This window comes from Nocardioides carbamazepini, assembly GCF_024614185.1.
GTDB lineage: Bacteria > Actinomycetota > Actinomycetes > Propionibacteriales > Nocardioidaceae > Nocardioides > Nocardioides carbamazepini.
The window spans coordinates 283,966-339,897 of record NZ_JAHTLF010000008.1 but is presented as its reverse complement, the minus strand read 5'-3'; the positions used below and the strand labels follow the sequence as shown (position 1 = coordinate 339,897).

General features: G+C 71.5%; 59 protein-coding genes and 1 riboswitch (2 of these 60 cut by a window edge). Of the genes, 26 read left to right on the top strand and 33 right to left on the bottom strand.

Annotation, left to right across the window (positions count from 1 at the left end; translation table 11 throughout):
* Positions 1-522 carry the 5' portion of an AzlC family ABC transporter permease gene (locus KVF89_RS04175; protein WP_257423626.1) on the bottom strand. It extends 177 nt beyond the left edge of the window, so only the first 522 of its 699 coding nucleotides appear in the window; its start codon is at positions 520-522; its stop codon lies beyond the left edge, outside the window.
* 6 nt (positions 523-528) lie between these two features.
* On the bottom strand, positions 529-1,068 hold the full coding sequence (locus KVF89_RS04170; protein WP_257423623.1) for a GNAT family N-acetyltransferase: 540 nt from the start codon (positions 1,066-1,068) through the stop codon (positions 529-531).
* 52 nt (positions 1,069-1,120) lie between these two features.
* Between KVF89_RS04170 and KVF89_RS04165 the strand changes: the two genes are divergently transcribed.
* Positions 1,121-2,131, top strand: coding sequence for an aldo/keto reductase family protein (locus KVF89_RS04165; RefSeq protein ID WP_257423621.1), 1,011 nt, complete (start codon positions 1,121-1,123; stop codon positions 2,129-2,131).
* 40 nt (positions 2,132-2,171) lie between these two features.
* Here the strand turns inward: KVF89_RS04165 and KVF89_RS04160 are convergent, their stop codons facing one another.
* From KVF89_RS04160 to nadA, 4 genes are read right to left on the bottom strand one after another with little or no spacing between them, the layout of a single operon-like run.
* Positions 2,172-2,840, bottom strand: a complete 669-nt coding sequence (locus KVF89_RS04160; protein ID WP_257423620.1) for a hypothetical protein — start codon at positions 2,838-2,840, stop codon at positions 2,172-2,174.
* 10 nt (positions 2,841-2,850) lie between these two features.
* On the bottom strand, positions 2,851-3,450 hold the full coding sequence (locus KVF89_RS04155; protein WP_257423618.1) for a DUF3043 domain-containing protein: 600 nt from the start codon (positions 3,448-3,450) through the stop codon (positions 2,851-2,853).
* Between the two features lie 2 nt (positions 3,451-3,452).
* A complete protein-coding gene (locus tag KVF89_RS04150) occupies positions 3,453-3,821 on the bottom strand; it encodes a zinc ribbon domain-containing protein YjdM (RefSeq protein ID WP_257423617.1) in 369 nt (122 codons plus the stop codon).
* A complete protein-coding gene (gene nadA, locus KVF89_RS04145) occupies positions 3,814-4,998 on the bottom strand; it encodes a quinolinate synthase NadA (protein ID WP_257423616.1) in 1,185 nt (394 codons plus the stop codon). Before nadA ends, KVF89_RS04150 begins: the two co-directional genes overlap by 8 nt.
* Before the next feature lie 110 nt (positions 4,999-5,108).
* Between nadA and KVF89_RS04140 the strand changes: the two genes are divergently transcribed.
* From KVF89_RS04140 to erpA, 4 genes are all read left to right on the top strand, one after another.
* Complete coding sequence (locus KVF89_RS04140; protein ID WP_257423614.1) at positions 5,109-6,194, top strand: glycerate kinase family protein; 1,086 nt, start codon at positions 5,109-5,111, stop codon at positions 6,192-6,194.
* A 55-nt stretch (positions 6,195-6,249) separates the two neighbouring features.
* On the top strand, positions 6,250-6,720 hold the full coding sequence (locus KVF89_RS30345) for a DUF4334 domain-containing protein (protein WP_257423613.1): 471 nt from the start codon (positions 6,250-6,252) through the stop codon (positions 6,718-6,720).
* A gap of 67 nt (positions 6,721-6,787) precedes the next feature.
* A complete protein-coding gene (locus KVF89_RS04130) occupies positions 6,788-7,906 on the top strand; it encodes an NAD(P)-dependent alcohol dehydrogenase (RefSeq protein WP_257423611.1) in 1,119 nt (372 codons plus the stop codon).
* A 58-nt stretch (positions 7,907-7,964) separates the two neighbouring features.
* Positions 7,965-8,381 (top strand): iron-sulfur cluster insertion protein ErpA, encoded by a 417-nt coding sequence (gene erpA / locus KVF89_RS04125; protein WP_257423609.1) that lies wholly within the window; start codon positions 7,965-7,967, stop codon positions 8,379-8,381.
* A 102-nt stretch (positions 8,382-8,483) separates the two neighbouring features.
* On the opposite strand, the gene KVF89_RS04120 is transcribed toward erpA, so the two are convergent.
* A complete protein-coding gene (locus KVF89_RS04120) occupies positions 8,484-8,693 on the bottom strand; it encodes a hypothetical protein (RefSeq protein WP_257423608.1) in 210 nt (69 codons plus the stop codon).
* A 140-nt stretch (positions 8,694-8,833) separates the two neighbouring features.
* Between KVF89_RS04120 and KVF89_RS04115 the strand changes: the two genes are divergently transcribed.
* A complete protein-coding gene (locus KVF89_RS04115; protein WP_257423841.1) occupies positions 8,834-9,769 on the top strand; it encodes a carbohydrate kinase family protein in 936 nt (311 codons plus the stop codon).
* A gap of 14 nt (positions 9,770-9,783) precedes the next feature.
* On the opposite strand, the gene KVF89_RS04110 is transcribed toward KVF89_RS04115, so the two are convergent.
* Together KVF89_RS04110 and KVF89_RS04105 are read right to left on the bottom strand one after the other, a co-directional pair.
* Entirely contained in the window at positions 9,784-10,020 is a 237-nt protein-coding gene (locus tag KVF89_RS04110) for a sulfurtransferase TusA family protein (RefSeq protein WP_257423606.1), read from the bottom strand.
* The gene (locus KVF89_RS04105) at positions 10,017-11,135 is read right to left on the bottom strand and encodes a cysteine desulfurase family protein (protein WP_257423604.1); all 1,119 of its coding nucleotides are present in this window, start codon (positions 11,133-11,135) and stop codon (positions 10,017-10,019) included. Before KVF89_RS04105 ends, KVF89_RS04110 begins: the two co-directional genes overlap by 4 nt.
* Positions 11,136-11,295: 160 nt before the next feature.
* Here KVF89_RS04105 and ctaC point away from each other — a divergent pair, with 160 nt between their 5' ends.
* The 6 genes from ctaC (at position 11,296) to KVF89_RS04075 (ending at position 17,883) form a co-directional block, all read left to right on the top strand.
* On the top strand, positions 11,296-12,171 hold the full coding sequence (ctaC, locus tag KVF89_RS04100) for an aa3-type cytochrome oxidase subunit II (protein WP_257423602.1): 876 nt from the start codon (positions 11,296-11,298) through the stop codon (positions 12,169-12,171).
* Entirely contained in the window at positions 12,168-13,856 is a 1,689-nt protein-coding gene (gene ctaD / locus KVF89_RS04095; protein ID WP_257423600.1) for an aa3-type cytochrome oxidase subunit I, read from the top strand. The genes ctaC and ctaD overlap by 4 nt, the downstream gene beginning before the upstream one ends.
* Complete coding sequence (locus tag KVF89_RS04090; protein WP_257423599.1) at positions 13,856-14,272, top strand: cytochrome c oxidase subunit 4; 417 nt, start codon at positions 13,856-13,858, stop codon at positions 14,270-14,272. The genes ctaD and KVF89_RS04090 overlap by 1 nt, the downstream gene beginning before the upstream one ends.
* Before the next feature lie 85 nt (positions 14,273-14,357).
* Positions 14,358-15,569, top strand: coding sequence for a L,D-transpeptidase (locus KVF89_RS04085; protein ID WP_257423597.1), 1,212 nt, complete (start codon positions 14,358-14,360; stop codon positions 15,567-15,569).
* Between the two features lie 80 nt (positions 15,570-15,649).
* Positions 15,650-16,675: a hypothetical protein gene (locus KVF89_RS04080; protein WP_257423596.1), complete on the top strand. Its 1,026-nt coding sequence runs from the start codon at positions 15,650-15,652 to the stop codon at positions 16,673-16,675.
* Positions 16,672-17,883 carry an MATE family efflux transporter gene (locus KVF89_RS04075; RefSeq protein ID WP_257423594.1) on the top strand — a complete coding sequence of 404 codons (1,212 nt, stop codon included), beginning with the start codon at positions 16,672-16,674 and terminating at the stop codon, positions 17,881-17,883. The genes KVF89_RS04080 and KVF89_RS04075 overlap by 4 nt, the downstream gene beginning before the upstream one ends.
* Here the strand turns inward: KVF89_RS04075 and KVF89_RS04070 are convergent.
* The 8 genes from KVF89_RS04070 to ctaE all read right to left on the bottom strand — a co-directional run bounded on the left by KVF89_RS04070 (position 17,870) and on the right by ctaE (position 27,062).
* On the bottom strand, positions 17,870-18,736 hold the full coding sequence (locus tag KVF89_RS04070; RefSeq protein WP_257423592.1) for a glycosyltransferase: 867 nt from the start codon (positions 18,734-18,736) through the stop codon (positions 17,870-17,872). The two genes, KVF89_RS04075 and KVF89_RS04070, sit on opposite strands and share 14 nt — an antisense overlap.
* Positions 18,733-19,881, bottom strand: a complete 1,149-nt coding sequence (locus KVF89_RS04065; RefSeq protein ID WP_257423590.1) for a glycosyltransferase family 4 protein — start codon at positions 19,879-19,881, stop codon at positions 18,733-18,735. The genes KVF89_RS04070 and KVF89_RS04065 overlap by 4 nt, the downstream gene beginning before the upstream one ends.
* The gene (locus tag KVF89_RS04060; RefSeq protein WP_257423588.1) at positions 19,874-20,926 is read right to left on the bottom strand and encodes a glycosyltransferase; all 1,053 of its coding nucleotides are present in this window, start codon (positions 20,924-20,926) and stop codon (positions 19,874-19,876) included. Before KVF89_RS04060 ends, KVF89_RS04065 begins: the two co-directional genes overlap by 8 nt.
* Positions 20,927-21,011: 85 nt before the next feature.
* Positions 21,012-22,475 (bottom strand): sugar transferase, encoded by a 1,464-nt coding sequence (locus KVF89_RS04055; protein WP_257423586.1) that lies wholly within the window; start codon positions 22,473-22,475, stop codon positions 21,012-21,014.
* A 200-nt stretch (positions 22,476-22,675) separates the two neighbouring features.
* Positions 22,676-24,391: a cytochrome bc1 complex cytochrome b subunit gene (gene qcrB, locus KVF89_RS04050; protein WP_257423585.1), complete on the bottom strand. Its 1,716-nt coding sequence runs from the start codon at positions 24,389-24,391 to the stop codon at positions 22,676-22,678.
* Complete coding sequence (gene qcrA, locus KVF89_RS04045) at positions 24,381-25,478, bottom strand: cytochrome bc1 complex Rieske iron-sulfur subunit (RefSeq protein WP_257423584.1); 1,098 nt, start codon at positions 25,476-25,478, stop codon at positions 24,381-24,383. Before qcrA ends, qcrB begins: the two co-directional genes overlap by 11 nt.
* Positions 25,475-26,350 (bottom strand): cytochrome bc1 complex diheme cytochrome c subunit, encoded by an 876-nt coding sequence (gene qcrC / locus KVF89_RS04040; protein ID WP_308212700.1) that lies wholly within the window; start codon positions 26,348-26,350, stop codon positions 25,475-25,477. Before qcrC ends, qcrA begins: the two co-directional genes overlap by 4 nt.
* A 58-nt stretch (positions 26,351-26,408) precedes the next feature.
* Positions 26,409-27,062 (bottom strand): aa3-type cytochrome oxidase subunit III, encoded by a 654-nt coding sequence (ctaE, locus tag KVF89_RS04035; protein WP_372497850.1) that lies wholly within the window; start codon positions 27,060-27,062, stop codon positions 26,409-26,411.
* Positions 27,063-27,165: 103 nt separating this feature from the next.
* On the opposite strand from ctaE, the gene KVF89_RS04030 reads away from it, so the two are divergent.
* Genes KVF89_RS04030 through trpD form a run of 3 tightly spaced genes read left to right on the top strand, consistent with a single transcriptional unit; the run spans position 27,166 to position 29,576 of the window.
* Entirely contained in the window at positions 27,166-28,125 is a 960-nt protein-coding gene (locus tag KVF89_RS04030; protein ID WP_257423582.1) for a cytochrome c oxidase assembly protein, read from the top strand.
* 10 nt (positions 28,126-28,135) lie between these two features.
* Positions 28,136-28,537, top strand: a complete 402-nt coding sequence (locus KVF89_RS04025) for an Rv3143 family two-component system response regulator (RefSeq protein WP_257423580.1) — start codon at positions 28,136-28,138, stop codon at positions 28,535-28,537.
* A 16-nt stretch (positions 28,538-28,553) separates the two neighbouring features.
* Entirely contained in the window at positions 28,554-29,576 is a 1,023-nt protein-coding gene (gene trpD / locus KVF89_RS04020) for an anthranilate phosphoribosyltransferase (protein ID WP_257423579.1), read from the top strand.
* Between the two features lie 4 nt (positions 29,577-29,580).
* Here the strand turns inward: trpD and KVF89_RS04015 are convergent, their stop codons facing one another.
* Genes KVF89_RS04015 through KVF89_RS04000 form a run of 4 tightly spaced genes read right to left on the bottom strand, consistent with a single transcriptional unit; the run spans position 29,581 to position 34,383 of the window.
* Positions 29,581-30,981, bottom strand: coding sequence for a hypothetical protein (locus KVF89_RS04015; protein WP_257423578.1), 1,401 nt, complete (start codon positions 30,979-30,981; stop codon positions 29,581-29,583).
* Between the two features lie 5 nt (positions 30,982-30,986).
* Positions 30,987-31,265: an Lrp/AsnC family transcriptional regulator gene (locus tag KVF89_RS04010; protein WP_141798319.1), complete on the bottom strand. Its 279-nt coding sequence runs from the start codon at positions 31,263-31,265 to the stop codon at positions 30,987-30,989.
* Complete coding sequence (locus tag KVF89_RS04005; RefSeq protein ID WP_257423574.1) at positions 31,262-32,983, bottom strand: DEDD exonuclease domain-containing protein; 1,722 nt, start codon at positions 32,981-32,983, stop codon at positions 31,262-31,264. The genes KVF89_RS04010 and KVF89_RS04005 overlap by 4 nt, the downstream gene beginning before the upstream one ends.
* A gap of 50 nt (positions 32,984-33,033) precedes the next feature.
* Positions 33,034-34,383: a hypothetical protein gene (locus tag KVF89_RS04000; protein ID WP_257423572.1), complete on the bottom strand. Its 1,350-nt coding sequence runs from the start codon at positions 34,381-34,383 to the stop codon at positions 33,034-33,036.
* A 94-nt stretch (positions 34,384-34,477) separates the two neighbouring features.
* Between KVF89_RS04000 and KVF89_RS03995 the strand changes: the two genes are divergently transcribed.
* The 4 genes from KVF89_RS03995 (at position 34,478) to KVF89_RS03980 (ending at position 38,503) form a co-directional block, all read left to right on the top strand.
* Positions 34,478-34,684, top strand: a complete 207-nt coding sequence (locus tag KVF89_RS03995; RefSeq protein ID WP_257423570.1) for a hypothetical protein — start codon at positions 34,478-34,480, stop codon at positions 34,682-34,684.
* A 167-nt stretch (positions 34,685-34,851) separates the two neighbouring features.
* A riboswitch (cyclic di-AMP (ydaO/yuaA leader) is annotated at positions 34,852-35,015 on the top strand.
* Positions 35,016-35,041: 26 nt separating this feature from the next.
* Positions 35,042-36,037, top strand: coding sequence for a C40 family peptidase (locus tag KVF89_RS03990; RefSeq protein WP_257423568.1), 996 nt, complete (start codon positions 35,042-35,044; stop codon positions 36,035-36,037).
* Complete coding sequence (locus tag KVF89_RS03985) at positions 36,034-37,245, top strand: hypothetical protein (RefSeq protein WP_257423566.1); 1,212 nt, start codon at positions 36,034-36,036, stop codon at positions 37,243-37,245. The genes KVF89_RS03990 and KVF89_RS03985 overlap by 4 nt, the downstream gene beginning before the upstream one ends.
* A gap of 4 nt (positions 37,246-37,249) precedes the next feature.
* The gene (locus KVF89_RS03980) at positions 37,250-38,503 is read left to right on the top strand and encodes a M48 family metalloprotease (RefSeq protein WP_257423563.1); all 1,254 of its coding nucleotides are present in this window, start codon (positions 37,250-37,252) and stop codon (positions 38,501-38,503) included.
* On the opposite strand, the gene KVF89_RS03975 is transcribed toward KVF89_RS03980, so the two are convergent.
* The 10 genes from KVF89_RS03975 to KVF89_RS03930 form a co-directional block, all read right to left on the bottom strand.
* Complete coding sequence (locus KVF89_RS03975; protein WP_257423562.1) at positions 38,493-38,663, bottom strand: Flp family type IVb pilin; 171 nt, start codon at positions 38,661-38,663, stop codon at positions 38,493-38,495. The genes KVF89_RS03980 and KVF89_RS03975 overlap by 11 nt on opposite strands.
* Positions 38,664-38,744: 81 nt before the next feature.
* Positions 38,745-38,945, bottom strand: coding sequence for a Flp family type IVb pilin (locus KVF89_RS03970; protein WP_257423561.1), 201 nt, complete (start codon positions 38,943-38,945; stop codon positions 38,745-38,747).
* Between the two features lie 163 nt (positions 38,946-39,108).
* Positions 39,109-39,771, bottom strand: a complete 663-nt coding sequence (locus KVF89_RS03965) for a response regulator (RefSeq protein ID WP_257423559.1) — start codon at positions 39,769-39,771, stop codon at positions 39,109-39,111.
* Positions 39,768-41,342, bottom strand: coding sequence for a sensor histidine kinase (locus KVF89_RS03960; protein WP_257423557.1), 1,575 nt, complete (start codon positions 41,340-41,342; stop codon positions 39,768-39,770). The genes KVF89_RS03965 and KVF89_RS03960 overlap by 4 nt, the downstream gene beginning before the upstream one ends.
* 30 nt (positions 41,343-41,372) lie before the next feature.
* Complete coding sequence (locus KVF89_RS03955; RefSeq protein WP_257423836.1) at positions 41,373-42,293, bottom strand: type II secretion system F family protein; 921 nt, start codon at positions 42,291-42,293, stop codon at positions 41,373-41,375.
* Complete coding sequence (locus KVF89_RS03950; protein WP_257423556.1) at positions 42,293-44,224, bottom strand: type II secretion system F family protein; 1,932 nt, start codon at positions 44,222-44,224, stop codon at positions 42,293-42,295. Before KVF89_RS03950 ends, KVF89_RS03955 begins: the two co-directional genes overlap by 1 nt.
* Complete coding sequence (locus KVF89_RS03945; RefSeq protein WP_257423554.1) at positions 44,224-45,774, bottom strand: TadA family conjugal transfer-associated ATPase; 1,551 nt, start codon at positions 45,772-45,774, stop codon at positions 44,224-44,226. The genes KVF89_RS03950 and KVF89_RS03945 overlap by 1 nt, the downstream gene beginning before the upstream one ends.
* Before the next feature lie 3 nt (positions 45,775-45,777).
* Complete coding sequence (locus KVF89_RS03940) at positions 45,778-46,965, bottom strand: CpaE/TadZ family protein (RefSeq protein ID WP_257423552.1); 1,188 nt, start codon at positions 46,963-46,965, stop codon at positions 45,778-45,780.
* A gap of 9 nt (positions 46,966-46,974) precedes the next feature.
* Entirely contained in the window at positions 46,975-47,667 is a 693-nt protein-coding gene (locus KVF89_RS03935; protein ID WP_257423551.1) for a CpaB family protein, read from the bottom strand.
* Between the two features lie 210 nt (positions 47,668-47,877).
* Positions 47,878-49,668, bottom strand: coding sequence for an AMP-dependent synthetase/ligase (locus KVF89_RS03930; protein WP_257423549.1), 1,791 nt, complete (start codon positions 49,666-49,668; stop codon positions 47,878-47,880).
* A 40-nt stretch (positions 49,669-49,708) separates the two neighbouring features.
* On the opposite strand from KVF89_RS03930, the gene KVF89_RS03925 reads away from it, so the two are divergent.
* The 5 genes from KVF89_RS03925 to KVF89_RS03905 are packed head-to-tail and all read left to right on the top strand — an operon-like array spanning position 49,709 to position 53,652.
* On the top strand, positions 49,709-50,164 hold the full coding sequence (locus KVF89_RS03925; RefSeq protein ID WP_257423547.1) for an SRPBCC family protein: 456 nt from the start codon (positions 49,709-49,711) through the stop codon (positions 50,162-50,164).
* Between the two features lie 8 nt (positions 50,165-50,172).
* The gene (locus tag KVF89_RS03920) at positions 50,173-51,390 is read left to right on the top strand and encodes an ArsA family ATPase (protein ID WP_257423545.1); all 1,218 of its coding nucleotides are present in this window, start codon (positions 50,173-50,175) and stop codon (positions 51,388-51,390) included.
* Positions 51,387-51,806, top strand: a complete 420-nt coding sequence (locus KVF89_RS03915) for a hypothetical protein (RefSeq protein WP_257423544.1) — start codon at positions 51,387-51,389, stop codon at positions 51,804-51,806. Before KVF89_RS03920 ends, KVF89_RS03915 begins: the two co-directional genes overlap by 4 nt.
* Positions 51,803-52,741 carry an ROK family glucokinase gene (locus KVF89_RS03910; protein WP_257423542.1) on the top strand — a complete coding sequence of 313 codons (939 nt, stop codon included), beginning with the start codon at positions 51,803-51,805 and terminating at the stop codon, positions 52,739-52,741. Before KVF89_RS03915 ends, KVF89_RS03910 begins: the two co-directional genes overlap by 4 nt.
* A gap of 2 nt (positions 52,742-52,743) precedes the next feature.
* Entirely contained in the window at positions 52,744-53,652 is a 909-nt protein-coding gene (locus KVF89_RS03905) for an ROK family protein (protein ID WP_257423541.1), read from the top strand.
* A gap of 19 nt (positions 53,653-53,671) precedes the next feature.
* Here KVF89_RS03905 and KVF89_RS03900 read toward each other — a convergent pair whose 3' ends face one another.
* Entirely contained in the window at positions 53,672-54,112 is a 441-nt protein-coding gene (locus KVF89_RS03900; protein ID WP_257423539.1) for a hypothetical protein, read from the bottom strand.
* 28 nt (positions 54,113-54,140) lie between these two features.
* Positions 54,141-54,917 carry an alpha/beta hydrolase gene (locus KVF89_RS03895; protein WP_257423537.1) on the bottom strand — a complete coding sequence of 259 codons (777 nt, stop codon included), beginning with the start codon at positions 54,915-54,917 and terminating at the stop codon, positions 54,141-54,143.
* An 86-nt stretch (positions 54,918-55,003) separates the two neighbouring features.
* Here KVF89_RS03895 and KVF89_RS03890 point away from each other — a divergent pair, with 86 nt between their 5' ends.
* Together KVF89_RS03890 and macS are read left to right on the top strand one after the other, a co-directional pair.
* A complete protein-coding gene (locus KVF89_RS03890) occupies positions 55,004-55,717 on the top strand; it encodes a lysophospholipid acyltransferase family protein (RefSeq protein ID WP_257423536.1) in 714 nt (237 codons plus the stop codon).
* A protein-coding gene (macS, locus tag KVF89_RS03885) for a MacS family sensor histidine kinase (RefSeq protein ID WP_306809029.1) crosses the window boundary here: on the top strand, positions 55,714-55,932 show its 5' end (the start). 930 nt of this gene lie beyond the right edge of the window; only the first 219 of its 1,149 coding nucleotides appear in the window; it begins with the start codon at positions 55,714-55,716; the stop codon falls past the right edge of the window. Before KVF89_RS03890 ends, macS begins: the two co-directional genes overlap by 4 nt.

Sequence of the window (55,932 nt, the reverse complement as noted above, 5' to 3'; positions counted from 1 at the left end):
CAGCAGGGCCAGGAAGGCCGCACCCACGGCGGCGTCGAGGCCGAGGTCCCGCGGGTCGCCGAGCCGCTCGCCGGCGACCGCCCCCACGAGGGTGGTCAGGTTCCACAGCACGAAGATGGTCAGGCCGGTGGTGAGGAAGCCGGTGCGGGCCAGGTCCCGGTCAGGGCGGGTGACGCTCATCGCCGTCGACTCGTCGATGAGCACGTGGGCGGCCGTGAGCCGCCGCCAGCCGCGGTAGCCGAGCAGCGGGGCCATCCGCAGGCCGTAGAGGGTGTTCCGAGTGCCGAGCAGGAGTGCCGTGAGCGCTCCGGCCAGCGGCGTCCCACCCGATCCCAGCACGCCGACCAGTGCGAACTGCGAGGCCCCGGTGAACATGACCAGCGACAGCGCGCAGGTCTGCGCGACATCCAGCCCGGAGGCCACCCCCACGGCGCCGAAGCTCAGACCGTAGGTGCCGGTCGCGATCGCGACCCCCAGGCTGTCGCGTACGACGGCCCGCCGGGCGTCCTGGTCCGTGCCCATCGGGCGTCAGGTGAGTGCGGTGTGGAGCCGGACCTGCTTGACCGATCCGGTCCCGGCCTCGTCGGCGAGCTCGCGGCTCGCGCCGTCGGGTGCCCAGCCGGCATCGGCGAGGAAGGAGCGGAAGACGTCGTCGGTCGCGTCGAGCCAGCACACGGCGCGGGTGAACCCGTCGGCGACGAGGGTGTCGACGCAGGCCTGGAGCAGGCGGGAGCCGTGACCGGTGCGCGTCTCCTGAGGGTCGACGGTGAACTCCGCCATCTCACCGTCCGCGGCCCCGTCGGCGTCCGGGTCCGGGTTGGGGCCGGTCACCGCGAAGCCGACCACCCGGTCGTGCGCCAGCGCCACCAGTGCTCGGTGCCGGGCCTCCGGCGGTCGGGCGAGCGACTGCTGCCAGGCGCTCGCCAAGGTGGCGGGATCGAGCCCGCGCTCGGCGAGGACGGCCAGCCCGTCGTCGTACCTCTCACGCCAGGCCCGGAGCTGGACCGCGGCGATCCCGGCGGAGTCCGCCGGCCAGGCGACCCGAACGGAGACGTCAGCAGCGACCATGCCGGCCAGTGTGGCAGGGCGCCGGTGTGGCCCGGCGCACTAGGGTCGACCCATGGAGATTCGCAACCTCGGGGCGAGTGGCCTCCGCATCTCGGCCATCGCCTACGGCAACTGGATCACCCACGGCTCCCAGGTCGAGGAGGACGGCGCGCTGGCCTGCGTGCGTCGCGCGCTCGACGAGGGGATCACGACCTTCGACACCGCCGACGTCTACGCCAACACCGCCGCGGAGACCGTGCTCGGCAGAGCCCTGGCGGGGGAGCGCCGCGAGGGGCTGGAGATCTTCACGAAGGTCTTCTGGCCGACCGGTCCGGGCAGGCACAACGACCACGGCCTTTCCCGCAAGCACATCATGGAGTCGATCGACGGCTCGCTGCGCCGGCTCGGCACCGACTACGTCGACCTCTACCAGGCCCATCGCTTCGACCACGAGACGCCGCTGGAGGAGACGATGGTGGCGTTCGCCGACGTCGTCCGGTCGGGCAAGGCGCTCTACATCGGCGTCTCGGAGTGGCGTGCCGAGGAGATCCGAGCGGCCGCCGAGCTGGCCCGTGAGCTGCGGGTGCCGCTGATCTCCAATCAGCCGCAGTACTCCATGCTCTGGCGCGTGATCGAGGCCGAGGTGGTGCCCACCTCCCAGGAGCTCGGCATCGGTCAGATCGTCTGGTCGCCGATCGCGCAGGGCGTGCTCACCGGCAAGTACCGCCCCGGCCAGGCCCCGCCGCCCGGCTCTCGTGCGACCGACGAGAAGGGTGGTGCCAACGACATCAGCCGCTGGCTGCGCGACGACGTCCTCGAGCGGGTGCAGCAGCTGCAGCCGATCGCGGACGCGGCGGGGCTCTCGCTCGCCCAGCTCGCCGTCGCCTGGGTGCTGCAGAACGACAACGTCTCCGCCGCCATCATCGGCGCCAGCCGCCCCGAGCAGGTCACCGAGAACGTGAAGGCGGCGGGGGTGCGGCTCGACACGGAGACCATGGCCGCCATCGACCGCGTGCTCGACGGAGTCGTCACGACCGATCCCGCGCTGACCCGGTCGCCACGCCGTTCGGAGGTCCTGGGCTAGGGTGTGGCTCCTTATACGGCGCCGGATAAGGTGCCGCGCCCTAGGAGCCGGGGCGGAGCGCGAACAGGTAGCGGCTGGTCGGCACCAGGTCCAGGCCGTCGGCGGCGCCGAAGCGGGCGCAGCTGTCCATCAGCGTCGTGAACCGACGCTGGAGCTCCTCCTCGTCGCCACCGCTGCCGTAGAAGGCGTGGTGGTCGGTCAGCGCGGCCATCGGGAACAGCTCCTCGACGATCCCGGCCACGTCGGCGCCGCCGGGCGTGAGGTGCGCCGTGACCGGGTTCTGGACGTACCCGAAGGTGCCCTGGGTGTCGATCGCCACCTGCGTGTGCCGCTCCAGCCAGTCGGCCAGCCACACCGCGTGCGGCATCGCCTCCGGCCGACGCAGGAAGGCCAGGTTGGCCAGCGCGTCGACGCGCTCACCGTCCGGCACCGCGGGCGGGACCAGCGGCTCGCGCTCGTCGACGGACCAGGCGTGCGCGTCCGGGTCGTGCCGGCGTACGACGTCGACGAGTGGCGCCGGATCACTGTCGGTCCACACCGACACCACCGCCGTGATCGGCACGCCGGGGCCGAACCGCATCGCGGGCGCGACGGCGTCGTCGTCGACGTTGACCTGGAGCCGGGTCGCGCCGGTCGCGGCGACCTCCGCGCGGAACGCGGGGTCGAGCAGGGCGGAACCGGGCGTGTGCAGCGCGGCGATGACCTTCACGCCGAGCAACCTACTTGTCGTAGTCCTCCGGAAGCGGCTGCCCGATCTTCACGCGCGCCTTGGGCAGCCGCATGAACTTCATCTGCATCGAGCGGGTGAGGGCGTAGTAGGTCGTCCCCTTGAGCGACTCGCCGGGGAACCGGCGGCCCAGCTCGCGACGCAGCCGGAACCGGAGGAGGACCATGTCGGTCACCACGAACAGGACCGTGGCGAGCAGGACCAGGCTGCTGGCCCGCACCAGCGCGGAGCTGCCGGTGTAGCCGAGCATCAGGCCGATGATCATCAGCGGGATGACCATCTCGACGATCGAGAAGCGCCGATCGACGTAGTCGCGGATGAACCGGCGCACCCGGCCCTTGTCGCGGGGCAGGTAGTAGCGCTCGTCGCCGCTCTTCATGCCCTGGCGGATCTTGCGGCTCTCCTCGGCGCGGAACTCACGCTGGCGGCGCGACGCCTCCTTGCGGTCCTTGGGGCCCTTGGCGCGCGCCTTCGCGGCTGCCTCCGCCTCCTTGCGGGTCGGTGTCGGGCGACCCTTGCCGCCGGCCTTCCCGTCCGACGCGGCCTGTGTGGCCTGCTCCTCGACGGTGGGTGACTTGGTGCGCTTGAACACGATCAGGCCTTCCGGACCAGACTTGACTTGAGCTGCATCGGACCGAACCCGTCGACCTTGCAGTCGATGTCGTGGCCGCCGACCCGGCTGTCGGGGGCGACCAGGCGGATGTTGCGGACCTTGGTGCCGGACTTGATCGGCTTGGGCGCACCCTTCACCGGGAGATCCTTGACCACGATCACGTCGTCGCCCTCGGCGAGGGACTTCCCGTTGGCGTCACGTACGACGTCCGCGGCCGCTGCCTCGTCGGCTGCTGCCGCGGCCTCGGCGGGCGACCACTCGTGGGCGCACTCCGGGCAGACCATCAGGTCGCCCAGCTCGTAGGTGTACGCGCTCGAGCACTCCGGGCAGGCGGGCAGCGGGTCAGTCACGGTGCGACTTCCCCGGGAGGTCCAGCATCCGTTGCAGGGCGGTCAGCGCGTCGGCCTCGGTCTGCGGGTCGACCTCGATCTGGTTGACCACGACACCCTCGACGAGGTTCTCCAGCGCCCACACGAGGTGCGGCAGGTCGATCCGGTTCATCGTGGAGCAGTAGCAGACGTTGCGGTCCAGGAACATGATGTTCTTGTCCGGGTGCGCGTCGGCGAGGCGCTGCACGAGGTTGAGCTCGGTGCCGATGGCCCAGCTCGAGCCGGAGGGCGCGGCCTCGATGGTCTTGATGATGAACTCGGTGGAGCCGACGAGGTCGGCCTTGAGGACGACCTCGTGCTGGCACTCCGGGTGCACGAGCACGTTGAGGTCGGGCACCTTGGCGCGCAGCTCGTCGACGACGTCGGCGGTGAACCGCCCGTGGACCGAGCAGTGGCCCTTCCACAGGATCATCCGGGCGTTGGCCAGCTCCTCGGCGCTCAGGCCGCCGTCGGGCTTGTGGGGGTTCCACACCACGCACTCGTCGAGGGAGTAGCCCAGCTGGAGGACCGCCGTGTTGCGGCCGAGGTGCTGGTCGGGCAGGAAGAGGACCTTGGTGTCCTTGTTGTCGGCCCCCTTCTGCTGGAAGGCCCAGTCGAGCGCGACCTCGGCGTTCGACGAGGTGCACACGACGCCGCCGTTGCGGCCGCAGAACGCCTTGATCGCCGCGCTGGAGTTCATGTAGGTCACCGGGACGACGTCGTCCTGGACGCCGGCGGCGGCCAGCGCCTCCCAGGCCCTCTCGACCTGGGCGATCCGGGCCATGTCGGCCATCGAGCAGCCGGCCGCGAGGTCGGGCAGGATCACCTTCTGCTCGGGACCGGTGAGGATGTCGGCCGACTCCGCCATGAAGTGCACGCCGCAGAACACGATGAACTCCGCGTCCGGCCGGGCCGCGGCGTCGCGGGCCAGCTTGAACGAGTCACCGGTCACGTCGGCGAACTGGATGACCTCGTCGCGCTGGTAGTGGTGCCCCAGCACGAACAGCCGTTCGCCGAGCTTCTCCTTGGCGGCGCGAGCGCGCTCCACCAGGTCGGGGTCGGAGGGCGCCGGCAGGTCGCCGGGGCACTCGACACCCCGCTCGGAGAGCCGGTCCGTGCCACGGCCCAGCGGCAGCAGCGGGAGGTCCACGGTGGTCATGGCCACATCCTAGTTTGGGGTGCCCCGGTCCCTCCGATCGGTGCGGTCCGATCGCTGCGGTCAGCATGCCTGCCCGCCGCCGGTCGGCGGGATCCACCATGATGTGACGCATGCGCATCCTGGTGGCCCCCGACAAGTTCGCGGGCACGCTCACGGCGGTCGAGGCCGCCGAGGCGATCGCCGCCGGATGGCGACGGCATGCCCCCGGCGACGAGGTCGTGCTGGCGCCGATGTCCGACGGCGGGCCGGGCTTCGTCGACGTCCTGCACGCGACGCTCGGCGGCGAGCTGCTGGCGGTCGTGGGGGAGGCGCCTCAGGGCCACGACGTCCCGGCCACGATCCTGCAGGTCGGTGACACCGTGTACGTCGAGAGCGCCCAGGTCTGCGGTGTGCACCTGACCGGCGGCAAGCTCGGTGAGTTCGGTACGACGGTCGGCGTCGGCCGCCTGCTCCTGGAGGCGGTCAACGCCGGTGCCACGCGGGTCGTGGTGGGTCTGGGGGGCTCCGGGACCAACGACGGCGGCGCCGGCCTGCTCGCCGCCCTTGGCGCGGACGCGGACGTCGCCCTGGACGTGGGCGGGATCTTCCTCGACGGTGTGACCCGGGTGGACCTCAGCATCGCCCGCGGTCTGGTCGACGGCGTCGAGATCGTCGCGGCGACCGACGTCGACAGCCCGCTCACCGGGCTGTTCGGTGCGAGCAAGACCTTCGGCGCCCAGAAGGGCATCGACGAGGAGACCCAGGTCCTCCTCGACGGCTTCCTCGAGCGGTTCGCGGCCGCGACCGACCGGCGGCTCGCGCTGGAGCCGGGGGCCGGCGCCGCGGGTGGCCTCGGGTTCGCCCTGATGCTGCTCGGTGGCACCCGGGTCTCGGGCATCGGGCTGGTCGCCGACGTCGTGGGGCTCGCCCGGCAGGCGCGCGCGGCGGACCTGGTCATCACCGGTGAGGGTGCCTTCGACTTCAGCAGCCGGGCCGGCAAGGTGCCGGCCGGCGTGGCGGCGGTCGCGGCCGACGCGCTCCGGCCGTGTGTGGCCCTGGCGGGGCAGGTGCTCGTGGGGTCGCGCGAGATGCGCGCGCTCGGCATGGACGCGGCGTACTCGCTCGTCGACGCGGTAGGGGAGGAGCGCGCCTTCGCGGATCCCTCCGGGGCGCTCTCCGAGCTGGCCGCGCGGGTGGCTCGGACCTGGTCGGCCTGAACCCCGCGTCCGCACCCCCTCGCCAAGGAAGTGGAACGTGTTCTAGATTGCTCGGGTGACCGACACCAGGACGCGTTTCGACGACCTCCGCGCGGCCGAGCATGCGGCTCCCGCCGACCTCGACGCCCTCTGGGCCGATCTCGCGACCGTCCGGGTCGACGAGATGCTCGGGGCCTGGCGCGGGGGCGACTTCGCCACCGGGCATGTCGCGAGCACGGTGCTGAAGCAGGTGCGCTGGCACGGCAAGCGGTTCGACGGCCCACTCGCGGCGGTGCCGCTGGTCTGCCGTGACGAGAACGGGGAGCTGTACTCCAACCTCGACGCCGGGGGCGGAGGCGAGGCGTCGCTGTGGCCGGTCGGCTTCCGCGGCGAGGTCACCGCGACGATGGTCTACGACAAGATGCCGGTCCTCGACCACTTCAAGAAGGTCGACGCCCGCACGGTCATGGGCATCATGAACGGGAAGCTGGCCGGCACCTTCGGCATCGACGACCTCTACTACTTCTGGTTGGAGCGTGACGCATGACCACCCCACCGAGTTCTACGCTTCCCCCGCTGCGCTCCTCCAGCGCACAACTCGTCGGGGACCCCGGATGAGGACCACCGCATTCCTCGTCGAGGAGCCCGGAGGCGACTTCGTCGTCGCCGACGTCGAGCTCGAGGAGCCTCGCGACGACGAGGTCCTGGTCCGGATCGTCGCGACGGGTCTGTGCCACACCGACCTGACCGTTCCGGCCATGCTGCCGCAGGAGATGCTGCCGACCGTCGTGGGCCACGAGGGCACCGGCGTCGTGGAGAAGGTCGGCGCCGCGGTGAGCGGCATCGAGGTCGGCGACCACGTCGTGATGAGCTTCCGCTCCTGCCGCTCGTGCGGCCCCTGTCAGGCAGGCGACGTCGGCTACTGCGAGCAGTCGCTGCTGCTCAACTACATGGGCATGCGCGCCGACGGCTCGACGACCATGACACGTCGCCGTGACGACGGGGAGACCCAGACCGTCTTCGGCAACTTCTTCGGCCAGTCCAGCCTGGCCCGGCACGCCCTCGCCTACGCCGACAACTGCGTCGTCGTCGACAAGTCCCTCGACCTGACCCGCCTGGCCCCCTTCGCGTGCGGCTTCCAGACCGGCGCCGGCACCGTGCTCAACGTGCTCAGGCCGACGCCGGGCGACAGCATCGTCGTGTACGGCGCCGGCGCGGTCGGTCTGGCCGCGATCGCAGCGGCCAGGGGCGCGGGAGTGGAGACCGTCGTCGCCGTCGACCCGGTCGCCGCGCGCCGTGAGATCGCCGAGGAGTACGGCGCCACGGCCGTCGACCCCGCGGAGGAGGGGGCCGCACCCGTCGAGGAGCGAGTCCGGGAGCTGACCGCCGGCGGGGCGTCGTACGCGATCGACACGACGGCCATCGCGGCGGTCGTGCTCCAGGCCCAGCGCTCGCTGCGCCCGCGCGGGATGCTGGTCGCCCTCGGGCTCGGCGCGCCGGAGTACACCATCGACGCGATCGACCTGCTCCAGTCCGGCAAGATCGTCCGCTCCTCGATCGAGGGCGAGGCCGACCCGTTGGTGACCATTCCCGAGCTGATCGCCCTGCGCGAGGCGGGGAGGTTCGACGTCGACCACCTCGTGACGACGTACCCGTTCGAGAAGATCGCGGACGCCGTGGCCGACTCGAAGGCCGGCACCGTGGTCAAGCCCGTGCTCGTGTGGGGGGAATAACCACGACTGTGCGACGATTGGGCTAGTCGAACACCGACCTGACACACCTGGAGTGAGCATGAGCGACAGCTGCTGCGGAGGCGGCCACAGCCACGAGGCCTCCGGCGGGACCACCACGGTCGCCGCACCGGTGGACTACGAGCGCCGTGAGGACCAGATCAACCTGAGCCCGGTGGCGGCCACGAAGGTCAAGAGCCTGCTCGAGCAGGAGGGTCGCGACGACCTGTCGCTGCGCATCTCGGTGCAGCCTGGTGGCTGCTCGGGCCTGCGCTACCAGCTCTTCTTCGACGAGCGGACCCTCGACGGCGACGTCATGACCGACTTCGACGGCGTGGGCGTCGTGGTCGACCGGATGAGCGTTCCCTACCTGAACGGCGCGGTCATCGACTTCGTCGACACCATCGAGAAGCAGGGCTTCACGATCGACAACCCGAACGCCACGGGTTCCTGCGCCTGCGGCGACTCGTTCAACTGAGGTGTTGAGTCGTCACTTTTGACCCGTTGAAACGTCAGAAACGGCCCCGGAGATCCGGGGCCGTTTCTGACGTTTCAACGGGTCAAAAGTGACGACTCAACGCTAGTCGAGGTGCAGGTGGAGCGCGTTGGCGAGGCGCTGGGCGGCCTCGGAGATCTCGATGTCGCGCTTCGGGACCTCGCGGGGGAACTCGTCGAAGTGGATGCTGGGCGCGGGGCGGGTGGCCTTCACGGCGGCGGCCTGGAGGCGGCGGCTGACGGCCTGGCAGTCCGCGTGCAGCTCGGCGGGGGTGGCGATCTCCTCGTAGGGCATGTCCTCGACGCTAGGCGTTACTTTCCGGTAGACCCAGAGGGATCGGCGTCACCGCGGCTACGGCTCGGTTAACCTTCCGTATCGTGACTGCACCCACGGGCTCCCTCCTGATCGCCGGCTCGATCGCGACCGACCACCTGATGACCTTCGGCGGCAAGTTCGCCGACTCCCTGGTCGTCGACCAGCTGGACAAGCTGTCGGTGTCCTTCCTGGTCAACGACCTGGAGATCCGGCGCGGCGGCGTGGCCCCCAACATGTGCTTCGGCCTGGCCCGGCTCGGCCTCCGGCCGGTGCTCGTCGGCGCGGCCGGTGAGGACTTCGCCGACTACCGCTCCTGGCTCGAGCGCAACGGCGTCGACTGCGACTCCGTGCACATCTCCGAGAGCAAGCACACCGCGCGCTTCGTCTGCACCACGGACACCACGATGGCGCAGTTCGCCTCCTTCTACCCCGGCGCGATGAGCGAGGCCAGCCAGATCGAGCTGTTCCCGATCGTCGAGCGCGTCGGCGCGCCGACGTACGTGCTCATCGGCGCCGACGACCCCGACGCCATGAAGCGGCACACCGAGGAGTGCCGTCAGCGCGGCTACGCCTTCATCGCCGACTGCTCCCAGCAGCTCGCCTTCGCCGAGGGCGACCTGATCCGCGACCTGATCGACGGCGCCGCGATCCTGTTCTCCAACGAGTACGAGTCGCACGTGATCGAGAAGAAGACCGGCTGGAGCGGCGAGGAGGTGCTGGCCCGCGTCGGCCTGCAGGTCACCACGCTCGGCAAGGACGGCGTCCGGGTCACCTCCAGCGACGGCACGTCCTTCGAGGTCCCGGCCGCCAAGGACGTCGCGGCGCTCGAGCCTACCGGCGTCGGTGACGCCTTCCGAGGAGGCTTCCTCGCCGCGCTCTCGTGGGGCACGTCCCTGGAGCGGGCCGCCCAGGTCGGCTGCGTCCTGGCCGCCTACGTCGTCGAGACGGTCGGCACCCAGGAGTACGACTTCACCCACGAGCAGTTCGTGGCGCGGATCCGCGACTCGTACGGCGCCGAGGCGGCCGACGAGGTCGCCAAGCACCTCGGCGTCTGATCCTCGCCCACCGGTCAGCTCAGCCGTCGGACGACATAGCGGGGCGCGCCGTCCGCGGCGCGCTCCTCGCCGACGTACTCCTGCCCCCGCATCCGGCACCACGCCGGCACGTCGTGCCGCGCCGCTGGGTCGCGGGCGACCACGGCGAGCAGGTCGCCCACGGCGACCGAGGGCAGCGCCTTGGCGAGCTCGATGATGGGCCGCGGGCAGGGCAGGTCGCGGCAGTCGATCTCGGTCGTCGGGGCGCTCACAGGCCGGCCTCGGCCCGGATCCGGTGGACCTCCTCGGTCAGGGCGGCGCAGAACCCCTCGACCTGGTCGGCGGTGGTCTCCCTGCCGAGCGAGACCCGCACGTTGCCGTGCGTGAGCGCGCCCATGGCGGCCAGCACGTGGCTCGGCTCGAGGGTGGACGCCGTGCACGCGGATCCGCTGGCGACGCCGAAGCCGCGGCGAGCGAGCGCCGAGACGATCTCGTCGCCGCCGACGTAGAGGCAGGAGAAGGTCACCAGGTGGGGGAGCCGGGCGACCGGGTCACCGACCACCTCGGTGTCGGGCAGGGCGGCGGCCGCGGCGCGGATCCGGTCGACCAGCGCGAACTGCCGGACCGCGACCTCCTCGCGCTCGGCGAGCACGGCCTGCAGGGCCGCCGCGGCGGCCAGGGCGGCCGGGACGTCCGGGAACCCGCCGAGCTGGTCGAGCCCGTCGTCGCCGGGGAAGGGATTGGTCCACCTGGTGCCGCGCCGCACGACCAGCACGCCGACACCGGCCGGCCCGCCCCACTTGTGTGCCGACGCCGTCAGCGCGTCCCAGCGCCGGGGGAGCGGCACGTGGCCGACCGCGGCGGCGGCGTCGACCAGCAGGGGTACGCCGGCGGGCAGCTCGACCTCGTCGACCGGCTGCAGCGTCCCCACCTCCTGGTTGGCGGCCTGCAGCGCGACCGCACCCACCCCGGGCCGGTCCGCGGCCGCGGCCAGGTCGGCCGGGTCGACCCGGCCGGTCACGTCGACGGCGACGCTCGCATGCGCGGAGGACGACCGCCACGCCACGGCGTGCAGCACCGAGGAGTGCTCGACCGCGCCGTGCACGATCCCGTCGCGCCCGGTCGCCGTGGTCAGGCCTAGCAGGCCCCGGTGCACCGCCTCGGTGCCCGAAGCCGTGAAGCCGACCTCGTCGGGCCGGGCATCGAGGCACTCGGCCACCACGGCGCGGGCGTTGTCGAGGAGCAGCCGAGCGTCGCGTCCGGCCGCGTGCAGACGACGCGGATCGCCGTACCCGCGGTCCACGGCGGCCAGCAGTGTCTCCCGCGCTGCCGGGTGGAGCGGTGTCGACGACGCCGAGTCGAGGTAGACCTCGCGAGGGCTGCTCACGCCCCGACCCTAGTTGAGGCGCCCTTGTACGCTCCGGCCCCGCCCGGCCCGCATCGATGCCACGCCCCACGCGCCCCGGAAGACCCACCCCGCGCCCCGGTCGAGGTCGCCCTCCGCTAGTGTTCGCAGTGGTTCTGACCCTCGAGAGGAAGGCTCGTTCGTGGGCTGGTGGCACCCCGAGCGCACGCGTGGCGCGCAGCGACGTTCGCGTCGCGCGATCCCGCTCGCCGGTTTCGTCGTACTCGCGCTCGCGCTCTCCGGCTGTTCGACCGATACCCAGTGGGAGCGGTTCGGCATGCCGGAGATCAAGTCCGAGCAGGGCGAGCACATCCTGCAGCTGTGGCAGGGCGCGTGGATCGCCGCGCTGGTCGTCGGCGTGATCACCTGGGCGCTGATCATCGGTGTCCCGATCTGGTTCCGTCGTCGTAGCGACGACGAGGTTCCCGTGCAGACCCGCTACAACCTGCCGATCGAGATCTTCTACACGATCTTCCCGGTCATCATGGTCATCGCGTTCTTCGCGCAGACCGTCCGGGTGCAGAACATCGCGCTCGAGCACGTCAACCCCGACGTCGTGGTCAAGGTCGTCGGCCAGAAGTGGTCCTGGACCTTCAACTACCCCGACTCGGTCGAGACCGACGAGGGCACCAACGTCTACGTCTCCGGCACCGGTGAGGACATCCCGACGCTGGTGATCCCGGTCGACAAGACCGTCGAGTTCCAGCTCTACAGCCCCGACGTCATCCACAACTTCGGCATCCCGGCCTTCGCGATGCGCATGGACGTCGTGCCCGGCAACGAGAACTCCTACCAGGTGACGCCGACCGAGACCGGGACCTACGCCGGCAAGTGCTACGAGCTCTGCGGTGCGTACCACTCGCGGATGCTGTTCAACGTCAAGGTCGTCACCGCGTCCGAGTACGACGCCTACCTGGCCGACCTCGCGACGGATCCCGCGCACATCTCGGAGGAGCCCGTCGTGGGTGGCAAGTACTCCACCGAGCTCATCACCGACGACGAGGGAGAGCACGAGTGACTACTCTCGCGCGTTCCGCGGACCTGAGCCAGCGCAAGCCGCTGGGCCAACAGCTCGTCCGCATCATGACGACGACCGACCACAAGCTGATCGGCAACCTGTACTTCGGCACCGCCATGGCCTGGTTCATGGCGGGCGGCCTCATGGCGCTCCTCATCCGGTCCGAGCTGGCCTACCCGGGCAGCCAGATCGTCAACGAGGAGCTCTACAACCAGCTCTTCACCATGCACGGCACGATCATGCTGCTGCTGTTCGCGACCCCGCTGTTCTTCGGCTTCGGCAACGCGATCATGCCGCTGCAGATCGGCGCCCCCGACGTGGCGTTCCCGCGGCTGAACATGTTCAGCTACTGGCTGTACCTCTTCGGCGGCCTGATCGTCGGCGCCGGCTTCCTCACCCCGGGCGGCGCCGCCTCCTTCGGCTGGTTCGCCTACACGCCGCTGTCCGACTCGGTCAACAGTCCCGGCGCCGGCGGCGACCTGTGGATCATGGGCCTGTGGATGGCCGGTCTCGGCACCATCCTCGGCGCCGTCAACTTCATCACCACGATCATCTGCATGCGTGCGCCCGGCATGACCATGTTCCGGATGCCGATCTTCGTCTGGACCGTGCTGATCACCGCGATCCTGGTGCTGATCGCCTTCCCGATCCTCGCCGGTGCGCTGCTCTCCCTCGAGGCCGATCGACAGCTCGGGGCGCATGTGTTCGACACATCGCACGGTGGCGCCATCTTGTGGCAACACCTGTTCTGGTTCTTCGGGCACCCAGAGGTCTACATCATCGCGCTGCCGTTCTTCGGCATCATCTCCGAGATCCTGCCGGTCTTCAGCCGCAAGCCGATCTTCGGCTACGTCGGCCTGGTCGGCGCGACGCTCGGCATCGCGATCCTCTCGGTCGCGGTCTGGGCGCACCACATGTTCGTCACGGGCGCGGTGAACCTACCGTTCTTCTCGGGCATGACCTTCTTGATCGCGGTCCCGACAGGCGTGAAGTTCTTCAACTGGATCGGCACCATGTGGGGCGGATCAGTACGCATGGACACACCCATGCTCTGGTCGATCGGCTTCCTGACGACGTTCCTCTTCGGCGGCCTGACCGGCATCATCCTGGCGAGCCCGCCGCTGGACTTCCACGTCTCCGACTCCTACTTCGTGGTGGCGCACTTCCACTACACGGTGTTCGGCACCGTCGTGTTCGCGATGTTCGCGGGCTTCTACTTCTGGTGGCCCAAGCTCACCGGTCGGATGCTCGACGAGCGGCTCGGCAAGATCCACTTCTGGCTGCTGTTCATCGGCTTCCACACGACCTTCCTCATCCAGCACTGGCTGGGCATCGAGGGCATGGCCCGTCGGTACGCCGACTACCTGCCCAAGGACGGCTTCACCACGCTGAACCAGATCTCGACGATCGGCGCGTTCATCCTCGCCTCCTCGATGCTGCCGTTCTTCTACAACGTCTACGTCTCCCGCAAGGGTCCGCTCGTCAACACCGACGACCCGTGGGGCTGGGGCCGGTCGCTGGAGTGGGCCACGAGCTGCCCGCCGCCGCGCCACAACTTCCACTCGATCCCGCGGATCCGCTCGGAGTCGCCGGCGTTCGACCTCCACCACCCGGAGATCGCCGCCATCGAGATGTACGACGAGCCGGTCGCCGCGGGCCCCGGTGCCAAGGAGGTCGACGCCTGATGAAGGTCGAAGCATGGATCTTCGGCGTGACCACGATCTTCCTGGTCCTGGTCAGCCCGGCCTACTGGTTCATCACCGATGCCAGCGACGAAGGTCCCGACTGGACCGGCACCTCGGCGCTGGTCATGACCACGCTGCTGTGCGCGATGGTCACCCTCTACATCGGGTTCCACGCCAACCGGATGGACGCCCGGCCGGAGGACCTCAAGGACGGCGAGATCGCCGACGGTGCCGGCGAGCTCGGCTTCTTCCCGCCGTACTCCTGGTGGCCGCTGTGGTGCGCCGCGACCCTCAGCGTGATGGTCTTCGCGATCGCGGTCCTGGCGTGGTGGCTGTTCATCATCGGCATCGTGCTCGGCGCCATCGCGCTGACCGGCTGGCTCTTCGAGTACTACCGGGGCGAGTACGCGCACTGATATATGGCGCGAGCGCGTCGGCGGTGTGACACCGCCGACGTTCGCGTAGCCGGGATTCGGCGGATCCGGCAGGTACCCTCGTTCGGTGCCTTCCCCGTCGACACACCTCCGTCCGCGTGCCCTGCGTGCCGCCGCCGTGCTGGCAGCCGTGGCGCTCGTCGCGGCCGGCTGTGACGGCTCGGGCCTGGTCCCCGGCGCCGGTCCCGGCGACGACGAGACCACCGCCGCCGCTGCCTCCGAGGCCATCGTCACGACCAATGTCGACGACGCGGCGACCGGCGTACCGGTCGACAAGGTGGTCAAGGTCAAGGCGGAGAAGGGCACGCTCTCCTCGGTCGTGCTCAAGTCGAAGGACGGCCGGGTCGACGGCGAGCTCCGCGCCGACGGCACCCGCTGGACCTCCGCCGCCGGCCTCGAGCCCGGCGTCCGCTACCGCGTCCGCGCGGTCGCCGAGAACGCCGACGGCAAGCGCGTCGAGAGCGTCTCGTCCTTCACCACGCAGGCGCTGAGCCTGGACCAGCAGACCTACCCGTCGGTCGCCCCGCTGCAGGGCGAGACCGTGGGGGTCGGGATGCCGGTCGTTGTCACGTTCGACCTCCCGGTCGCCGATCAGGCGGCCTTCGAGAAGCACATGACGGTCACCTCGACCCCGGCCCAGCCCGGCACCTGGCACTGGATCAGCAGCACCGAGGCGCACTGGCGTCCCGAGGCCTATTGGCAGGCCGGCTCCAAGGTCAGCGTCGACGTCGCCGTCAACGGCGTCAGCGCCGGTGGCGGCATCTACGGCCAGGACGACCGGACGGTCGACTTCGAGGTGGGTGCCTCCCACATCTACAAGGTCAACGCGAAGACCCACCAGATGAAGGTCTTCGAGAACGGCAAGCTGCTGCGCACCATCCCGGTCACGACCGGCAAGCCCGGCTTCACCACCCGCTCCGGGGTGAAGGTGATCATGGAGAAGTACGACCAGAAGCGGATGAACTCCGAGACCGTCGGCATCTCCCGCGGCTCCGCCGAGGCCTACGACATCGACAACGTGAAGTGGGCGATGCGGCTGACCAGTTCCGGGGAGTTCATCCACGCCGCCCCCTGGTCCGTCGGCTCCCAGGGCCGCGCCAACGTGTCCCATGGCTGCACCGGCCTGAGCACCGACAACGCCGGCTGGCTCTATGGCATGACCCGCCGCGGCGACGTCGTCGAGTACGTCGGCACCGACCGCCCCATGGAGTCCGGCAACGGCTGGGGCGACTGGAACGTCCCTTGGGGCGAGTACGTCGCAGGGTCCGCCCTCAGCTGAGCCGCGCGGCATCGCCGCCGTCCGCTCCGAGAGGGAGCCAATCGGCACGAGCGCCGGGCGCTCGACACTAGACTCCGCCCGTGGAGGGGTTCGAGCAGCTGTCCGTCTTCTATCCCCGTGGGGTGCGGACCGGCGGCCCCGAGGCGCTCCACCAGCTCGTCGACGCCCTGCGATCGCTCGGGCACGACGCGGCCCTGGTCGCGATGCCGGGCACCGAAGGACGCCCTCGGGTGGCGGACTACGACCACTACGACGCTCCCGAACGCGAGGCGGCGCGGTGCGGGCCGCGGGATGCGGTCGTCACCCCCGAGGTCTGGGTGCCTCGGGCCGCCGTCGTCGGGTCGGCCACCTGGTTCTGCTGGTGGCTGAGCGTCGACAACTCGCCGGTCTTCATGGACGCGCGGCGCCGTCACAATGGCCTGCTCCTGAGCCGGACACCTGCTGCGGCGTTGCGGGCGCTTCCTCGGGCCACGGCGCGCCGGCTGCTGGGGCCGGCCAGGAGACGCCGGCTCGGTGCCGCCGTGCATCTGGCGCAGTCCGTCTACGCACGGGAGTTCGTCGCACGAGAGCTGGGCACGTCCGTCGGCCTGCTCTCCGACTATGTCACTGCGACGCCGGCGGATCGAGAGGGGCTGGTCGCGGACGGAGACGTCCCGGTGGTGTCGTTCAACCCCGCCAAGGGCGGCGAGGCCGTCGCGAAGGTGTCCGAACTGCTCACGACACCGGTGCGGTGGCTGCCCATCGCAGGAATGTCGCCGAGCGAGGTCGAGGATGCGTTGCGGCGCAGTGACGTCTATCTCGACCTGGGGAGCCTGCCAGGCAAGGACCGCATCCCACGCGAGGCGGCCCTCCACGGTGCCGTGACCCTGCTCGCCGCGCGGGGTGCGGGAGCGAACACGCAGGACTTCCCGCTGCCTGACGAGCATCGGATCCCGCTCGAGCCCGACCTGGTGCGGAACACCGTCGGCACCCTCCAGCAGGTGCTCGCCGACCTTCCCGGCCACGCCCGCCGCCAGCGGGCGTTCCGCTCCCACCTGGCGACGGAGCGGCGGAGGTTCGCCGACGAGGTGCGGACCGTCTTCGGCTCACCCGGATCGTCGCTGTGACGGCGTTGCCGACCCGCCGCGTCGTCGGCTTCACCATCGTGACGCTGTTGCCGGCGCTCGCCAGCCTGGTGTCGTTGCCCGTCCTCGCCCACGCGTTGGACCGGTCCGCCTGGTCAGGGCTCGCGGTGGGGCAGTCCGTGGGCGCGATGGTGAGCCTCGTCGCAGGCGGTGGCTGGGCGCTGACCGGGCCGAGCGCGGTGGCGGCCGCGCCGGCGCCGGCGCGGCGTGCGCTCTACGAGGCGAGTGTGCGCCTGCGTGTCATCGCAGCGGTGGTCGCGATCCCGCTGGGCATGGTGGTGACCTTCTTCCTGGTGGCCGACTCGACCCGGGTGCTGAGCCTGGCCGTGTGTGCTTCGACGAGCCTGGTGACGCTGAGCCCTCGCTGGTTCCTCGTCGGCCTCGGGAATGCGAAGGACGTGCTCAGGTTCGAAGCGCTCCCCGTCGTGGGTGCCCATCTGGTCGCGGCGGGGGTCATCGTCGCCGGCGGCGATCCGCTGGTCTATCCGGCAGCGATCGCTGCGGCCTACGTCGGCGCCGCGGCCGCCTTGGTCGTCGTAGTGCGGCGTAGGACAGGGAGGGATGCGTCGGTCCGGGTGCCCTGGCGCTCTCGGTGGGTGCCGACGGCCACCGAGGTGGTCGGCGGGGCCTACTCGGCGATCAACGTCGCGCTCGTCTCGGCCCACGTGTCCGTCGTGGCGCTGGCGGGCTACGCGTCGGGCTGGAAGCTCTACCAGTGGGGAGTGGTCGTCGTCGCGGGGTCCTGTCAGGCCCTCCAGAGCTGGGTCGCCGCCGACCCGGGCGAACGCCGGCAGCGGTTCCGGACCGCCCTCACCATCCATGCGGCCATCGGCGGACTGGGGCTGGTGGGATTCGTGCTGCTCGGCGGTCCGCTGAGCTCGTTCCTGTTCGGGTCGTCCCTGCAAGTGCCGGACGGCATCTCCCTGTGGTTCGGGGTGGCGGTGCTGTTCCTGTCCCTCAACTCCTCTCTCGGCCGGCACACCCTGGCCACGTCCGGTCGGGTGGACGCGGTCTTGAGAAGCACCCTCGTCGGCGCGATCTTCGGCGTCCCCGCGATCCTGGTCCTGGCCGACCGTCATGGGGCGATCGGTGGTGCTGCCGGGCTGGCCATGACCGAGGCGCTCGTATTCGCCTATCAGCTGGCGGTCGCCTGGCCGCTGCTGCGCGGGCCGAGATCTACCGCCGGGTGAGCCGGAACCCGTCGGACAGCCCGCGACGTACGTCCCACAGCCCCGCCGTGTTCCGGGTCCGCACCGCCCGCCGTCCGACCTGCAGCAGGACGCGGGCGGTCCCGATCCAGCCGGCGGCACCGAGCGCGAACTTGCGGCTGAAGTAGAGCCGGTTGCGCATCGCCCAGTACGCCGGCATGCCTTGGGTGGTCTGTACGGCCCGCGACCGGTTGGACACGCGGATCTGCCACCCGGCCTGTCTGAGGCGCAGGTGCAGGTCCACCTCCTCCAGGTAGAGGACGTAGGTCGGGTCGAAGCCGAAGGACTCGAGCAGCGCGCGACGGTAGAGCACGAGTGAGCCGTCAAGCCAGTCGACCGTCGCGAAGGGCTCCTCGGGTCGGTCCGGCGCCCGCCGGTGACGGGCGACCAGACCTCGTCCGGCCAGGACACCCCCGGCCGACCAGATGCGGGCATCCGGCGCCTCGGACTCCCACAGCACGGGCCCGATCGCGGCGACTCCCGGCTCGGCGAGGCCGCGGACCAGTTCCGCCACCGTCCCGGGTTCGACGACGACCTCGTGGGTGGCGACCAGGATCGAGGTCAGTCCCACGCGTTCGCGCGACAGCCAGGCCACGCCCGCGTCGACCGCGGCGCCGTAGCCGTCATTCGCGGTCAGGAGGAGCTGGACACCGGCGAGCTGGTCCCTCACGGTCTCGATGGAGCCGTCCTCGCTGTTGTCGACGACGAGCAGGTGGTCCGGCGCGACGCCGGCGGCGACCAAGGAGGCCACGGTACGCACGAGGGTGTCCGTGCTGCGGTGATGCACGACGACACAGCCGAGGTCTCGCTGGGTCATGCCGTCGTGATCGGTCATCGGCCGACCGCCTCGGCGACCGCGTGTGCGTAGTCGGCGGCCACTCGGTCCCAGCCATGGTCGGAGGACGCTGAGGCAAGCCCTCTCCGCGAGCACTCGGCATAGAGAGCGGTGTCGCTCAGGAGTTGCGCCACCGCTGTCGCGACGGCGGCCGGAGTGACGGCCGACGCCACGACCCCGCATCCGGTGGCGTCGACCTGCTCGGCCAGGCCTCCTACGGGTGTGGCGACGACCGGGACGCCCTCGGACAGGGCGATCGACAGCACGCCCGACTGCGACGCCTCGCGGTAGGGGAGGACCAGGACGTCGAAGCTGTCGACGACCTGGTTGGTCAGCTCCTCGCTCACCCAGCCGGGCTCCCACGCGACGGCGTGACCGGCATCGACGAGTCCGCCCGGGACGGAGCCGTCGCCATGGACCCGGGTGACGACCTGGACCCCGCGCTCCGCCAGCAGCGTCGAGGCGGCGACCAGGAGATCGAGGCCCTTGTAGGGGAGGATCCGGCCGAAGAACCCGAGGACCGGTGGATCGTGCCTCGGCGCGGAGCGGGCCGGCACGTCGGCACGGTCGCCGAAGGCACCGTGGACGGTCACGAACACGGGAAGCCGGTGGCCCCGGCGTTGACGGAGTTCGGCAGCCACGGTCTCCGAGAGGGCGACGACGGCGTTCGCCCTGCGGAGCTCCGTGGCGCGCGCCCAGAGCTTCACGATGTGGTCGTCGCCGACGTGCGGTGTCGCGTCGTGGACGGTCACGACGAGCGGAGTCCGGCGGGGTAGGAGGAGGCTGATCGCGAGTGAGTGCCACAGGCTGTACATCGAGGTCACCACGACGTCGGCGTCGACCGCCCGGAGGAAGCGGCGGAATCTCAGGACGTTGGCGACGAGGCGGGGCAGGCCGAGGATCGCTCCCCAGGCGCCGGTGTAGGTCTTGACGGCGAGCCGTCGTACGTCGAGCGCCGCGATGGCGGCCTCCCTCTCCGTACCGGCGACATGGGAGATCGCCACCCGGAGGTCGGTTCGTTTCCGGAGGGCACGGCCGAGCTCGTAGGTGAACCGCGGTCCGGCCCCGTTGCGTCCCCAGTGCAGGAGGACGACCGAGAGGCGCTGCTCGCCGGGCGGCGGTGGGTCCAGGCTGTGCTCAGGCAACGCCGTACGCCTCCAGCAGCCGGTCACGCTGGATCTCGGGTGAGTGCTCGATCAGCGCGGCGTCCCACAGGCTCCGGTTCCGGTCGGCGCGAGCGTGGGACGGGGCCAGGAGCATGTCCTCGGCCAGGGTGGCGAGCTCACGCGGGCTGCGTCCACGCAGGGCCGCCGGGAGGTGGTGGAAGGCGGCGATGTCGCGGACCAGGATCGGCAGTCCCATCCGGTGCGCCTCGAGGATCGACATCGGAAAGCCCTCCCAGGCAGCCGTGTGGAGGTACAGGTCGGCCGACGACAGCAGGTCGAGCACGCGGTCGCGCGTGACCCAGCCCGTCACCTCCACACCGGCCGCCTCGAGTCGGGCGACGTCCGCTGAGTCTCCACCGCCGATCCAGAGGCCGCGTACGCGGCGTCCGCGCTGCCCGAGGTCGCGTAGCGTCGCGAGGAAGAAGTCGGCGTCCTTCTGAGCGGATACGCGTCCGAGGGAGACGACCACGGGCCGCTCCGCGTGTCTAGCCCGTTCGGCGACCGGGGCATCCCGCACGATGTTCGGGACGTGAACGGCCCGACGGCAGGTCCGCCAGGCCTGTGCCGCGCGGACCTCGCCGGTCGAGCAGCCGGCGATCACGGTGGTGTTGATCGCCAGCGCCCATTCGACGAGGCGATACCCGCGCCGCGCCGTCGCAGAGATGTCGGTGCGCTCGAACACGAAGCAATGAGGGGTGTAGACGACCCGCGCCGGTCGTCCCGCACGGAGCGCCAGGCGGGCGAAGAGTCCGGCGAAGCTGGAGTGCGCGTGGACCACCTCAGGCGACAGTGTCCGGGTGGCCTTGCGCACCGCGCCGATGCTCCTGACCCGTGACCGGGGCAGGTCGGTGACGCTGGTGAAGAGGACCTCTTCGCCGAAGGGCACGTAGTCCTCGCGGATCCGCCGCAGGAGATGGTGTTCGAGGTCGGGGGTGCTCCGCACGTACTGGGCGGCCGCGGTGAGCGACCCGCTGCCGTAGCTCTCGATGACGTGGAGCACGCGGACCGGTGGTGTGGATCCCATCAGTCTGCTCCTCGCCTGTCCTTCCCCGCCGGGCATCGTCGTTCCGATCCGGGCTCGGGACCCGCAAGATACCGCGGTGCGCCGCTCAGAACGCTCCCTCGCCACGGAGCACGGCCCGCGTCGTCCGGGCGAGGATCGTGAGGTCCGCCGTCATGGACCAGTTCTCGACGTACGAGAGGTCGAGACGCTCCGCCTCCGCCGCGGTCAGCTCCGATCGTCCGGACACCTGCCACAGTCCGGTCATTCCCGGCCGCACGCGCAGCCGACGATGCATGGCCGGGCTGTAGCAGGCGACCTCGGCGGCGACCTGGGGTCGCGGGCCCACGAGGCTCATCTGGCCCGCCAGCACATTGAGCAGCTGTGGGAGCTCGTCCACCGACCAACGGCGCAGGACGGTGCCGACGCGGGTCACGCGGGGATCGTCCGACAGCTTGAAGAGGAGCGGGGTGTCGCCCCGCGCGTCGACGAGGGCGGCGTGCTGCGTGGCGGCGTCCGGCACCATGCTCCGGAACTTCCAGAGTCCGAACTCCCGGCCGTCGAGGCCGATCCGGCGGTGCCGGTAGAGCACGGGGCCGCCGTCGTCGAGCTTGACGGCCAGCGCGACGGCGAGGAGCACCGGCGCGAGCAGGAGCAGCAGGAAGGATGCACCGAGCCGGTCGAAGACGGCCTTGCCCCAGCGCAGCGCCCGTGCGACCTGCGGCGGATCCACGTGCACGAAGGGGAGGCCGGCGACCGGGTGCAGCCGGATCCGGGGGCCGGCGACGTCGATCAGGTTCGGGACCACGATCAGGTCGATGTCGGTGTCCTCGAGGTCCCAACCGAGCTGGCGGAGGTCGACCGAGGACGAGAAGGAGCCGTTCGCGATCAGCAGCGTGTCGGCGCGGTGCTCGCGGCAGGCGTCGACGGCGTCGGCCGGTCGGCCGAGCAGCGGCACGGGCAGCGACGGGTCGGCGGCGTCGACGCACGCTCCGACGATCCGGTAGCCCAGCTCGGGCTGCCGGGCCAGAGCGGTGTCCAGCTCGGTCACCGCGATCGGGTCGCCGACCACGACGATCCGGTTGACCAGTCGGTGGCCGCGACGCAGCCGGCCGACGACCTGCCGGACGGCGGACCGCTCCAGCAGCAGCCCGGTCGTGCCGATGCCCCAGGCCAGCGCGAAGTAGCCGCGTGACATGTCGTAGTCGACGAGGTACGCCGCCATGGCGACCACACCCGCACCTGTGAGCGACCCGCGGACCAGTGCCTTCAGCTCCTCGCCGCCACGGGCGAGGGTCCGCGGCGACCACGCGTCGGCGAAGGCCAGAGCGGCGAGCCAGACGGGGACCAGCCAGCCGAAGTCGACGAGCGGGCTCCCCGTGAGCCGGTCCACGTCGGCCGGCGGCCAGGTGGCGAACCCGAACTTGAGCCCGACGGCCACCACGGCCGCGAGAGCGAGCGTGAGCGCGTCGAGCATGACGACGACCGCCGTGACGCGGGTGAGGCGACGCGCGGTGCCGCTGCGCGAGAGTGGCCGCGCCGGGGCGAGGGGAGTGGTCAGCACTGCCGTCATCGCCCCGCCCTTCCGCGTCGTCCCCGCGCCGTCGTGAGCACGCTATGCGGCGGCCCGTGGCGCTTGGATCGGTCGATCCGCCGGAAATGGCGGCTGGGCGCTAGTCCTTTCGGACTAGCACGCCGCGAGGCCGGCGCAGGGGCGTGCGGACATGACGAGGGCCCGGACACCCATCGGGTGTCCGGGCCCTCGTCGTCGGATCAGTGCTCGGCCGGACCGTGCCGGTTCGGGCCGGCGGCGATCTGCGACTCGAGCTCGTGGAGCTCGTGCTCCGCGTGGTGCTGAGCCTCGTGCAGCTCCTCGGCCGTGGGCTTCTGGACGTTGTCCGAGAAGAACACCCTGGCGAGCCGGGCGCGCAGCTTGCGCAGTCGCAGGTGGCGGCCGGTCACACCCGAGGCCTCGATCTCCTCGGCCGTCTCGGGCCTCGGGTCGTCGTCCCGGGCCGTGAGCGTGTACGCCTTGCCCTCCGGAAGCGGCAGGTGCTTCTCGGCATAGCCGCCCTCGGGGGAGCGGACCAGGACACCGGACTCGTAGCCGTGGAGCAGCTTGCCCTCGTCGTGACGCTGGAGCGAGATGCACCAGCGCCGCGTGATGATGAAGGCAATCACCGGCCCGATGAACACCGCCCCCCGCAGGAAGTACGTGATCTGGTTGATGCTCAGGTGCATCTTGATCGCGATGATGTCGTTGCCGCCCGCGGCCCAGGAGAGGCCGTAGAAGGTCATCAGCGCCACCATGATCGCGGTCCGGGTCGGCGCGTTGCGCGGGCGCTGGAGCAGGTGGTGCTCCCGCTTGTCGCCGGTGATCCAGGACTCGATGAACGGCAGCGCCATCAGGATCATCAGCATCAGCGGCGGCATGACGAGGATCGGGAGGATCACGTTCCACGAGAAGTTGACGCCCCAGATGTGGGTCTCCCACGCCGGGATGATCCGGAGCAGGCCGTCCGGCCAGCCCATGTACCAGTCGGGCTGGGAGCCCGCGGTCACCTTGGACGGGTCGTAGGGGCCGTACTTCCAGACCGCGTTGATCGAGAACAGTCCGCCCATCATCGCGATCGTGCCGAACACGATGAAGAAGAAGCCGCCCGCCTTGGCCGCGTAGACCGGGAGCATCGGGTAGCCGACGACGTTCTGCTCGGTCCGGCCGGGCCCGGGCCACTGCGTGTGCTTGTGGTAGACGAGCAGCAGCATGTGCGCGGCCACCAGGGCCAGCAGCAGGCCCGGGATCAGCAGGATGTGCATGGCGTAGAACCGCGGGATGATCGAGTCACCGGGGAACTCGCCGCCGAACAGGAAGAACGACATGTAGGAGCCGACCACCGGCGAGGCCTTCATGAAGCCGTCCGCGGCCCGGACGCCCGTGCCCGAGAGCAGGTCGTCAGGCAGGGAGTAGCCGGTGAAGCCCTCGATCGTGCCGAGCAGCAGGAGCAGGCAGCCGATGATCCAGTTCAGCTCGCGCGGCTTGCGGAACGCGCCGGTCAGGTAGACGCGGAGCATGTGGATCATCATCGAGGCGATGAAGATCATCGCGCCCCAGTGGTGCATCTGCCGCATGAGCAGGCCACCGCGGACGTCGAAGGAGATGTCGAGGGTCGAGGCCATCGCCGACGACATGTGGACGCCGCGCAGCGGGTCGTAGGAGCCGTCGTACTGGATCTCGGTCATGCTCGGGTCGAACCAGAGCGTCAGGAAGACACCGGTCAGCAGAACGACGACGAAGCTCCACAGCGCGATCTCGCCGAGCATGAACGACCAGTGGTCCGGAAAGACCTTGCGGATGTTCTTCTTCATCGCCGTGCCGAGGCCGAGGCGCTCGTCGGCCCAGGTGGCGATGGCGCCGGCCGTGTTGCCGCCCTTGGCGGTCGCTGGCGTCGTGCCGTTGGTCGAGGCGACCTTGCTCACATCAACGCTCATAGTAGTCACGCTCCCAGAAGGTCGGGCCGACCGGCTCGTCGAAGTCGCTCTGCGCGACCAGGTAGCCCTCGTCGTCGACCGTGATCGGCAACTGGGGCAGCGGCCGGCCGGCGGGGCCGAACACCACCTTGCCGGAGTCCGCGAGGTCGAAGGTGGACTGGTGGCACGGGCACAGCAGGTGGTGTGTCGTGCGCTCGTTCAGCGAGATCGGGCAGCCGACGTGGGTGCAGATCTTCGAGTAGGCGACGATCCCGTCGACCGTCCAGTTCTCGCGGCTGTCGCCCTTCGCGTCCTTGCCCGGGATGATGTCGCCCGGGTTCATCCGCAGCAGGATCAGCGAGGCCTTGGACTTGTGGACCTGGAGGTTCACACCCTCGACCTCGGTCGGGTCGATGTCGTAGCGCTCCGGGTTGTGGAGGGCGTCGGGCTGGCAGTTGACCAGGTCGCCGATCTCGAGGTCCGAGGCGAGGATCGGGGTCCAGATGCCGTCGCGGACGATCCGCATCGGCTTGTCCTCCAGGCCCTTGCCCCAGATCGTGTGGTAGAGCTTGTTGCCCGGCAGCGGACCGAGGTCGCGGAGCAGGACCACGGCCGGCAGGCCGAGCAGGCCGACCGCGCCGAGCAGCGAGTTGCGGATCAGCGGGCGGCGGCCGATGCCCGACTCGGCGACGCCGTCGGTCAGCGCCTGGACGGCGACCTCGCGGTCCTCGTCGGGGGAGCGCGCCGGGTGGCGGAGCTCGACCATCTCGTGGTCGGCCATGAGCTTGCGGGCCCAGTGGATGATGCCGACGCCGATGAGCATCAAGGCGAGGCCGAGGGTGAAGCCCAGCGCCATCGTCGAGGCGCCGAAGCCCCCGACGACATGCCAGTCGTCGCCGATGTCCAGGGTGAAGTAGGCGACCAGGAAGAGGACGGTGGAGACTGCCGACAGGCCGAACAGGGCGGCGACCTGCCGCTCGGCGCGCTTCTCCTTGGCCGGGTCGACGTCCGTGGGACGCCACTGGTGCTCGGGCAGGCCGGGATCGGCGATCGGCTCGGCGACCGCGAGCTCTCCGCCGTGGGCGTCGTTGTTGTGTGCGTCGGTCACGCTGCCGCCTCGTCCTTCTTCTTGCTCGAGCGGGTGGTGTGCGCCGCGATCCAGACGGCGAAGCCGACCAGGAGGCCGATGCCGCCGACCCAGGCGATGATGCCCTCACTGACCGGACCGAGGCCGCCCAGTGTGAATCCGCTGTAGCTCGGGCTCTCGTCCAGCTTGTTGAGGTAGGCGATGACGGCCTTCTTGTCCTCGGGGGGGATGTTGCCGTCGGAGAAGGTGTCCATCGACTGCGGACCGGTGAGCATCGCCTCGTAGATGTGCTTGGAGTCGACGCCCCGGATCTTGGGCGCGTAGCCGCCGCGCGGCATGGCTCCGCCCGAACCCTCGAAGTTGTGGCACGCGGTGCAGTTGGCGAGGAAGATCTGGCCGCCACGGGCGACGAGCTCCTCGAGCTCCTTGTCGCTCATGCCCTCGGTGGAGTAGAGCTCCTTGTCCGGGATGGCCGGACCGGTGCCGAGCGAGGCGACGAACGCAGACAGCGCGGCGGTCTCCTCCTTGGTGTAGACGACCTCCTTGCGCGGCGCCTGGGAACCGGGCTGGGCCATCGGCATGCGGCCGGTGCCGACCTGGAAGTCGACCGCGGCAGCGCCGACGTCGGTCAGGGCCGGGCCGTACTGCGAGCCGCCCTGGGTGAGCACGCCCTCGCCGTTCTGGCCGTGGCAGAAGGCGCAGCCGACCAGGAAGAGCTCGCGTCCGTCCTTGACCAGCTCCGCCTGGCTCTGGTCGGTGTCCGCTTGGGCAGGCGCGAGCGCCGCGTAGAGACCGCCCGTCAGCAGCAGGCCACAGACGAGCACCAGGAGTCCGGCGATCGGACCGCGGCGGTGCCGCGAGAGTCGACCGGCGGATCGGTTCAGAAGGCGCACATTCAGTCCTTGTCAGTCCGGAAGATCCAACAGCTCTTCGTCATCAGGGGCCGCCGTGTCACTTGATCAGGTAGATCGTCGCGAACAGGCCGATCCACACGACGTCGACGAAGTGCCAGTAGTAGGAGACGACGATCGCGCTGACCGCCTGCTCGTGGGTGAAGCGTCTGGCGGCGTACGTGCGGCCCAGGACGAAGAGGAAGGCGATGAGTCCGCCGGTCACGTGGATGCCGTGGAAGCCGGTGGTCAGGTAGAACATCGTGCCGTAGGCGTCGTTGGGGATCGTGACGCCCTCGTGGATGAGCTCGGCGTACTCGAGCGCCTGGCCGCCGACGAAGATCGCGCCCATGACGTAGGTCAGGATGAACCACTCGCGCAGACCCCACTTGCCGACCTGCAGCAGCGATCCCGCGCGCGAGACCTGTCCGCGCTCCGCGGCGAAGACGCCGAGCTGGCAGGTGAACGACGACAGCACCAGGATCGTGGTGTTGACCGACGCGAACGGCACGTTCAGCAGCTCGGTGTTCTCCGCCCACATCTCGGGCGAGACCGAGCGGATCGTGAAGTACGCGGCGAACAGGGCCGCGAAGAACATGAGCTCGCTGGACAGCCAGATGATGGTGCCGACGGCGACCATGCTGGGTCGGTCGTGCTGGCCGTGCAGGCGCGAGGCCGGAAGTGTTGCCGAAGCTGAGATCGCCACGGGCGCCATTATGGCGTCTAACGCTCCGGGGCGGCACCCGACCCCCCGTTCTGAGCGATAACCACCCACGACCTACGCTCGAACGGGTCCTGAAGGGGACGGGGAGGTACGCGTGGTGCTGGTGGGGTCGTCCGCCGCGGCCGAGGTCGAGAACCTGCCTCCCTTCGACGCCGGGGCACTGCTCTCGCAGTGGGGCCTTGCTCCGCTGCCGCTCGTCGTCACGGTCTGGGCCGGCGGCCTCTACCTGGTCGGTGTGCTTGCGCTGCGCCGTCGGGGCGACCACTGGCCGGTCGGGCGCTCGATCGCCTGGGGGATCGGCCTGGCCGCGTTCTACCTCGCGACCTCGTCCGGGCTGGCTGCCTATGACACCGTGCTGGTCAGCGCGCACATGGTCCAGCACATGGTGCTCTCGATGATCGTGCCGCTCTCCCTCGCGCTCGGCGCCCCCGTCACGCTCGCTCTCCGGACCCTGCCCCGCCGTCTCCGCGGCTGGCTCCTCACGCTGCTGCACTCGCGCCTGGCCAAGGTGCTCGGCTTCCCGCCGCTGGCCTTCGGCCTCTACGTCATCTCGCCGTGGGCGCTCTACTTCACCGGCTGGTACGACGCCTCGCTCCGCTCGACCTACGTCCACGAGATGATGCACGTCCACCTCGTCACCGTCGGGGCGCTGTTCTTCTGGCCGATCGTCGGCGTCGACCCGCTGCCCGGCCGAGTGGCCCATCCGTTCCGCGTCCTGCTCACGGTGATGACGCTGCCGTTCCACGCGTTCCTGGGTGTCACGATCATGGGTCAGACGACGCTCCTCGGCGGCGACTGGTACCCGTCGCTCCACGAGGGTCCGCTCGGCGCCTGGCTGCCGGACCCGTTCGACGACCAGAAGCTCGCCGGGGGCATCCTGTGGGGCGCGGGTGACCTGGTCGGTCTGGTGTTCTTCGTGGTGCTGTTCGTCCAGTGGGTGCGCTCCTCGACGCAGGAGGCACGACGTGAGGATCGGCGTCTCGACCGGCTCGAACGCCAGCAGCGGCTCGCCGCGACCGAGGTCACAGGGCCGGACCGGGCGCGGTCCGAGTAGCATCGCGCGGGTGACCTCACCCAAGACTCTGAAGGTGCTCGTCTACAGCGACGACGTGCACACCCGCGAGCAGGTGATCCTGGCCCTGGGGCGTCGCCCCCACCCGGACCTGCCCGAGCTGGAGTACGTCGAGGTCGCGACCGAGCCGGTCGTGATCCAGAACATGGACGGCGGCGAGCTCGCCCTCGCCATCCTCGACGGCGAGGCGGTCCCGGCCGGCGGCATGGGCATCGCCAAGCAGCTCAAGGACGAGATCCTGGACTGCCCGCCGCTCGTGGTGCTCACCGGCCGCCCCCAGGATGCCTGGCTGGCGACCTGGTCGCGCGCGGACGCCGCTGTGCCGCACCCGCTCGACCCGATCCAGCTCGCGGAGGCCGTGGTCTCGCTGCTGCGCGCCCGCGTCCCAGCCTGAGGCGGACGAACCAGCGATGACCTGGCCCGACGTCCTCGGCACTCTCGTCGCCGGGGAGGACCTGACGCCTGCGCAGTCCACCTGGGCGATGGGCGAGATCCTCGCCGGAGAGGCCACCCCGGCCCAGATCGCCGGCTTCGTGGTCGCGCTGCGTGCCAAGGGCGAGTCGATCGACGAGCTCACCGGACTCGTCGAGGCGATGTACGCCGTGATGACGCCGATCTCCGTGCCCGGCCGGCTGCTCGACGTCGTCGGCACGGGCGGTGACCGGTCCTTCTCGGTGAACATCTCGACCATGGCCGCGATCGTCGCCGCCGGCGCCGGCGCGCGGGTGGTCAAGCACGGCAACCGTTCGGCGTCGTCGCAGGCGGGGACCGCGGACGTGCTGGAGGCGCTCGGCGTCCGGCTCGACCTCCCCGCCGACCGCGTCGCGGAGGTCGCCGAGGAGGCCGGCATCACCTTCTGCTTCGCCGCGGCCTTCCACCCCGCGATGCGGCACGCCGCGGTGCCCCGCAAGGAGCTGGGGATCGGCACGGCCTTCAACGTGCTCGGTCCGCTGGCCAACCCGACCCGTCCCGCGGCCCAGGCGATCGGCTGCGCGGATGTGCGGCTCGCGCCGGTGATGGCCGGCGTGTTCGCCCGTCGTGGCGTCGACGCCTGGGTGTTCCGCGGTGACGACGGGCTCGACGAGCTCACCACGACCACCACCTCGCGGCTGTGGCTCGTCCACGGCGGCGAGGTCGACGAGGTCGCCGTCGACCCGGCGCGGCTCGGCATCGCGCCCGCGACCGCCGAGGACCTGCGCGGTGGCGACGCCCAGCACAACGCCGGCGTCGTCCGGGACCTGCTCGCCGGCAAGACCGGGCCGGTGCGCGATGCGGTGCTGCTCAACGCCGGTGCCGCGCTCGCCGTCTACGACGCTCCCGGCACGGCGTACGACGAGGCGCTGGCCGCCGGCATCGCCCGGGCGGTCGACGCCATCGACTCGGGCGCGGCCCAGGCCACGCTGGACCGCTGGGTGGCAGCCGCCTCGGCGTGACCGGCTAGCGCGGCGGCGTCAGCAGGACGAGGGGCCCCGCGCCGCCGGTCTGCACCCACGACCAGCCCCGGCCGGCGAGCGCGTAGGCCAACGGGTCGTCGAAGGGGAGCAGCGCGGCGTCCGGCGCCAGCCGCGCCAGGGTCGCGTCCCAGCCGGGCGCGAGACGCGCCAGGTCGTCGTACCGCTCCAGCTCGGCGTCGGTGTAGACGTCGCCGTAGCCGTGCAGCGGGATCTCCAGCTGCGGCTCGGTCCACAGCAGGATGCTGCCGATCGGCCAGTCGGTGACCACGACGCTGCCCGGGGGCAGTGCGTCGAGCGCGGTGGTGAACGGCCGGACGTCCTCGGCGGGATCGTCCAGGACGGATTGGGTCGGGGCCACTGCCAGCACGAGGGCCGCGAGGGCGGCCAGACCGGCACTCTCGGGCCAGGAGATCCGTGGCGCAGTCCGGCGCGCGGCGCCCGCGACCACGCAGGTGAGCACGATCAGGGCCAGCGGCAGGGTGCGCTGGGAGTAGACGGCGAACACGCCGCCGAGCCCGAGCAGGCCGATGTCGTAGGGCCGGACGCCGTCGCGGCGCACCAGGAGCAGCACCGCCGCCACCAGCAGCCCGGTCACGGGCAGCGCGGCCACCGTGATCAGCTCGGGGGCACGCCACTCGTGGAAGTACTCGGCCCGCGAGTTCACCAGCAGGACCGCCGAGAGCAGCCGTGGCCCGACCGGCGTGACCAGCGCGGCCAGCAGCATGGCGACCGGCACCGCCAGCAGCGGGAGGGACGCGCGCCGGAAGGGGCGGCGTTCGAGGACGACGGCGACGGCGAGCACGGCGCTCGCCCCGACGCCGAGGACCCACATGCCGTGGCAGGTCGCCCACAACCAGGCCAGGGGCACGAGCAGCCAGGGCGCGCTGCCGGTGCGGCGGGCGCGGTCCCAGGCCGCGACGACGGCAACGAGGAACAGGTAGCTGAGCAGCTGCGGACGCAGCGACAGGCTGGGCAGCCAGCCGATCACGGCCACGGCCGTGAGCGCCGCGGCGAGGGCCGGACCGGCGCGGTGGCGCAGCACGAGGTACAGCGAGCCGGTCAGCGCGACCGCGACCGCGCCGAGGAGGACGGCCAGCCCGGCGGCACCGGCGATGTCGTCGACCCAGGACAGCCCGACCTGGCCCAGCCACTGGGTCGGCACCCAGTCGTTGGTGGAGGCGCTGCTGAGCTGGCCCGGGTGGGCGATCGACCAGCCGTGCCGGAACTCCTCACCGAAGCGGAGGTGGAAGTAGGTGTCGAAGGCGCGGAACGGGCGTCGGGTCAGCAGGATCAGGACGAGGGCGAGCAGGAGACCGACGAGCACCGGGATCGCCCGGGCGAGCAGCGCGAACCGGGGCGGTGCCTCGACGGGCCGCTCGGTCACGGCGGTCAGTCGAGCCCGAGCGAGAACGCCGCCTCGAGGTCGTGGCGGGAGTAGGCGCGGTAGGCGATGTGCGTCTCGGTGTCGACGACCCCGTCGACCTTGTTGAGGCGGTCGGCGACCACCGCGGCGATGTCGTCGTGGGAGCTCACCCGGACCAGTGCGATCAGGTCGATCTGACCGGTCACGGAGTAGACCTCGCTCACTCCCTCGAGCGCTGCGATCGCCTCGGCGACCTCGGGGATCCGCGCGGTCTCGGCCTGGACGAAGACGATGGCGGTGATCATGGGCCAACAGTAGTGCCGCAGAACCGGGGAGCGTGGCGACCCGCGCCCTGAACCGGGCAGGCCCACTCGCCGACGACCTCGACCAGGCGCACCCCGGGCGACTCGAGCCAGCGCAGGATGCACTCGGACTCCTCCGCGGTCGCCGCGGGCGTCGGACCGATCGCCGGCAGGACGGTCTCGGCCGTGGCGCGCAGGCCGTCGACGTACGCGACGGCGTCGGTGCCGGCAGGTATGACTCCGGCGGCCGCGAGCCGCCCGTGGCGCACCACGTGGACGGCCCAGCGACCGTCGTCCTCGCGGCGGGCCGCGATCACCTCCGGACAGCTGGTGAGCGCGGTCAGGCGCTGGGTGCGGGCCGCCGCGCGCACGAAGTCGGCCAGCCGGTCACGATGGTGGGCGGCCTCCTCGAAGCGCTCCTGGGCGGCCAGGTCCGACATCCGGGCGTGGACGAGGTCGACGACGTCGTCGGGGCGACGCAGCAGCGTGTCGCGCAGCTGACGCACGACGGCGGCGTACGTCTGCGGATCGACGCTCCCGTCGCAGGGCGACAGGCAGCGGTCCATCTCGGCCAGGACGCACGCGCTGCGCCGCGGCTGGAGACCGAAGCGGTCGTTGCACTGGCGGATGGGGAAGACCTCGTGCAACGCCGCCAGGGAGCTCTCGGCCGCCGCGCGGGAGGAGAACGGACCGAGGTAGTCGGCGTCGTCGTCGAGCACCCGCTTGACGAGGGACAGCCGTGGCCACGGCTCCTGGGTCAGCTTCAGCCAGGTGACCTTCTCCGGGTGCCGGGAACGGCGGTTGTAGGGCGGCTTGTGCTCGGCGATCAGGCGCAGCTCGCGGACCGACGCCTCGAGCGGGGTCGCGCACTCGACGGCGCTCACCGAGGACGCGATCTGCACCATCTCACCGATCCGGGTCCGCTTCTCCGACGCCGTGAAGTAGCTGCGGACGCGGCGGCGGAGGTCGCGCGACGTGCCGACGTAGAGCACCCGGGAGCTGTCGTCGCGGAACAGGTAGACGCCAGGGGCGTGGGGGAGGTGCTCGGCGAGGTGCCGCTTGCGGCGGGCCGCGCCGGCGACCTTGCTCGAGTAGCCCTGGAGCTCCTCGAGGGTGTGGACGCCCAGCCCGCCGAGGCGCTCCATGAGGCCGTGCAGCACGTCGACGGTCGCCCGCGCGTCGGCGAGCGCGCGGTGGTTGGGGGTCGTGCCGGACCGGAAGACACGGGCCAGGGACGAGAGCTTGTGGTTGGGCGCCTCGTCGCGGGTGACCACGTGGCGGGCCAGCTTGACCGTGTCGAGGACCTCGAAGTCGGGCCAGGCGATGTCGAGCCGGAGCGCGTCGTGCTTGAGGAAGCCCACGTCGAAGCGGGCGTTGTGCGCGACGATCACGGACCCGGCGGCGAACTCCAGGAAGGCCGGCAGCGCGGACCGGATCGGGGGCGCGTCGGCGACCATGCCGTTGGTGATGCCGGTGAGCACGGCGATGAACGCCGGGATGGCGGTGTGCGGGTTGACCAGGGTCTGGAACTCGCCGAGGACCTCGCCACCGCGGACCTTCACCGCGCCGATCTCGGTGATCATGTCGCCGTCGCCGGGGGAGCCGCCGGTGGTCTCGAGGTCGACGACGCAGAAGGTGACGTCGTGCAGCGGGCGGCCGAGCTCGTCGAAGCTGCGCTGCGCATCCCACCGCCGCGTGCCGTCGATGGGTGCTGCCGTCATGTCTCCGACGGTAGGCGTCACCTCCGACGCATCCCGGGAGCCGCGCCCGGTCAGGTGACCCGGTCGGCCTCGCGCAGGTACATCCGGGAGAGCAGGAGCACCAGGCCCACGCACAGCGTCACCCAGGCCCACAGCGCCGGGACGTCACGCAGCGCGGAGGCGAAGGCGTTGTCGTCCCACTGGCGTCCGACAGTCAGCGTGGGCCGGTTGAGGACGCCGCCCAGGGCGAACGCGGCGAGCTGGACGCCGACCACGACCTCGAACACGGCGCGGGTCCGGCTCCCTGCCTGGGTGGCGGCGACGACCAGGGCGGGGGTCGCGCAGGCGAGGAACTCCAGGCCATGGCGGTAGCCGTAGATGCCGTCGCCCCCATGGAAGGGTGCGACCGCTCCCTGGAACAGCGTGTAGGCGATACCGGCGAGGAGGAGTGCCCGGGTCCATGCCGGCTGCGTGCGCCAGGTGCGGACGAGCGAGGGGAGCAGGACCACGACCACCGGTGTCCAGGCCAGGATGCCCCGGTCCAGGGCGAACCACATCGCGGCCTCGTTGCGCAGCAGTCCGTCGACGGTCTGGTTGAACTCGTACTGCGAGCCCGAGCCGCGTGAGAGGTAGGGCGTCGGGGCGTAGCTGCCGGAGGGCGTCCAACGGCCGTAGAGGACGTACGACCACAGGCTGGCGCCGAAGGTGAGGACGGCCCCGACCGCGACCACACGGACCGCGATCCCGGGGCGTCGCTGGACCCAGGCGCAGGTCAGTGCCACGGCGGCAGCCACCATCGCCGTGTGCGGTCTGCCCCAGACGGCGATCCCGCCGAACAGGCCGACCAGCAGCCAGCGGTCGCGCGCGGCGCCGAAGGCCATCCCGCTGATGCCGAGCACGGTCAGCGTGTGGGTCCACATCCCGTCGGCCGCCACCGACCACACCGGCGTCGCCAGTGCGAGCACGAGCGCTGCCGCGGTGGCGTTGCGCCGGGTCGTCAGCTGCAGCAGCGCGCCCCACATGAGGAGGACGCTGAGCGCGATCAGCAGCGCCGCGGTCACCGTGGGGGGCACGGTGGTGAAGTCCTCGGCGTCCGGTCCGGCATCGGTCAGCCACTGACGCAGGGCGTAGCCCGGCACCCCGGCCGCGACGACGCCCGGCGAGCGGGCGATGACGGTGCGTCCGTCGTGGACGGTCGAGAACAGGTCGACCTTGGTGCGGTTGATCGAGGAGGTGTCGAGTCCGTCGATCGACGGCTCGCCCGTCGCGGCGATCCGCCAGGCGCCGACGTCCGCCGACAGCACGTCGATGTGCACCCGGTGGTAGCCGGCCGTGGCGACGTAGAGCACCGAGGTGAGCAGGAAGAGGGCCAGCCCGACCCGGATCGTCCGCCGGTCCCGGGCGCGGTGGTCGACGCTCACGCGAGCGATTGTGTCAGCCGTGGGCGGGGCCCGGAGCCGTACCGCGGGAGTCGTGCGCGGGTTTGTGTCGGAGCCTGGTGCGAGCCTCGCCGGCATGACGACGAGGATCGACTGTGACACCTGCGTGGTGCGAGGCCTGGCCTGCCACGACTGTGTGGTGACGGTGCTGCTGGGGCCACCCCCCGAGCTGGTGATCGGCGACGACGAGATGGCCGCGCTCGAGGCGCTGGCCGACGGGGGGCTGGTGCCGCCGTTGCGGCTGGTCCGGCCGGTGGACGGCCCCCGGGTCGAGTCGGCGTGACCATCGTGACCAGCGTGACTCCAGGGGCGCAAGTGAGGGATGTGACGTCGTGTGCGACGCGATCGTCCCCAACACGCCCTCGACGGGTTTGGCCCGACCGTGGCCTATGACTAGGCTGCTCGTTCAGGTGTCCGAGGAAGTGGGTCGACCGACCCGCGCGGGCGCCGCGCTGAGTCCGGAGTCACTCGGGGTCCGGAGCCGGGGAACCAATCACTCTGGGGTGAATCCCGCCACGAGGCGCGAGGGCAGCGGTCCGACGGACCACCGTCAGCGCGAGGAGTGCGGGTAGGGCGAGTCGTGCCCGAATCCGTCAGCTCACCCGGTAGGCGTACGACAACCAGAGGGGACCGCCAGCTCGTGCTGAACGGCCGCACACGCACCACCGCCGCGCTCGCGGCACTCGCCGTCACCGGAGCGATCACGCTGTCGATCAGCGGCGCGACCTCTCCCGCGCAGGCGGAGCCCGACATCACCACCGTCCAGGCGCGGGTCGACCGGCTCTTCCACGAGTCGGAGCAGGCGGCCGAGCGCTACAACGACGCCGAGCTCGAGCTCTCCGAGCTCAACGACGACCTGTCCTCCCTCGAGGCGGACCAGTCCCGCCAGGGCGACGCCCTCGCCGGAGTTCGCTCCGACGTGCGCGACTCGCTCATCCAGCAGTACCAGTCCGGCAGCCTCGGCCCCACCGGCGAGCTGCTGTCCGCCGACTCCCAGGGCTTCCTCGACGAGCTCTCCACCATGTCCACCGTGGAGGGTCTCCAGGACTCGCTCCTCGCCGACTACGGCGCCGAGGTCGAGGCCTACGACATCCGCAAGGACCAGACCGCCGAGCGCCGCGACGACATCCGGCAGCTCAAGGCGACCCTCGCGGAGGAGAAGAAGACCGCCGACGCCAAGCTGGCCGAGGCCCAGGACCTGCTCTCGCAGCTCGAGGCCGAGGAGCGTGCCGCGCTTCTCTCCCGCAACGCCGGCCGCCCGATCGACGCGACCTCCATCCCGGCCTCCGGTCGTGCCGCCGCGGCGATCGAGTACGCGCTCGCCCAGGTCGGCGACGCCTACGTCTGGGGTGCTGCCGGCCCCAACGCCTTCGACTGCTCGGGGCTGACCATGATGGCCTACGCGCAGGCCGACGTGAGCCTGCCGCACTCCTCGCGGGCCCAGTACGGCAGCGGCGCCCGGGTCGCGAAGAGCGACCTGCAGCCCGGCGACCTCGTCTTCTACTACAACCCGATCAGCCACGTGGGGATCTACCTCGGCAACGGCCTGATCGTGCACGCGGCCAACCCGGGCGCCGGCGTCAAGGTCTCCGACCTCGACGAGATGCCCTACACCGGAGCGGTCCGGCCTGGGTGAGAGCCCGAGCAGGGCGCCTTCCGGCGATCCTGGCGGCCGCAGCCCTGCTGGCGGGCGGCTGCGCCAAGGACGACTATGTCGCGCCGCCACCGGTCGTCACGGGTGACGTCGCCGACGCAGCCGTGGCGGCTGACACGCTGGCGGACCTCCAGACCGCGATCCGCGACGGTGACGGGCCGGCCGCCGCCGACCTCGGCGCCGACGTCACGGTGCGCGACCTGCTGACGGCCGTCGTCGCCAATGCCGAGGCGCTCGGGCTCGCCGATGTCACCTTCCGCTACGTGACCGAGACCGGTCGCACCAGCGGGGCCGATGCCTGGGACGGTCAGGTGGCCGTGACCTGGCGGGTCGACGGCTTCGACTCGACCTCGGCCCGGATCGAGCTCCCCGTCTCCTTCGCCGACAGCGGCGCGACGATCGCCGCCGTGGGGGGCGCCGGTGCCCGGCTCCCGCTGTGGCTCGCCGGCGCGCTCGACGTACGCAAGGACGGGAAGGTGCTCGTCGCGGTCGCCGGTGACGACGCCGGGGGTGAGCCCTACCTCGCCGCGGCCCGCCGTGCCGTCGCGCAGGTCCGCGCCGTGGTGCCCGGCGACGGCGGCCTGGTCGTGGAGGTGCCGGCCGACGCCGATGCGCTGCGCCAGGCCCTCGACACCGAGCCGGGGCAGTACGACGCGATCGCGGCGATCACCGCGCCGGTCGACGGCACCGAGGCTGCGGGGAGCCCGGTGCACGTGTTCCTCAACCGCGGGGTCTACGACGACCTCGACCGCGTGGCCGCACAGGTCGTGATGACCCACGAGGCAGTGCACGCGCTCACGGACGCCGTGGCGGCGCGCCGGGCACCGCTCTGGCTGGTCGAGGGCTTCGCCGACTACGTCGCCCTGCGTGACGTCGACCTGCCCCTGACCACGACCGCCGGGCAGATCGCCGAGCAGGTGCGCCGGGCCGGCCCGCCGAAGGAGCTGCCTCTCCCCGGCGACTTCGATCCGACGGCCAGCCATCTCGGCGCCGTCTACGAGGCTGCCTGGCTGGCGTGCGTCACTCTCGCCGAGCACGGGGGAGAGCGGGCGCTGGTCGAGCTCTACGACGACGTCCTCGCCGGCGGCGACCTGGTGACCGCGCTGCGTGAGCACCTGGGGTGGACCGAGGCCGAGCTCACCGCCGCCTGGCGGGACCGGCTCGCCGCGTTGCCCGGCGTGGCAGGCTGACCGGGTGCTGGTCGATGACAGAGCGGCGGTGCGCCGGGTCGCGCTCGGCACCGTGCTGGTGGGCGCCGCCGCCTTCGTGCTGATCGCCCTGGCGCGGGTGCCGTGGCACCCGGTCCCGGATGGCCTGCCCGACCCGGTGACCGCGTCCTCGGTCTTCACCCGGGAGCAGATCGAGCGCGGCGAGCACTACGCCCTGTGGGGACGGATCTGGAGCTGGTCCCGGCTCGCGGTCTCCCTGGGAGTGGCGGTGTGGCTGGGCTTCGGGCAGACCGGACGCCGCTGGGCGGGCCGGCTGCGCGGCTGGTGGTGGGTCCGTGCCGTCGTCGTGGTGGTGGGACTGGCCGTGGTCGGTGAGCTGGTGACCCTGCCGTTCGGGATCGCGCTGCGGATGCTCGGCCTCGACGAGGGCCTGGTGACCAGTAGCTGGGGGGCCTGGGGCCTCGACCAGGTCAAGGGCCTCCTGGTGACGGTCGTCGGCACGTCGATCGCGGTCGTGGCGCTGGTCGGCTGCATGCGACGCCTGCCGCGGCTGTGGCCCGCGGCGGCGGGCCTGGCGGCCGCGGTCCTGGTCGTGCTCGGCTCCTTCGCCTATCCGGTGGTCGTGGAACCGGTGTTCAACCGGTTCGCGTCACTGCCGGACGGTCCGCTGCGCTCCGATGTGCTCGCCCTCGCCGACGCGGAGGGGGTGGCGGTCGACGACGTCCTGGTCGCCGACGCGTCCCGTCGCACGACCACCCTCAACGCCTACGTCTCGGGCTTCGGACACAGCCGCCGGGTGGTTCTCTACGACACGCTGGTCGAGGACTCTCCCCGCAACGAGACGCTCTCCGTCGTCGCGCACGAACTGGCCCACGCGAAGTACGACGACGTGCTGACCGGCACCCTGCTCGGGGCCTCCGGCGCCCTGCTGGGCGTGGGTCTGCTCGGCCTCGTGCTGCCCGGACCGCGCCGCGGCCGCATGGACGAGGACGAGGTCACGTCGGTGCCTCGGGTCCTGGCGCTGGTCGCGCTCGCGACCCTGCTGGCGGCACCGGTCCAGAACGGCATCAGCCGGGCGGTCGAGACCCGGGCGGACCAGACGGCGCTGGAGGTGACCAACGCCCCCCAGTCGTTCGTCGACCTCCAGCGCCGTCTGGCCCTGCGCTCCCACGCCGACCCCACACCTCCGGCGTGGTCGCAGTGGTGGTTCGGCTCGCACCCCACGGTGTTGCAGCGGATCGGGTTGGCCAACCGGTTCGAGGCGCGGCCTAGGGACTGACCGCGTTGTCGATGCTGGCGTTGGTGTGCTCGAAGAGAGCGTTGACCTCGCCGCCGAACACGACGATGGAGATGACGATCGACGCAGCGATCAGCGCCACGAGGAGGCCGTACTCGACGGCTGTAGCCCCCCGCTGGCGTGCTGCGGCCGATCGGATCATCAGTGTTCCTCTGTCTGCGTGAGAGAAGCACGGCAGCCGCGCCACACCGATGGGTGACGCGGCGAGCCGAGTGAGTCCGAGTCAGTCAGATGCCGGAACGTTCTCGAGGCTGTCGTTGACGGTATCGAACGCGCCGTTGAGCTTGCCGCCGAGGATGACGACCGCGCCGATGATGACCGCCGCGATGAGGGCGACGAGCAGGCCGTACTCGACGGCGGTGGCACCGCGCTCCTCCATCTTGGCGAGGCGGGCGTTGAGCAGGATGTTGAGGTACTGGATCATCGGGTTCTCCCTGTGTGCACTGTTCTGCGTGTCCCCGGGGAGTGCTCCCCGATAGCGAGAACTCTGCCGGAATCGCACCAACGAGGGATCCGGAGTTCGTCTGTTCGCGGCTAGTCACTTCGGACTAGCGCCGAGCAGCGTGTTACGGGGTCCGCGGAGCGATTCAGCGAGCCGACGGCTGCACGGTCGAGAGCAGCCCGATCCGCATCGCCGTGACCAGCGCCTGCGCCCGGTTGACGGCGCCGAGCTTCTGGTAGATCCGGGCGATGTGGGACTTGGTCGTCGACTCCGACAGGTAGAGCCGCTGGCCGATCGCCGCAGCGTTGAGCCCCTCGGCGAGCAGCAGCAGCACGTCGTGCTCCCGCTCGGTCAGGGCGGTCGACTCCGCCGACTGGCGGCGCATCATCGCCCCGACGAGGCCGGCGCAGACGAAGGCCTTGGGGGAGACGGCGGCATGCCGGGCGGCCCGGATCACCTCCGTCGACGGCGCGTCCTTGCCGACGAAGCCCGATGCGCCGGCCTGCATGGCGGCGAAGATCTGCTCGTCGCCGGAGTGCATCGTCAGCACGATCAGGCCGACCTCGTCGCTCTCCTTGCGGAGCGTGCGGACAACGTCGAGACCGGTGCCGTCCTGCATCTGCAGGTCGGTGATCACGACGTCGGGGCGGACCTCGTGGTAGCGCTGGATGCCCTCCGCCACCGAGCCGGCCGTGGCGATCACGCTCAGGTCCGGCTCCAGGTCGATGACCGCGCCGAGACCGTCGCGGATCAGCTCGTGGTCGTCGACCAGGAGAACGGTGGTCAGGTCGCCCGCGGGGTGGTTCATCGTTGCTCCGTGAGGATCGGGGAGCCGCCGTCGGTGGCGAGCGCGCTCCGGGGGATCTTGAGGGCGACCGTGACCGTGAGGCCCCGGCTGGCGTTGTCGCGGACCAGGAGGTCCGCGCCGATCAGTCTGGCACGTTCGCGCATGATCTTCAGCCCGTGCGAGTCGGACCGCGCCGTCTGCAGCCCGACGCCGTCGTCGGTGACCGTGATGACGGCCTCGGGTGCGTAGACCTGGCAGCGCACGTCGATGGAGGTCGCCCGCGCGTGCTTGACGGCGTTGTTCATCGCCTCCTGGGCGATCCGGAAGAGCTCGGCCTCCACCTCGGGGCGCAGCCGGGTCGGCTGCTCGTCGAGCCGGACCCGGATGGGGATGCCGGAGGACTCGGAGAGATGGCGGGCGACATTGCTGATCGCGGCGCCGAGGCTCTCGCTCTCGCCGATGCTGGTGCGCAGGTTCATCACCGACTGCCGCACCTCCGCGACCACCTTCGAGACGCGGTCGCGCAGCATGCCCAGGGCCTTGGCCTGCTGCTCGTCGGCGGGCCGCGCGGCCAGCGCGTCGATGATGTAGCCGAGGGAGGCGATGTCCTGGGCCACACCGTCGTGCATCTCGCGGGCGAGCCGGCTGCGCTCGTCCGCGGTCGCGGCGTCGCGGAACTGGGCGAAGAGCAGGGCCGCGTCGAGCTTGACCGCCATGTCGGAGAGGTCGCGGGTCACCGCGGCGAGGGGCAGCCCGCGGCCGACATCGGAGCCGGCCGGTCGGAGGCCCGCGACGATGGCCCGCTCGCTGACCCGGAAGGCGAAGCCCTCCCCGATCTCGACGGGGTGCCCGGCGTCGGGCGCCTGCAGCCGGATGTCGCCGGCGAGCGTCTCGGTCGCGACCGCGTCGGCCGGCTCGAGCTCCACCGTCGAGGCGACCGGGGACAGGGTGTCGCCGCGCGGGACGTAGAGCACCAGGGCCCGGTTGGGGATGTCGTCGCCGACCTGGCTGAGCAGCTCGCCGCCCAAGACCCCGACGTCGAGCCCCGAGCTCAGGCTGCCGGCCAGGTCGATGAGCTGCTTGAGGTGCTCCTGGGCGTCGCGATAGGGCGCCAGCGGGTCCGTCACCCGGTCGGAGGAGAAGGTGACCGCCGCGATGAGGCTCAGGCCCAGGCCGGCCATGGTCCAGGTGAAGATCGCCACCGCCTGGTCGGCGGTGACGCTCTCCCACCACATCAGGCCGAGCGCGACCACGGCGATCAGCTCGACGAGCACGGTTCGGAGCATGGTTCGCACGCCGGCGATCGCGGTGGCGTAGAGCGGTGGCACGACGAGCGCGGCCAGGATGACCGGCGAGTCGATCATGCCCAGCGCGCACACGACGCCGATCGCCGCGGCCTCGGACGCCGGGCTCAGCGACAGCTCGAGCTCGCGGCGGGTGGCGGTCACCGCCTGGTAGACCCAGAGACCGCCGACGGCGGCCAGGGCGAGCAGGCCCTGCTCCTGGTGGAACCAGGCGATCGGGCCGCCGATGGCGAGCAGCGCGAAGAGGCGCGCCGCGCCCACCACCGCGTAGGTCTGGCTGCTCGGCATGGTCTCCACCCTAGTGCCGCTGCCGCCGGCTCACTTGCCGTTGAACGCGTCGATGGCGTTCAACACGGCCGGGCCCATCACGACGATGAACAGGCACGGCAGGATGAAGAGGATCAGCGGGATCATGATCTTGACCGGCACCTGCTGCGCCTTCTCCTCGGCGTACTGCCGGCGCTTGACCCGGATCTCACCGGACTGCACGCGCAGCACCTGGCCGATCGGGATGCCGAAGGCGTCGGCCTGCACCATCGAGCCCACGAAGGTGTTGAGGTCCTCGACGTTGCTGCGCGCACCCATCGCCTTGAGCGCGTCCGAGCGGCTCATGCCGAGCTGCATCTCGCGCAGCACCCGGGAGAACTCCTCGGCCACGGGTCCGTCCGTGTTGCGGGCGACCTGCTGGACGGCGGCGTCGAACCCGAGCCCGGCCTCGACGCTGATGGTGAGCAGGTCGACGGCGTCGGCCAGGGCGCGCCGGATCTGGTCGGCCCGGTGGGAGGCCTTGTTGTAGAGATACAGATCGGGGCCGAAGAAGCCGAGAACGGCAGTGGCGACGGCGATGACGACGAGGATGGCAGGGGAACCGCCGAGGAGCGCACCATAGGCGACGACCAGGACGGGCAGGGCCACGGCGCAGATGACCTTCAGCGACAGCACCCGGTCGATCGTCCAGCCCCGCGGGTTGCCGGCGAAGTCGAGCCGGCGGCGGATCCGGTCGGCCTTGTCGGCCCCGGTCAGGCGGCGGCCGAGGCTGAGCGCACGGGCCTGGAACGGGGCCAGGATCCGGTCGGCGAAGGGGCGGTCGGCCTCCTCGGCGAGCTCACGGCCGGGCTGTCCGGACCGCTCCAGCGCGTCGAGTGCCCGGGCAAGGCCGTCGGGCTGCTCCCTGGCGAACGCGGCGCCCGCGGCGGCGATCGCGCCGAGGAGGAGGACGAATGCGAGAAGGAGCAGCATCACGCCTCCACCTTGACCATGCGGGACATCCAGAAGGCGCCGATCGTCATCCACACCACGCCGAAGCCGGACAGGATCCAGCCGCGGGGGTCGTGGATCAGCGGGTCGAGGAACTTCCTGTTCACCAGCAGCAGGAACAGGAGGAAGAGGACGGGCAGCGCGCACAGGATGATGGCGGACATCCGGCCCTCGGCGGAGAGCGCCCGGACGTGGCGGCGCAGGTACTGCCGCTCGCGCATCGTCGCGGCCACCGTGGTCAGCAGCTCGGCGAGGTTGCCGCCCACCTGGCGCTGGATCCGGATGGCCATCACGGCCCACCGGAAGTCCTTGCTCTGGAACCGGTCGGCGACGCCCTCGAAGGCGTCCTCGACGGTCACGCCGATCCGTGCCTCGACGAGCACCCGCTTGAACTCCGACGCGATCGGCTCGGGTCCCTCGCGCACCACGGTGTCGACCGCCTGGGCGAGTGACAGGCCGGCGCTCAGCGCGCCCGACAGGAGCTGCAGGACCTCGGGGAGGGCGGCATCGAAGGCCCGGCGCCGGCGCCCGGCCATGTAGGCCAGGTAGAGCGGGGGCAGGAAGAACGCGATCACCAGGAACAGGATGCCGACGATGATGTTGCCCCGGCCCAGCAGCAGCCCGACCACGCCGCCGGCGAGGACGGTGCCGATGTGGAGCAGCAGCCACTCCGACGGCTTGAACTCGCTGCCGGCGGCAGCCAGGCGCCGGGTCATCCGCTCGTTGAGGGCGCTGTTGCGCTCGAGGATCCCGGCTGCGGCGGCCTTGGCCTGGTCGAGGACCGGTTCGGCCTGTGGCTTGTGCTGCTCGCGCTCCTCGAGCCCCGACACCCGGGTGCTGTACGCCGTCACGCGGTCCGCGATGCTCATCGGAGCCGGGCGGGCCGGAACGAGCAGGAGTGCCACGGCGAGCAGGCCGATGGCGAACACGCCGATGCCGACCCACAGCAGCCAGTCCGGCGCGGTCCAGCCGGTGCTCTCGTCGGAGATGGTGGGCAGCGGCGCGGCGGCCCCGGGCGTGCTGGCCGCCTCGATCTTGGCCAGGGCGCGTGCCACCACCGGCTCACCGCCGCTCGTCGGCAGGGTCACCTGGACCGTTGCGAGATCGGCCGCGAAGCCGTCCGGCAGCGGCGCCGTCACGAGAACCTGGTCGGCCAGCGCCTCGGCCTGCTCGGCGAACGCGGCGGCCAGCGCGCTGCCGCTGGAGGTGATCACATCACCCTCGCCGGCCTCGGCGATCGTGCGCAGCGCGATGAGCTGGTCCTCGGGCAGATCCAGGCCGACGATGTGGACCCGCGTGCCGGCATCCTCGATCGCGGCCGTCGCGTCCTCCAGCGACGCGCTGCTCCCGGCGTCGGCGCCGTCGGAGAGCAGCAGCAGCGACCGCTGACCGCTGTCGCCGGCGACGGCGGTGGCGGCGATGATGCCGTCGTAGAGCAGCGTGTTGCGCTGCAGGGACAGGCCGTCGATCACCGTGCGGGCGGCGGCGCGGTCGGTCGTCGGCGCGAGGGCGACCTCGACCCTGCTGTCGAAGGTGACGATGCCGACCTCGACGTCGTCGGGGACGGCGTCGAGGTACGTCGTGGCGGCTTGCTGGGCGGCCTCGAACCGGCCCTGCTTGCGCATCGAGTTGCTGGTGTCGATGACCAGCACGGTGGTGCGCCTCACCGCGGACCCGGAGCTGGTGCTCGTCGCGGTCGCGTCGAGCCCCTCGTCGTCCAGCGTCGCGCTCACCCCGTCCAGGTCGACCTGGGCGCCGCCGGGGACGTCCACGAGGATCCGGATGCCGTCGCCCGTGGACTCGACGTGGGCGATGGCCCCGTCCTCGGCGTACGCCGGTCCGCCGACCAGCAGGGCGAGGAGGGCCACCAGCAGCGACGCGGCCCCACGGGCAAGAGTCCGCTGCCCGGCCATCAGATGCGTTCCGTCCGGAAGATCGTCGGGTCGACCGCGACGTTGGAGTAGGCGAGCTTCTCCAGGAACTTCGGCCGCAGGCCGGTGGAGCGGAGGCGGCCGAGGACGCGGCCGTTCTCGTCGAAGCCGGCGGAGTTGTCGAAGATGAAGACGTCCTGGAGCGTGATGATGTCGCCCTCCATCCGCTCCACCTCTGTGATGTGGGTGATCCGGCGGGAGCCGTCCTTGAAGCGGGTCTGGTGCACGATCAGGTCGACGGCGGACGCGACCTGCTCCCGGATCGCGCGGATCGGCAGCTCCATGCCGGCCATCAGGACCATCGTCTCCATGCGCGAGAGCGTGTCGCGCGGGCCGTTGGAGTGCAGGGTGCAGATCGAGCCGTCGTGGCCGGTGTTCATCGCCTGCAGCATGTCGAGCGCGGACGCGTCGCGGACCTCGCCGACGACGATGCGGTCGGGCCGCATGCGCAGGCTGTTGCGGACCAGGTCGCGGATCGTCACCGCGCCCTTGCCCTCGATATTGGCCGGGCGTGACTCCAGCCGGACGACATGGTCCTGCTTGAGCTGGAGCTCGGCGGCGTCCTCGATCGTCACGATCCGCTCGTCGGTGGGGATGAAGGACGACAGCACATTGAGCGTGGTCGTCTTCCCCGCGCCCGTGCCCCCGGAGACGATGACGTTGAGCCGGCCCCGCACACAGGCGTCGAGGAAGTCGGCCGTCTGCGGGGTCAGCGAGCCGAAGTTGATCAGGTCCTGGACGGTCAGCGGGTCGGTGGAGAACTTCCGGATGGTCAGTGCCGAGCCGTCGATCGCCAGCGGCGGGACGATGGCGTTGACCCGGCTGCCGTCGGGCAGCCGCGCGTCGACCATGGGGGAGGACTCGTCGACCCGGCGGCCGATCCGGGACACGATCTTGTCGATCGTCCGGCGCAGGTGGGCCTCGTCGGCGAAGTGCGCCTCGACCTTCACCAGGCGGCCGTCCTTCTCCAGCCAGACGTCGTCGTGGCCGTTGACCATGACCTCGGAGACCTCGGGGTCGCGGAGGAAGGGGTCGATCGGGCCGTAGCCGAGGATGTCGTCGGTGATCTCCTGGGTGACCCGCGCCCGGTCGGCCGCGCTGAGCGGCCGGTCCTGGGCGCCGAGGACGTCCGACAGGACCGTGCGGACCGTCCGGTCCAGCTCGTCCTGGTCCATCTCGGCGTCGTACAGGTGCGGGCCCAGCTGCTTGATCAGCTCGGTATGCACGCTGGACTTGAGGTCCTCGAGCCGGTCGGTCTCGGTGCCGGCCATCCGGCGTCCGCCCCGGCTCTCTCCGGCTGCGGCCGCTGCACGTGAGGACAGCGGACCGGGGGACTTGCGCTCGTTCGCCGCGGGCTCGCTCGCCGCGGGCGCCGCCGGGGCCGCCGCCGGGGCGGCGGGCACGGTGGCCTGGTCGGTCGCGGCCACGACATCGGCGAGGAGCTCGGCATCGGCCGCGGGCGTGGCGGCGTGCCTGCCCTGGGCGGCGGCCTCACGACGGGCGGCGGCGAGGCGCTCGGAGAGGCTGGACACGGGTCAGCTCCTCCCGCGACGGAACAGCCCGCGCGAGCGGGGTGCCTCGGCTCGCTCGGGAGCCGCGGCCGTCGGAGCGGGGATCGGCTCGCCGGTCAGGGACGCGGCGAGCTGCGCATAGGCGAGGCTCGCCGGGTGGCCCGGCTTGTGCGAGACGATCGGAGTGCCGGCGTTCGTGGCGGCAGCGATGTCCACGGCGGTGGCGACCTGGGCGCTGACCGGCATGCCGAGGATGCTCTCGACCTTCTCGACACTGATGCCGACCTGGTCGTCGGCCCGGTTGAGCAGCAGGTGCCGGTGCCCGCGGGCGATGCTGAGCATGTCCATCGTCTCGAGGGCGACCTTGACGTTCTTGAGCGTGGGTACGTCGAGCGTGGCGACGATCACGCACTCGTCGGTCTCGTCCAGGGCGGTCAGGGTCGCGTCGTCGAACGACGGCGAGGTGTCGACGACGATGTAGTCGAAGCCGTCGCGCAGCGCCCGCAGGATCCGGGAGATCAGCAGCGGGGTGACCCGTTCGCGCACATCGGGGTGGGACGGCGCGGCGAGCACGGTCAGCGTGTCCTGGTGCCGGGTCAGCAGGCCCTCGAGCATCGCGAGGTCGATGGAGTCCTCGGAGCCGACGGCCTGCTCGATCGAGTGGGTCGGAAAGAGCTGCATCGTGATCGCGACGTCCCCGAAGGCGAGGTCGAGGTCGACGAGGCACACCTTGCGGGCGCCGCGGTCGGTCAGTGCCAGCGCAAGGTTGACCGAGGACGTCGTCTTGCCAACGCCGCCCTTGGGGGAGAAGACCGTCACCACCCGCCCGAGCTGGCGGGCGCCGCCGGGTCCGCGCAGGGCTTGATAGAGCTGGTGGGCGCGCTCGATCGCGCTCGTCAGCGTCTTCTCGTCGCCGCCCGCGACGACGACGTCGCGGATGCCGGCCTGCATCGCGCGGGTGAGCACCTCGGTGTCGAAGTGGTCGCGGACCAGGACGACGCTGACCGTCGGTCGCTTGATGCGCAGCTCCTCGGCGATCGCGAGCGCCGAGAGAAGGTCGACGGACGGACCGAGAGCGACGACGTACTCGTCCGGGTGCTGGTCGAGCCAGGCCAGGGCACGCTCAGTCGTGCCGACCGCCTGCGAGCCGGTGGGCATGGCCCGGACCAGACCCTCGACGAGGGCGGGATCCTGTTCGACGAGAACCGGCATGGGACGACCTCACTCGCTGTCGCGGATGGTGGCGCAGGGTCCGGTCTTGTCGAGCTGGACCTCGCTCTCCGAGTTCAGCAGGGCCACGGAGAGCTTGCCACGCTCCCGGCCGTCCTGAAGCCACTCGAACTGCTGCTGGGTCACCGCCAGGTGCAGGGCCGGTGCGCTGCCCTCGGTGACGCCGTCCTCGGCCGCGGTCGTCGTCTGCGCGCCCTTGGAGAGGACCGTCACGCGGTCGATGAGCAGGCAGGTCGGCGTGGCCGGGTTGACGGTGAGGAAGACGGCGAGCTGCGACCCGGGCTCGATGAAGGAGCCCACCGGGAGGTCGAAGGACTCCGGCTTGGCGATCATGCCCTGGGGCAACGGCAACGACGCGACGTCGACGGTGTCGCCGACGCCACCGAACTTCGTCGACAGCAGCTGCTCCCCGGCGTACAGCGTGGTCAGCGCGACCTTGCCGTCGAGGTCGCCGAGGTCGCTCTGGCGCAGGGCGTTGTCGAGGACCTGGCCCTGCGGCACCTCGGTCTCGGCGAGCTTGCCGGTGTCGAGGGCGGACTTGATGCTCTCTCCCGGCAGGACGGTCTTCCCGGCGGCGACGGTGACGACCTTGGTCGTCTGGTACTTCTCGGCGGCGCGCGACTCCGCCCCCCGCGCGAAGACGAAGACGAGGGCGACGCCGAGCGCGGCTATCACCGCTGCCACGACGAGCAACAACCTGCGACGATCCACTTCAGAGCCCTCCCGCTCCCCATGTGTGAGTCCCGCTGCTCCCGGCTGCAGCGCACCGCGAGGCTAGCGAAGTCGGCACTGTCGGCGTGAGTGAAACGGTCAAATGCCGCCGAATGATGTCCGATCGCAGCCTGGGGGATGGTTCGTCGGGACTATGTCCCTCGCCGTGGCCTCGGCCTGGGCTCAGGAGTAGAGGGCGGCGATCTCGTCGCGACACTCCCGCATCACGACATTCCGCTTCAGCTTCAGGCTCGGCGTCACCTGGCCGGCCTCCTCGGTCCAGTCGGTCGGCAGGATCGCGAACTTCCTGATCGACTCGGCCTTCGAGACGGCCTTGTTGGCCTCGTCGACCGCGGCCTGCACCTCGGCGCGCAGGTCCTCGTCGTCGACGAGGTCGGCCACCTTCCCGGACTTGCCGTGCTGCTCGGCCCAGGCGGGGAAGGCCTCCTCGTCGATGGTGACGAGCGCGCCGATGAACGGCTGTCCGTCACCGACGACCAGGCACTGGCTGACCAGCGCCGAGGCACGCACGCGGTCCTCGAGCACCGCCGGGGCGACGTTCTTGCCCCCGGCCGTCACCAGGATCTCCTTCTTGCGGCCGGTGATCCGCACGAACCCCTCGTCGTCGACCTCGCCGACGTCACCGGTGTGGAACCAGCCCTCCCCGTCGATGGCCTCGGCCGTCGCCTGGGGGTTGTTCCAGTAGCCGGTGAAGACCTGGCCGCCGCGGAAGAGGAGCTCGCCGTCGTCCGCGATCCGTACGGCGGTGCCGGGGATCGGTCGCCCGACGGTGCCGACCTTCTGGGCATCGGGGAGGTTCACCGTGAGCGCCGCGGTGGTCTCGGTCAGGCCGTAGCCCTCGAGCACCGTCACGCCGATCCCGCGGTAGAAGTGGCCCAGCCGGTCGCCGAGCGGGGCACCACCGGACACCGCGAACTCACAGCTGCCGCCGAGCGCCGCGCGGAGCCTGCCGTAGACGAGCCGGGAGAAGAGCGCGTGCTGGGCACGGATGCGGACGGGCACGCGGCCGCCCTCGAGGGCGCGGGAGTAGGCGATCGCGGTCTCCGCGGCGCGGTCGAAGATCTTGCCCTTGCCGTCGGCGGTGGCCTTCTGCGACGCGGTGTTGAACACCTTCTCGAAGACCCGCGGCACGGCGAGGATGAAGGTCGGCCTGAAGGTCGCGAGCTGGGGGAGGAGGTTCTTGATGTCGGCGCTGTGGCCCAGGCGGGTGCGGGACTTCACGCACCCCACCTGGATGATCCGCGCGAAGACGTGGGCCAGCGGCAGGAAGAGCAGCGTCGAGGCGCCCTCGGTGACGAACAGCCGCTCCAGCTCGGCCACCGCGACGCAGAGCTCGGTCTGGAAGTTGTCGTGGGTCAGCATGCAGCCCTTGGGCCGGCCGGTGGTGCCGGAGGTGTAGATCAGGGTCGCGAGGTCGGTGGGTCCCACCGCTCGGCGCCGCTCCTCCAGGTCGGCGTCGCTCACGCCGGCGCCCAGCGCGGTCAGCGTCGCGATCGCGCCCTCGTCGAGCGTCCAGAGGTGCTCGAGCGCGGTCAGCCGGTCGCGGGTCGCCTCGACCCGCCCCCGGTGCCCGGCGTCCTCGCAGACGATCGCGCGGGCGCCCGAGTCGGAGAGGATCCAGTTGATCTGCTCCTCCGAGGAGGACTCGTAGATCGGCACGGTCGCCGCGCCCGCGAACCAGATCGCGTAGTCGAGCAGCGTCCACTCGTAGCGGGTGCGGGAGATGATCGCCACCCGGTCGCCGGCCCGCAGCCCGGCCGCGAGCAGGCCCTTGGCGACGGCGCTGACCTCGGCGAGGAAGTCGGCGCAGGTGACGTCGTCCCAGCCGCCGTCGGCGGTGGCCCGGCTGAACTGCACGGCCTGCGGCGCCTCGGCGGCGTTGCGGACCACGTCGTCGGTGAGACTGCCCGTCGCCGGGATCTCGATGGTCTGCGGGGTGGAGTACTCGCGCACCTGCGCAGATTACCGCCGGTCGGTCCGGTAGCCTTCCCGCATGGCCGAGCAGACGTCCTCGTCGATCGTCGTCGACGCACCCGCCGCGGATGTGATGGCCGTCATCGCCGACTTCGCGGCCTACCCGGAGTGGGCCAAGGGCGTCACCGTCGCCGAGGTCCGCTCGTCGTACGACGACAACGACCCGGCCCGGGCGGGCCGCGCCCGCGAGGTGTTCTTCGCCCTCGACGTCTCGCCGATCAAGGACGAGTACACGCTGTCCTACGTGTGGGACGGCGATCGGCAGGTCACCTGGACCCTCGTCGAGGGCAAGATGCTCAGGGCCCTCGAGGGTGCCTACGTCCTGCGGGAGACCGGCGGCGCGACCGAGGTGACCTACCGGCTGGCTCTCGACGTCTCGATCCCGCTCATCGGCATGCTCAAGCGCAAGGGCGAGAAGATCCTCATCGACACCGCGCTCAAGGGCCTGAAGAAGCGCGTCGAGTCCGGCGCCTGAGCCACGCCGTGCGGATCGTGCTCTTCACCGGCAAGGGTGGCGTCGGGAAGTCCACGGTCGCGGCCGGCACGGCCGCCCTCGCGGCCGCGCGTGGGCTGCGCACGCTGGTGATCTCGACCGACGCGGCGCACTCGCTGGCCGATGCCTACGGCGCGGTCGGGGTCTCGACAGGCTCGACCAACTCAGGGGCGGAGCCCACCGAGGTGGGGCCCGGACTCTTCCTCCAGCAGGTCGACGCCCAGCTGCGCTTCGAGCAGTCCTGGGCGGACATCCAGCGCTATCTGCTCTCCGTGCTCGACGCGGTCGGGATGGACCCGGTCGCCGCGGAGGAGATGACCGTCATCCCCGGGGCCGAGGAGGTGCTCGCGCTGCTGGAGCTGCGCCAGCACGCCCGCTCGGGGCGCTGGGACGTGATCGTCGTCGACTGCGCGCCGACCGCCGAGACGCTGCGCCTGCTGGCGCTGCCGGAGGCGCTCGGGTGGTACCTCGAGCGGCTGCTGCCGATCCAGCGTCGCCTGGTCAAGGCGCTGCGCCCGGTGCTCAACCGGGCGGCCGGCGTGCCGATGCCGGGGGACGCGGTCTTCGACGCGATCACCCGCCTGCACGGCGAGCTGGACGACGTCCACGCGCTGCTCTCGGGCCCGGATGCCAGTGTCCGCCTGGTGCTCACGCCCGAGCAGGTGGTGCTCGCCGAGGCGCGGCGCGCCTACACGAGTCTGTGCCTGTTCGGCTACCGCGTCGACGGCGTGGTCGCCAACCGCGTCTTCCCCGACGGTGACGGCGACCCGTGGCGGGCCGGCTGGGTGGCCGCGCAGGCGGACGTGCTGCGTGAGGTGGCACAGTCGTTCGGCGGCCTGCCGGTGTGGACCTCGGAGTACCAGGCCGCGGAGCCGGTCGGCGTCGACGCGCTGACCGCCCTCGCCACCGGCCTGTACGACGGCGCGGACCCGCTCGCCGTACCGGCCGGCGAGGGACCGTTCCGGGTCACCCGCGGCGAGGCGGGCGCGGTCGCCCATCTCGCGCTGCCGTTCGTCACCCGGGCGGAGGTCGACCTGGCCCGCAACGGCGACGAGCTGGTGATGACCGTGGGCTCCTACCGCCGGCTGATGACGCTCCCGCCGGGCCTGGCGCGGCTGCGGGTGGCGGGCGCCAGCGTGCTCGAGGGGGAGCTGCGGGTACGGTTCGCGGAGCCCGATCCCGTGGCGACCGGGAAGGAGGCCCGATGACCGACGACGAGCCGAAGGGCCCGCCGAGGCACGACGACATCGGCAGTGTGGGCGAGGAGGCGATGAAGCTCCTCGGTGCCTTCGCCGACCTCGCCAAGCACCACTCCGGCGACGCCAGCGGTGGCCTCGGCAGCCTCGCCGGTCAGGCCGCGGCGATGGCCCACGACGTCAACGAGCACCTCGCGACCGACGCGGCCGAGTGCCGCTACTGCCCGGTCTGCCGCGTGGTCCACGCGGTCCGGCAGACCTCGCCCGAGGTCAAGGCGCACCTCACGGTCGCCGCCTCCTCCCTGCTCCAGGCCGCCGCCGGCCTGCTCGAGACGCTGCCCCAGCCGCCCGGCAGCGGCTCCGGCGCGGCGCGGGGGCCCGAGGTCCAGCACATCGACCTCGACGACGACCCGGACCCGGAGCCGTGACCGGCGACCTCACCTGCGGGATCGACATCGGCGGCACCAAGATCGCCGGTGCCGTCGTCGATGCCGCCGGAACGGTCGTCGCGGAGGCACGGGTCGAGTCGCCGGCCACCGACGCCGCCGCGATAGGTACGACGGTCGCGGCGCTGGTCACGGAGCTGGCGGGAGGCCCCGGCGGCCACTCCCTGCGCGCGGTCGGGGTGGGCGCCGCCGGCTATGTCGCGGCCGATCGGTCGACGGTGCTCTTCGCCCCCAACATCGCCTGGCGCAACGAGCCGCTCGGCGCCGACCTGACCCGACGCACCGGGCTGCCTGTGGTCGTCGAGAACGACGCCAACGCGGCGGCCTGGGGCGAGTTCCGCCACGGCGCGGGCCGCGACGCCGACGACCAGCTCATGGTCACGGTCGGCACCGGAGTCGGCGGCGGCGTGGTCACCGGGGGCCGGCTGCTGCGTGGCGCCCACGGCGTCGCCGCCGAGATCGGCCACCTGTGCGTCGTACCGGACGGGCTGCCGTGCGGCTGCGGCAACCGCGGCTGCCTGGAGTCCTACGCCAGCGGCACCGCCCTGGTCCGCGCCGCCCAGGCCGCACCGAGCGCGGCGATCCTGGACGCCGCCGGAGGCGATGCGGCCGCCATCACCGGGCCGATGGTCACGGCGGCCGCCGTGACCGGAGACGCCGTCGCCGTCGGTCTGCTGGCCGAGCTCGGTGGCTGGCTCGGGCACGGCATCGCCTCCCTCGTCGCCGTCCTCGACCCGGCCGTCGTCGTCATCGGTGGCGGGGTCGCCGCGGCCGGCGACCTGCTGCTCGACCCGGCGCGGACGGCGTTCGACCGCGAGCTGACCGGCCGGGGCTATCGTCCTCGGGCCGAGATCGTGCCCGCCGTCCTCGGCAACCGCGCCGGCATGATCGGCGCCGCGGACCTCGCCCGGGAGTGAGGATGGGCGGGGGCTACGTCGGCGTCGACGTCGGCGGCACCAAGGTGCTGGCGGTGCGCGTGTCGGCGACGGGCGTGCTCGAGGCGACCGCCACCCGACCGATGCCGGGGGTGTCCGCGGGCCCGGAGGCGGTGGAGGAGACGGTGGCGCTCGCCGCCCGAGACGTGTACGGCGCCACGGCGCCGGTGGCACTGGGCGTCTCGGCCGCCGGCCTGGTCGACGCCGCCGGGGAGCGCTTCCTCTTCGGTGCCCACCTGCCGTGGCGGGACGCGCCGGTGCGGCGGGCGATCGCGGACCGCACCGGCCTGTCCGTCGTCCTGGAAAACGACGCCAACTGCGCCGCCTACGCCGAGCTGGCCTCCGGCGCCGCTCGGGGAGTGCGGTCCGCGCTGCTCATCACCATCGGCACGGGCATCGGCGGGGCGGTCGTCCTCGACGGCCGGGTGATCCGTGGCGCGCACGGCCTGGCCGGCGAGTTCGGTCACATGCAGGCCGTGCCCGACGGTCTGGCCTGCGAGTGCGGCCTGCGCGGCTGCTGGGAGCAGTACTGCAGCGGTCGCGCTCTCGAGCGCGTGACCCGGGTCGCCCTCGGTCGTCACCTCGACGGCCCGGAGGTCACCGCGCTGGCGCTGGCGGGTGACCAGGTCGCGCTGCACTCGTTCGCCTCGATCGGCACCTGGCTCGGCGTCGGCACGGCCGCACTCGTCTCGGCCTTCGATCCCGAGCTGGTGGTCGTCGGCGGCGGCGTCTCGGCGGTCGGCGACCTGCTGCTCGGCCCGGCCCGGCGGGCCCTCGCCGGCTCGCTGCAGGGCACCGCCTACCGGTCTGTGCCCGACGTCGTGCCGGCCCTTCTCGGGCCGGAGGCCGGGGCGATCGGCGCGGCACTCCTGGCGCGCGACGGACGCTCCTGACCCGGGGGACGCGCGGCGGTCAGACCCGGGCCCCGTCGTCCCACGGGTCGCGTGGCGAGCCGGGCGAGCGGAGGACGAGGTAGCAGAAGCCGCCGACGAACCAGGCCACGAGCAGCCAGCCCAGCCAGGAGGGCATGCCGAGCCCGAGGACGAGGAAGATCAGCAGCACGGCCGGTGAGCCGAACACCCCGAGCCAGGCGAGCATCCGGTCCGGCGGGGGCACGGGCACCGGCGGTGCCTGGGCCGGGACGAAGCGGTCGTCGTCGATCTGGTCGAGGTCGTCGTAGCGGTCGTCATAGCGGTCGTCGTACGCGTCCTCCGCGGCCTCGGGTGCCGGGCCGGGGTCGGCGTCGTCGCTGTCGTCGCTGTCGTCGGTGGTCTCCAGCTCGACACGCTCGCCGTAGTTGTCGACGATCGCCTGCCAGGCCGTGTCGTCGTAGTCCGGGTCGTCCCGTTGCACGTCCTCAGGCTACGCCCCGTGGCCACCTCTAGGCCGAGGTCACCCGTCCGATGAACGCCGCCGACTCGTCGAAGATCGTCGGGGCGTCGTTGTCGAGCGTGGCCACGTGATAGCTGTCCGGCAGGGCGACACGGGTGACGTCGCCGGACGAGACTCCGTCGAGCACGAGCGGCTCCGAGGCGTCGTCGACGACGTGGTCGTCGGCGGAGCGGAAGTAGATCAGCGGAGCGGTGATCCGCGGCAGGTCGGCGCGCAGGGACGGCCAGGCCCGCATCAGCGAGTGGATGGCCTTCAGCGGGGTCCGGTCGTAGCCGTGCTCCAGCACGCCGGGCTTCTTGATGTCGCCGGCGATCGCCGGGAAGGACGGCACCAGGTGCTTGAGCACCGGGAGCAGCTTGACGTCCAGCCGCTTGGTGGCGACGGCCGGGTTGACCACCATCACGCCCGCGACCTCGCCGGGCCGATCGGCGGCCAGTCGCAGGACAAGTGCCCCGCCCATCGACAACCCACCGACGACCACCGCGTCGTGCTCGGTGCGCAGCGCGTCGAAGGCCCGGGTGAGCTCGGCGTACCAGTCCGTCCAGCGCCGGGTGTTGAGGTCCTGCCAGGTGGTGGCGTGGCCCGGCAACAGGGGTACGGCGACGCCGTACCCGAGCGCGCCGAGGTGCTCGGCCCACGGCCGCATCGACGCCGGCGAGCCGGTGAAGCCGTGGCTGAGCAGGACGCCGATGCGGCGCCCGCCGGTGAGGTCGGGGCGGGCCGGGATGATCAGCGGTGCGGTCAGGTCGTCGGTGCTCGGCGGCATGGCGAGATTGTGCCGCACCACCGCTAGGATCCGTTCTAGCGGCGTTCGTCCGGGCGGACGCCCGAATCTGGGAAAGGTCCGATCGGTTGTTCTACTGGTTCCTGAAGTTCGTCGCCCTCGGGCCGCTGCTGAAGGTCGTCTTCCGCCCCCGCGCCGAAGGCGTCGAGAACGTCCCGACGACAGGCCCGGCGATCCTCGCCAGCAACCACCTGTCCTACGCCGACTGGCTCTTCATGCCGCTGGTGATCCCCAGGATGGTGCGCTTCGTCGCCAAGGCCGAGTACTTCACCTCGCCCGGCGTCAAGGGCTGGCTGCAGAAGAACTTCTTCAGCGGGACCGGCAACATCCCGATCGACCGGGCCAGCGGTGACGCGGCGTCCGGCGCGCTGGTGTCGGCCAAGCGGGTGCTGGCCGAGGGCGAGCTGTTCGGCATCTACCCGGAGGGCACCCGCTCCCACGACGGCCGCCTCTACCGCGGCAAGACCGGCATCGCCCGGCTCACCCTGGAGACCGGCGTCCCGGTCATCCCGGTCGCGGTGGTCGGCACCGACGTGGTGGCGCCGCCCGGCAAGAAGTTCGGCCGGGTCACGCGCCCGACCGTCCGCTTCGGCAAGCCGCTCGACTTCTCCCGCTACGCCGGCATGGAGAACGACCGCTTCATCCTGCGCTCGATCACCGACGAGATCATGTACGAGATCATGCGTCTCTCGCAGCAGGAGTACGTCGACATGTACGCCACCCGGGCCAAGGCCGAGTCACGTCATCGCGGCGAGGGCGAGCAGGGGAAGCTGGCGTCCTGAGCCTGACCGGCGGTGCCCCCGTCGACCCGGGGACGACGACGCGGGCCGCGATAGCGGTCGAGGACCGCATGTTCCGGGCCCTGGCGGTCCTGCGCGTCGTGGTCCTCGGCTACGCGGTGGCGCTCAACGTCTACCGCGACAACTTCGACCACCCGGCGCTCGGTTGGGCCTGCGTGGGGGTGATGGTCGTCGCGACCGCCGCCTCGGTCGTCGTG

Coding starts and splice junctions, on each gene's coding strand:
- KVF89_RS04090 (WP_257423599.1), top strand. CDS start 13,856: ATGAAGGTCGAAGCATGGATCTTCGGCGTGACCACGATCTTCCTGGTC.
- KVF89_RS04070 (WP_257423592.1), bottom strand. CDS start 18,736: ATGACCGATCACGACGGCATGACCCAGCGAGACCTCGGCTGTGTCGTC.
- KVF89_RS03950 (WP_257423556.1), bottom strand. CDS start 44,224: ATGGCCGGGCAGCGGACTCTTGCCCGTGGGGCCGCGTCGCTGCTGGTG.
- KVF89_RS03970 (WP_257423561.1), bottom strand. CDS start 38,945: ATGATCCAGTACCTCAACATCCTGCTCAACGCCCGCCTCGCCAAGATG.
- KVF89_RS03895 (WP_257423537.1), bottom strand. CDS start 54,917: ATGCCGCCGAGCACCGACGACCTGACCGCACCGCTGATCATCCCGGCC.
- KVF89_RS04060 (WP_257423588.1), bottom strand. CDS start 20,926: ATGGGATCCACACCACCGGTCCGCGTGCTCCACGTCATCGAGAGCTAC.
- KVF89_RS04130 (WP_257423611.1), top strand. CDS start 6,788: ATGAGGACCACCGCATTCCTCGTCGAGGAGCCCGGAGGCGACTTCGTC.
- erpA (WP_257423609.1), top strand. CDS start 7,965: ATGAGCGACAGCTGCTGCGGAGGCGGCCACAGCCACGAGGCCTCCGGC.
- KVF89_RS03995 (WP_257423570.1), top strand. CDS start 34,478: ATGACGACGAGGATCGACTGTGACACCTGCGTGGTGCGAGGCCTGGCC.
- KVF89_RS03975 (WP_257423562.1), bottom strand. CDS start 38,663: ATGATCCGATCGGCCGCAGCACGCCAGCGGGGGGCTACAGCCGTCGAG.
- KVF89_RS04140 (WP_257423614.1), top strand. CDS start 5,109: ATGCGCATCCTGGTGGCCCCCGACAAGTTCGCGGGCACGCTCACGGCG.
- KVF89_RS04005 (WP_257423574.1), bottom strand. CDS start 32,983: ATGACGGCAGCACCCATCGACGGCACGCGGCGGTGGGATGCGCAGCGC.
- KVF89_RS04165 (WP_257423621.1), top strand. CDS start 1,121: ATGGAGATTCGCAACCTCGGGGCGAGTGGCCTCCGCATCTCGGCCATC.
- KVF89_RS03965 (WP_257423559.1), bottom strand. CDS start 39,771: ATGAACCACCCCGCGGGCGACCTGACCACCGTTCTCCTGGTCGACGAC.
- KVF89_RS03905 (WP_257423541.1), top strand. CDS start 52,744: ATGGGCGGGGGCTACGTCGGCGTCGACGTCGGCGGCACCAAGGTGCTG.
- KVF89_RS04055 (WP_257423586.1), bottom strand. CDS start 22,475: ATGACGGCAGTGCTGACCACTCCCCTCGCCCCGGCGCGGCCACTCTCG.
- trpD (WP_257423579.1), top strand. CDS start 28,554: ATGACCTGGCCCGACGTCCTCGGCACTCTCGTCGCCGGGGAGGACCTG.
- KVF89_RS04170 (WP_257423623.1), bottom strand. CDS start 1,068: ATGGTCGCTGCTGACGTCTCCGTTCGGGTCGCCTGGCCGGCGGACTCC.
- KVF89_RS03915 (WP_257423544.1), top strand. CDS start 51,387: ATGACCGACGACGAGCCGAAGGGCCCGCCGAGGCACGACGACATCGGC.
- KVF89_RS04115 (WP_257423841.1), top strand. CDS start 8,834: ATGACCTTCGGCGGCAAGTTCGCCGACTCCCTGGTCGTCGACCAGCTG.
- nadA (WP_257423616.1), bottom strand. CDS start 4,998: ATGACCACCGTGGACCTCCCGCTGCTGCCGCTGGGCCGTGGCACGGAC.
- KVF89_RS03940 (WP_257423552.1), bottom strand. CDS start 46,965: ATGCCGGTTCTCGTCGAACAGGATCCCGCCCTCGTCGAGGGTCTGGTC.
- KVF89_RS03925 (WP_257423547.1), top strand. CDS start 49,709: ATGGCCGAGCAGACGTCCTCGTCGATCGTCGTCGACGCACCCGCCGCG.
- qcrB (WP_257423585.1), bottom strand. CDS start 24,391: ATGAGCGTTGATGTGAGCAAGGTCGCCTCGACCAACGGCACGACGCCA.
- ctaE (WP_372497850.1), bottom strand. CDS start 27,062: ATGGCGCCCGTGGCGATCTCAGCTTCGGCAACACTTCCGGCCTCGCGC.
- KVF89_RS04010 (WP_141798319.1), bottom strand. CDS start 31,265: ATGATCACCGCCATCGTCTTCGTCCAGGCCGAGACCGCGCGGATCCCC.
- KVF89_RS03955 (WP_257423836.1), bottom strand. CDS start 42,293: ATGCTGCTCCTTCTCGCATTCGTCCTCCTCCTCGGCGCGATCGCCGCC.
- KVF89_RS04120 (WP_257423608.1), bottom strand. CDS start 8,693: ATGCCCTACGAGGAGATCGCCACCCCCGCCGAGCTGCACGCGGACTGC.
- KVF89_RS03960 (WP_257423557.1), bottom strand. CDS start 41,342: ATGCCGAGCAGCCAGACCTACGCGGTGGTGGGCGCGGCGCGCCTCTTC.